Below are 57,671 nucleotides of genomic sequence, written 5' to 3' on the forward strand. Positions count from 1 at the left end.
TGGAAGTGATTTGTATTGATCAAGCACTTCTTCTGTAACGTGAATACCTGTTACAGCAACAGTAGCTTCTGTAGGACCGTACGTATTCATAATTGTTGCTTTCGGGAACCGCTCAATTAATTTTCTAGCTACTTCATTTGGTAACACTTCACCGCAGAATAAGAATGTTTTCATGTTTGGTAGCATACTTTCAGAGAAAGAGGCTTCCATTAAACACATTTCTGCGAAAGATGGTGTCGAAGTCCATACTTGTATATCCGATTGCTCTAAAGAAGCAAACAAGTCTTTTGGACGTGCAATCATGTCTTTATCGATTGCCCAAAGTGTACCACCTGTTACTAATGATGGGTAAATATCCATTACAGATAAATCGAATGAGAAAGGTGCTTGGTTTAAGAATACTTGCCCTGTTTGTAAGTTGAAATCTTCTACAGCCCATTTTGTAAAGCTAACAAGACAGTTATAAGTAATCTGAACCCCTTTCGGATTACCTGTACTTCCTGATGTGTAAATAATGTAGAAGTTCTCATCACCTTTTACCGCATGTTCAGGATTTGGAATGTTCCCTTTATGAGTAAAGAAAATATCTTTTAAGTTGTCTTCACTTACGATGCGAACTGGTAAATCAGTTACAGTTACTTCTGTTCCTGATAAAAGTAATTTCGCACCAGAATTTTCAGCGATACGTTGTACGCGATCAGCTGGGATAGATAAATCTACAGGAATGTAAGCATGTCCAGCTTTTACACAACCTAAAAAGTTAATAATCATTTCAGGTTGCATATGGCCATAAACCATAATTGGTGAACGATCATCTGGATACTCAGAAGAAATCCAATGTGCTAACGCATCAGAATCTTCCTTTAATTGTTTGTACGTAATTTTCGCATCTCGCCAAACAAAAGCGGTTTGATCAGGCGTTTCTACAGCCCACTTTTCAATTTGTTCTAATAACTTCATAACGTTCCCACCCTAGAATTCATTGTAAATAAATGTACTTGTGTTTGTATCATGGAATCCATACAACCAAAGTAATGCAAATAAAATTGCAAGGTAATAAACCGTCTTTGCAACCCATTGTGTGAGTGGTTGAGACCATATCTCTTTTAATCTTTCCATGTTTTTCCCTCGCTTAATGAAATAATAGCTCTTTGTAGGTATCATGTCCTACATTATTGTGAAAAAAACAAAATCCCACATTTTAGGTAAAAATAAGTCAAAAGGCTCTTTTCTGATATTAGCACTAAATACTAAAAAAGAAAATCCCTAACTTAGCAATTATATTACATTCAGCATGAATTTGTAATGGGTTTGACATGTAAATAGAAAGTGGATTGTGTGAATACATAAAAGTGGACTATAAGAATACGTGAAAATATAATATTTGTTTTTTATTAATCGGTAGAGACTGAGCAAACTTTAAATTACTAGATCTTTTTAAAAGGAGGAAATTATCATGAATAGAGTGTGGAAGAGTCTTGTTTCAGAAGAAAATATTATGGAATGGAGACGGCATTTCCATAAGTATCCGGAATTATCGTTTCATGAAAAAGAAACTTCGCAATTTATATATGATACATTATGCTCATTTTCTTCTTTTGAAGTAACGAGACCAACGAAGTACAGTGTACTAGCAATTAAAAGAGGAACGGAACAAGGGAAAGTAGTTGCGATTCGAGCGGATATAGATGCTTTACCAATTCAAGAGGAGACAAGGAAATCTTATGCGTCTGTGAATAAAGGGATGATGCATGCATGTGGGCATGATGCTCATGCAGCTATTTTGTTAAGTACAGCAGAAGCGCTATCAAATATAAAGGAAGATTTTGTAGGGGAGATTCGTCTATTCTTTCAACACGCAGAAGAGGTGTATCCCGGTGGCGGACAAGAAATGGTGGAGGCCGGTGTTATGGACGGTGTCGATTATGTAATAGGTTTGCATGTTATGTCTGGATTAGAAAGTGGGAAGGTAGGAATTGTATATGGCCCTATGATGGCAGCACCAGACGTATTTACAATTGAAATTTTAGGAAAGGGTGGTCACGCGGCACGACCAGAAGAAACGATAGATCCTATTGCTATCGGAGCACAAATTATTACAAATTTACAACATATCGTATCAAGAAATACAAGTGCTTTTATGCATAGAGTAGTGTCAGTTACACAATTTCATGGGGGGATGGCCGATAATATCATTCCAAACAAAGCATCTTTAATGGGAACTGTTCGATCTTTTAATCAAACATTAAGAGAGGAAGCAAAAGAAAAAATTGAGCAAATTGTGAAAGGAATTACAGAAGCGCATGGAGGGGATTATACATATACGTATCGTTACGGATATGATCCAGTTGTTAATAATGAGTACATTACGAAAATAGTAGAAAAAAGTGCGATAAAATTGTTCGGAAATCAGCGTATTGTGCATCTTGAACCTTCTATGGGAGGAGAAGATTTTTCAGCGTATTTAAGAAAAGCACCTGGTTGTTTCATTAAATTAGGAACAGGGAATAAAAATATTGATACTTGTTATCCACATCATCATCCGAAATTTGATGTAGATGAATCAGCTTTAATTTATGGAGTAGAATTATTTTTAGAAACAACGATAAGGTTACTAAAATCATAGAAAAGTATAAAAAAAGGCAACTGCGCTCTATCGCAGTTGCTTCTATTTCTTCCGTCAGAGAGGGCTGAGAAAGAACTATGCTCATTTATAGTATATGAATAGCTAACGGACAAGCTTGTACATTTTAACTATTTTTTTAAAAATAGTTATTGACTTTGATAATCAATTTCAATTAATCTAATGGTATAATTGAAATTGATAATTATTATCAATGGAGTAGATGAGGAACCTTAATGAGAAAAACATTTCACCTTTTACGAAGGGGATTAAAAAATAAAGATGTTGATAAGCATATTGAATGGCAACGAAATATAATTCGTTCTGAATATGTAGATGAGAAGAGTACACTTCCAACAGAAAAAGAGATACAAGGTAAAAGGAGAGGTTCAGTTGAGTAAGTTAGTAATGATTTTTGCAAGTATGAGTGGAAATACGGAGGAAATGGCTGATCATATTGCGGGTGCAATTCGTGAAACAGAAAATGAAATTGAAGTCATTGATATTATGGATTCACCAGAAGCTTCTATATTAGAGCAATATGACGGTATTATTTTAGGTGCTTATACTTGGGGAGATGGTGATCTTCCGGATGATTTTTTAGATTTTTATGACGCAATGGATTCTATTGATTTAACTGGGAAAAAAGCGGCAGTATTCGGGTCATGTGATTCAGGTTATCCAAAATACGGGGTAGCGGTTGATATTTTAATAGAAAAGCTGCAGGAGCGCGGGGCAGCAATTGTGTTAGAAGGATTGAAAGTAGAATTAACGCCAGAAGATGAAGATGTAGAAAAATGTTTACAGTTTGGAGCTGAATTCGTAAAACACCTTTCTTAATGGCAGAAGGGAGATGAAGAGCAATTGCATGAAAAAATCGCAATCAAAACGATGACAGATTACCATTTGTATGATTTTATGCGTTGTCCACACAAATTTTATTTCCGTCATATAAAAAGAAGAGAGCCTTCTTCATTTGAATGGCAACAAATAGCACAAATGATTGTGAATCAAATTATTAATGAATATTACACGGTACCTGCCGGGCAACAAACAAAAATTTTTCTTTTAATACTTTTAGAAAAGTATTGGAAAAAAGTAAGGGTTAATATGTTTGCTTCAAAGTCGGAGTATTATATTGTTTTAGCGAAGCTAACTGATCACTTATTACAGTTTGTTGAAAGGGATGATAGTCAGACGCCGCCGTTATTTTTATATGAGAAGTTTCAAACATATATGGAAGAGTTAGGTGTTCATATTTCAATGACATTTGAAGTTGGTGAGTGGAGTACAGAATCATTTACAATTAAAAAGTATGTTGTTGATGCAAATGAAGAAATGCTAGCTCTTTGTCAGAAGTTAATGACTGTGTTTAGTTATAAAGCTTTCGGTATTCTTCCAGGGAAAATTGAAGTTATTAATTTAATAGAAGGAACTAAGTATGAGTACATTCCGAAACAGGAAGATATTATAACTGGAATGGATGATTTATTTAGAATGAAAGAAATGTTACAGCAACCTGAGCACTACACAGAGCGTCATTTTCGTTCTGAGTGCATGAGTTGTGCTTTTCGTGGTGAGTGCCAAGTGGAAGAGGAAAAAGAGGAAACGTTGCAGAAGAAAAATATCGTACATTAAAGGATGCAATTTTGCATCCTTTTTATTATTGACATGAAAAGCTTTTCATCATTTACGGTATATGAGTAGCAGATTTTAATAAGGGGAGGAATAATCAATGAAAGATGAAACAAAAGTATTTCAATGGTTAAAAGAACAGAATGCTCCTTTTGGAATTCAACTGCAAATTTTACAGGCGTTTCAATTGTATAAAGTTATTGTTGAAATGGATAAAAAGTTAATGATGTATGAAGAGAGAGAGTATAGGGAGAGAATTTAATCTCGTCCCTGTAATATTGCCTTCAATTGTTCTTTACTCTTGTTTAATTCTATTTCGTTATTTGTTTCAATGTTATAAATGAGGTTATGTAGTAAAGGGCTGTATTGATAAAAGGTAGTGATGCGGTGAATGAGTAATGGATCGCGGTGAGAAACAAGTGCACTGTAGTGTTTATATACAGATGTAGTAAACTCATGACCGAAATCATAATATAGCCCAGCAAAATCAAAAGCGGGATCGCCAATTTGAGCATCTCCAAAATCGATAACACCTGAAATGGTTTTGTTCAGGTTGTTAAATAAAATGTGATGATGTGTAAAGTCAGCATGAATGATTGTATTTTGAAAGGTAGATTTAGCTATATAGGCAAAGAAATTTTCGAATAAACGATTTAAGGCTGACTTCTGTAATGAAGTAAGACTGTTAGTAAGATATTGATTTAATTTTGTGTGTAGTTCTTTCCAGTAGGTAAGTGTTTTTTCGATAGGGAATCCTAACGTTTCAGCATGCTTTAAAGGAATGCCATGTAAAGCCGCAAGGAAAGTGGCTAATTGTGTAATAATTACTTCAAGTTCTTTTTTCTCTAACTGGGCAACTATTTCAGTTTTTAACGGTTTACCATGAATGAGAGGATAATAGCTACAAAATGGAACATTATCACAATTATTCTTATACAATACGCGATACTTAGGGACTTCGATTCTTTGTAATGAATGAGAAAGAATGGTACACAGCTCCTTTTCTAACGGAATTCGCTTTGCATATTCAAGTTTTCTCGGAAAACGAAACAGTAGCTCGTCATTTATAATCACCGCTATATTATCCCAGCCCTCTTCATTTTGCGCATATGAATGTATAGAAAGACCGGGCAGAGCTTCTTTTATATATTGTTTGTAAGAGTCCATAATTGTTCCTCGTTTCTAAGTTAAAGGTAGGTTATTCTACTTCATGATATCAGAATTTTCTTTCTATATGTTAAAATATAACTATCATTATGGAGGAGGGCGGGGTGTATTACGAAGAAAAGAATATTAATCATTTCTCTATGTATCGTTTTTGGATTGTTTTGGTCATATAAAGAGGAGGTTTTTGCCACCTTTAAACCGATAGATCGCTACGAGTTAAATAAGGAATTAAAGAACAAAAGTATAGAAACTTTAACTCATAAAGAAAAGAAAAAGGTAGGAGAACACTTTGTGACAGCACAACTAGCAGTGTTTGAGTTTAATAATAAAGAAGATGTGAAACGAAAAGGTGAAGAAATATTTGTAAATAGAGGGTATGAACAGTTAATAGAAAATTATTACCCAAACCGTTTTCGGGATTTAGAGTATAAATTTACAAACGAGGAGATACGTGAAGAGACAGATGAAAGTTTTCGCTATCATGCTGTAGCGTACGTTGCTGGTACTGAAAATGGTAAGAGAAGTGAAATGAAATTAAATTATGACATGAAAATTGTAAAGGTTAATAATATATTTAGGGTGTTAGATCAAAAGCAGTACGTACAATGAAAAATCCCTCAAGGAGAAGAGGGATTTTAAAGATTTTCATTTTGTTGCCCAAGTTCTTTTTGAGCAATGTATAAATTTCCTTGCTCAACTTGTTTCAGTGTATGAACAGAATCTCCTGCATATCCTTTTTCTGTTTTAACAGTTCTTTTTGAACGAGTTGAATCTTGTTTCTTCATATAATAGACCACCTTTCCTTAAAAATAGACGAAAATGATGAGCACGAGTAATACAGCTGCGAAAATGGTAATGTCCATTAAAAAAGAAGTATTTTTATATTTAGGTGGCTTATGTACATCTTGCCGATATCCAGGTGAAATTTCAGGGGCGAATTCTTCATCGAATGATTGTTTCTTTTGTTTTTCGTCCATATGTATCCACCTTTCTTTTTCATTATGTTACACGTTACAAGAAAAAATATGCATGAAGAAAACAGCCGCTATATCATTAGCGGCTGCTTTGCGTTGTATATTTTCTTTGTACTTGGAAGAGACGGATAAGCAGGAAGATTGCTCCAAATGCTAGACCGATAATAAGACCGATCCAATACCCTTTTGCTGCCCAGTCAGTATAAGTTGCTAACATGTAGCCAAGAGGTAGACCTATTACCCAATAAGCTATTAATGTCATAATTAAGGCAACATTTACGTCTTTATAACCACGAAGTGCTCCTTGTACTGGAGTTGCAATCGCATCTGAAATTTGAAATAAAATCGCGAATATAAGAAATTCTTTAGCTAAATGATGGACATTTGCATTTGTCGTATAAATAGAAGCAATTTCATCATCAAAGAAATAAAGAAGGATTGAATATAAAAGAGCGAAAGCAAGGGCTAATCCAATTCCGATAAATCCATATTGTTTCGCATTATTGTATCGTTTTGCTCCAACTTCAAATCCAACTGCTATCGTCATTGCCATTGCTAAACTTAAAGGAGTCATATATAACAAGGAAGCAAAGTTCATAGCTGCTTGATGTGCTGCTATTGTTGTCGTACTAAAATTGCTCATCATAAGTGTTACCGCAGCGAAAATACTCGTCTCAAAAAAGATAGCAAATCCGATAGGGACACCAAGTTTCAGGAATTCCTTCCAGCTCGTAAAGGAAGGGCGGTATAACTGTTTAAAGATATTGAAAGAAGCGAAAGGCTCTTTCGTACGAATAATAATGACGGTAATAATTAAAATACACCAATATGTTGCTGCAGAAGCGATTGCCGCACCAACACCACCGAGTTTTGGAAAGCCAAAGTGACCAAAAATTAATAAGTAATTTAATACTACGTTAATTGGTAATGATAGTAATGTAATAATCATCGTTGTTCGAGTTTTTCCTAATGCATCAATAAATCCACGTAAGACGGTGTAAGTAAATAAAGGGATAATTCCAATCGCGATAATACTTAAAAATTGTGCTGCAATACGTTCCACAGGTTCTTCTAATTGCATGCCATTTAAAATAGGTGAAACAGCGAAGAATCCGATAAGGATAACAACGAAACTAGCACAAATTGCTAAATATACTGCTTGTATGACAATGTGGGGAACGTCCTCCTTTTTCTTTGATCCAACGAGCTGTGCAACAATAGGAGTAGTAGCCATTAAAATTCCTGTTAAGCCGGTACTAACGGGAAGCCATATACTTGTCCCGATAGCAACACCCGCTAAATCAATAGGACTTGCATGTCCTGACATTGTCGTATCAAAAAAGCTCATCGAAAATAATGACATTTGCGTTACAAAAATCGGGAAAAAGAGTAATAAAAATTGCTTTAACTTTTGTGAGAATGAAGTAGTTTCTTTCATAAAATCCCCTTTCAACGTAAAAAACAAACTCTTATTATCATACAATTTAATCAAAAAATAGAAAAGAAATAAGCGTATACAACAAATGAAATCAATAAAAAAAGGATGCACTTTGAAAAGGGATAAGGTATTATGATAAGGTGTGAAAAAATTACATATTCGTTATTAAGGAGGCACTACTTGTGGCTGATTGGTTAATTGGATTAATCATGGGTGCTGTTGAAGGTTTAACAGAGTTTCTACCAGTTTCATCAACAGGACATATGATTTTAACAGGTCATTTACTTGGATTCGACGATGAGAGAGCGAAAGTTTTCGAAGTTGTTATTCAGTTGGGATCGATTTTAGCAGTTGTTGTTATATTTTGGAAACGTTTATGGTCATTAGTTGGAATAGGGAAAGTAACTGATGGACCATCTTTAAATTTATTACATATTATTATCGGGATGATTCCTGCCGGCATACTCGGCGTATTATTCCATAGTGCAATTAAAGAAGTTTTATTCGGTCCAGGACCGGTTGTTATTAGCTTAGTAGCTGGTGGTATTTTAATGATTGTTGCTGAGAAGTTTTCAAAACCAAGTACAGCAAGAACGTTAGATGAAATCACATATAAGCAAGCATTTACAATCGGAATGTTCCAATGTTTAGCACTTTGGCCAGGATTTTCTCGTTCTGGTTCTACAATAAGTGGTGGTTTATTAGCACGTGTTTCGCATACAGCGGCAGCGGAATATACATTTATTTTAGCGGTGCCAATGATGGTAGCTGCAAGTGCCTTAGATTTAATTAAAAGCTGGGATATATTAAGCGCAGCTGATATACCATTATTTGCAACTGGATTTATTACAGCATTCGTTGTTGCGATGCTTGCAATTGTTTCATTCTTAAAATTATTAGGTCGTGTAAAACTAACACCGTTCGCTTATTACCGTTTCATTTTAGCTGCGGTATTCTATTTCTTCATTATGTAATAAAAAAACCTGCCGAAATCGGCAGGTTTTTTATTTTACTACTTTCTCAATCATGCTTTCCATTACATGTTCCCAAAGAGAAGTATCATCAGCTAATGTAGCACGGAAATTAGCGTACATTTCTTTTTGTTTTTCCTCGAATGTTGGATCTTCTTTTTCAGGCAATGTAGCACGCATGGAAGTTACTAATTCTTGTACTTTTGGAGCGCGTGGTCCCCAAAAGGCTTGTTCATTTCCATCTTTATCAATGAAAATAAAGATTGGAATCGCACGTGCAGTTCCGTTTGTTAAGTATTGATCCATTAATTCTAAGTTTTCATCACGAATTAATAATCGCATATCGATATTTGCAACTTCAGAAATTCGTTTCATAACAGGTACGCATAAAAGAGCGTCACCACACCAATCAGCTGTTAATACGATAACGCGCCAGCCATCATTTTGGCGTTCTTCTAATACAGGAAGTAATTCATTTGGAATTAAAAAGTTATTGTAAATGTGTAGTAGCTCGTATTGGTTTACTTTCATTTCATTCACATATGTATCAAAGGATATACCTTTATCAGCCCATTGTTGTAAGTTCATAAGTAACACCTCTTTAGTATGATTTGTTTTTATTGTACCAATTTTTATATAGAAAAGCTTGTATTCTTACTCTTTCTTATCACTTAATAATTTATTTAGTGTGAAAAGGAATAGTGCGACATATAATTCAGCTGTATTTGACATTTGTACGCTCTCTATCCAGTCGTCAGCGGTATGAATGACGAACCAATCTAACGTAATTTCAATAATGGAGAGAAGAGCAATCGAGAGCCAATTAGGCATACTTGTCATCATTGGATGTAGGAGTACTTTAAAGAAAATGAATATAAAATATGTAATACCATCTAAGAAAAGGATAAGTAAAAAAAGAGTAGTAGAGCTGTTCGTGATGAATATTCTATACCTGTGATTTGAAAGATTCCTACATATACAAAGAATATAAATGCAAAGAATATAATAAGAATAACAAAACCAATAATAATAGTCTTATCTTTTAGACTGAGATTAGAAAACTTGTCTTCTTCACTCACTATTCCAACTCCTTTTTCTGGAAATCAACTTCATTGTAACATGAAATATATATTAAAAAAGTACGAATTATGGGAAAATAAGGTGACAAAAAGTAAGATTTCATGTAAAATTATTAATAAGGTTTTTATTTAACTAAATGAAATAAAAGGGGCTGTCAAAGTTGTCTCAAAATAGAGAGCAATTAATGGAAGAACTATCGACAAATGTTTTTTCTATGTTTCGCACGTTGCGTAATGATATTGGAAAAATATTTGGTGGTTACATACCGTGGAATGAGTTCATTGTCCTTAGAATATTGAACCGCACGAATAAAGAAATGGTATCACGTGTAGCTAATGAGTTAAATGTGTCGAATAGTCATATTACAGCCGTTACAGAAAAATTAATTAATAAAGGCTTTGTAACTCGTTCACGTTCTACATCAGATCGCCGAGTTGTATATTTAGAGATTACAGAACAAGGGAAAGAGTTAGTTGCGAAAATGGAAGGTGAGAAAAAGAAATATTTACAAGAAAGATTCTCCTCACTTTCAGAAGAAGAAATGAATGTAATGATATCTATTTCTAAAAAACTTATTTAAGTAGTTATAAACAAGAAAACGCTTACTTAACACAGAAGAAGACCTTCCTCATATATGGAAGGTCTTCTTCTGTGTGTAATAGATGATAAAAAATAAAATGTGTATGAAAAAAGATAGAGCGCCATACTACTAATAAAGGAAGGAGGGGGAAATATGACGAATCGTAATGGTAGTCAAGGAAGTGGAAATCAAGGTTCACCAAAATCAGGGCAATTCCAGCAGGAGTTTAGTGCTGATTTTGAAACAGGTAATGATAACAAAGGAAAAGAATATCGTTCGAAAAAAGGAAGCAAGTCAAAAAAGGAGTGAATCATTTCACTCCTTTTTGATTTAAGATGCTGCAGATTGATCCGTATTATATTTTTCTTCTGATTTTGAAACAATCATTGCACAAATTGCATCGCCAGAAATATTGACCGCATTCTAGACATGTCTAGAATGCGGTCAATACCGATAATTAAAGCAATACCCTCTACTGGTAGATTTACTTGATTTAAAACCATCGTAAGCATTACTAGTCCAACACCTGGTACACCTGCAGTACCGATACTAGCTAGTACAGCAGTTAATGCAACCATAGCTAATTGCTGAAATAAGCGAAGAGAGTTAAATTATGTATTTGGAAAATAAAATAGACCATCACATGATGGTCTATAGGGAAGGGGACAATTTATGTCAATTTAATTAGGGATGGAAAGCTGTTCAAGACACTGGGGAATGTCTTATAAATTAGGGAGGAACAGCTCCGATACATATACTATAAAAGATAGATGTGACCTAGATGTGAACATAGAGTGAAAGAGAGAGGGAGTTTTAAGTAAGAAGAAAGAGAGAATAAAAAAATAAGACCATCACATATAGGATGGTCAAGGGAAGGGGACAATTTATGTCAATTTAATTAGGGATGGAAAGCTGTTCAAGACACTGGGGAATGTCTTATAAATTAGGGAGGAACAGCTCCGATACATATACTATAAAAGATAGATGTGACCTAGATGTGAACATAGAGTGAAAGAGAGAGGGAGTTTTAAGTAAGAAGAAAGAGAGAATAAAAAAATAAGACCATCACATATAGGATGGTCAAGGAAGGGGACAATTTATGTCAATTTAATTAGGGATGGAAGCTATTCAAAGACACTGGGGAATGTCTTATAAATTAGGGAGGAATAGCTCCGATACGTATACTATAAAAGGTGGATGTGACCTGGATGTGAACATGGAGTGAAAGAGAGAGGGAGTTTCAAATAAAAGATAGAAAGAACAAAAAAATAAGACCATCACATATAGGATGGTCAAGGAAGGGGACAATTTATGTCAATTTAATTAGGGATGGAAGCTATTCAAAGACACTGGGGAATGTCTTATAAATTAGGGAGGAACAGCTCCGATACGTATACTATAAAAGGTAGATGTGACCCTCGTGTGAATTTGGAGTGAAAGATATGGGGATTTGAAAAGGGATAAAATAGTTGTTGTTGTTGTAAGAGTTATAGTATAAGTGGGGATATAATAGAAAATATTCTTTTGTAAAACGATAGGAGTCTGAATATAAATAAAAGTTGAAATCTATGAAAAAAAGGATTATGCTCAACTATATTATAAGAATATAAGGTTTATTCCGCTACTTGTAGGCTCTTAAAGAGTCTTTATTTATGAGGGGATAAAAGCTTCACTTGATAAAGGGAGTTAGTGATATGGAAGTAGCAAAAAAACAAGGGTTGTATAATCGCTTTATACGATTAAATCCACCACAAATTTTAGCATTAGGATTTTTTTGTTTAATTGTGGTCGGAGGATTGTTATTAAAGTTACCGTTTGCAACGAAAGTACATATTAGTTGGGTAGATGCTTTCTTTACAGCTACGTCGGCAGCGACTGTAACCGGTTTAGGTGTTGTAGATACTGCAAGTACGTTTACGATGTTTGGTGAAATTGTTATTATGTTTTTAATTCAAACGGGTGGTCTTGGTCTTATGACGATTGCCATTTTAATAGTTTGGGTATTAGGTAAAAAAATCGGTTTACGCCACCGGTTATTAATTGGAGAAGCATTTAATCAAACAAATATTGGTGGTCTTGTGAAATTAGTGAAACGTGTCTTTATTTTTTCTATTTGTATTGAGCTAATTGGAGTTATCTTTTTATCGATTCGCTTTATTCCAGAGTTTGGTTTTGGAAAAGGTTTATACTATAGTATTTTTCACGTTATTGCGTCATATAATAATGCTGGCTTTGCGCTTTGGCCAGATAATTTAACAAGATATGTAGGAGATCCTATTATTAATATTGGGATTTGTTCTTTAATTGTAATAGGAGGATTAGGGTTTACGGTATTAATTGATATATGGTATAGCCGTAGTTTCCGAAAATTATCACTGCACTCTAAAATCATGATTGTTGGAACGATAGCACTTAATGTTATTGCGATGATTGTGATTTTTGTATTGGAATATAATAATGTGAAGACTTTGGGACACTTATCTTTAAATGAAAAGTTATGGGCTTCGTTCTTCCAAGGAATTACACCTCGTACAGCCGGTTTTAACACGGTAGATTATGGGGGGATGGAAGAGTCATCGATACTATTTACGATGGTATTAATGTTTATTGGTGCGGGAAGTGTATCGACAGGCGGTGGGATTAAGTTAACGACATTTGTTATTTTAATTACATCAGTTCTTTCTTTCTTTAGAAAGAAAGAGGATTTTGTTTTATTTCAGCGTACTATTAAAATGTCGACAGTAACGAGAGCATTAGCAATTGTCGTTGCTAGTCAAATACTTATTTTTACAGCGGTATTTGTATTAATGCTTACAGAAGATTTCAGTTTTATTCAGTTATTATTTGAGACAATTTCAGCGTTTGGCACAGTAGGGTTAACGATGGGGATTACTGCGAAGCTATCGGCGTTTGGAAAATGTATTATTATGTTTGTTATGTTTTGTGGATTAATCGGACCGTTAACACTTGTGTTCTCTTTGGCTCGACCAGCGAAACAAAAAATTAAATATCCATCAGAAGATGTATTTACAGGATAAGGTATCCCGCATAAAGCGAGATACCTTTTTCTTTTTAAAAAAGAGAGAACAATAAACCAATAAGCGCCACTCGGAATAAAATCGCAATGAGTGCAGCGATACCGCCAATAATCGCTGCGGTGCCACCAGTTACAGTAGCCCCGCGATTATAAGCGTAAATACCGAGTAAAACAGACACAAGACCAAATAGTGTTGGGAATGTGAATAGTGATAATATTGCTAAAGCAAGAGCGATAAAACCAGCAGTCGATCCAGCTGCAGATGATCTTACATCATCGTTATCTTTATCATCATAATCAATATGCTGTGGTGCAACTTCAGCTGCGTATTCTTCTTTATAGTCACTATAATCACTATCTATTCGATCTCTTTTTTTATATTCATCAAATTTCTCAGTCAAAGTAAGGACTCCTTTCATAACAAGGTTCAATAGTAGTATGTTTCTCTTTACTGTTTTTATCCCGCTATTTGCGGGCAGTAAGACTCCCACCTCAAAATTCGGCTGGAGCGAAGAAGTTAGGTGGGAGTCGGGCTGCCCGTAAACGCCCGATTGGTGAGGGCTAATAATCAGTGGGGGATGAACAAAACCTCCACTGATTAAAGTTTCACTTTATCCGAACCTGTACAGGGAGTAATATCCAATTGGAAAGTGAAAAATGTTTTTTCAAAATAGGAAAACTTAGTATGACTTCCTCTATTTTGGAAAGTATAAAAAAGAATAATGAGGAAAGGGTGTAGTACATAATGGAACATCCAATTGAAAATTTAATGAAAACAGCAATGACAAATTTAAAAGAGATGGTAGATGTAAATACGATTGTTGGAAGTCCGGTTTCAACAGCTGACGGAAATGTAGTATTAACAGTATCTCAAGTGGCTTTTGGTTTTGGAGCTGGTGGAAGTGACTTTAAAGGGGATTTTATTTCTGAAAAACATAATGGCGGACAAGGGCAGCATAAAGAGAACAAGCAAGGGCATCCATTTGGAGGCGGAAGTGGAGCTGGGGTTTCCATTAGCCCAGTGGCTTTTTTAGTAGTTGGTTCTAACGGTGTACAGGTATTGCATCTTAATAGTAGTACACATTTAATTGAAAAAGCGTTAAATACTGTAACAAGCACTGTGGATAAATTTGTGAATAGTCGTCAAAGGTGAACTTGCATTTTTTAGGAATTATGATATATTAGAAAAAGTGCGCTTTAGGACGATCGGAATAATTGAAATGTAAATATATATGATGTGTGAAATAAGGGAGAGGAATTTATGATTAATATCAAAAACTTGGTAGTTGGCTTATGTATGTTAGTAAGCGGTTTTGTTGTATATGTAATAAAAGAAAAAGCTCCATTCTAAAACAGACAAACCGTTAATGTCTGTTTTTAATTTGTAAAAAAAGTTGACAGGTTAGTGTATTGGTGTTAGAATTTTAATTCGTGTCTCGGTTACAGCTAGTGTAAAGTGAATATCTCTTATGAATATAATATGAAAAGTTTGCGAAAGATCGGGTAATTTTATCAACAACTTTTGTGAACAAACCCTATAAATTGTATTTGTAAGCTTTATATGTATACTAGTGAATCAAGGAGCGGTCAGTGGAACCGTAATGATGAGAGAGAGGTAGGGCTTTCATCCAGTATATGTTACTTTCCCGTTAGGTGAATATAAAAAAGAGGGCTCCTTTTGAAAAGGAGCCCTCTTTCTATAGATAAATTGAAACTATAATCAGTGGGACCATTCCCTTTACATATTAGCTCGCAAATAACGTGATAAAAATGATTAAGTGCGGTTTTCAACTTGTTGACAAATTTCATCTGTTGTTAGACCGTGTGCTTTAATTACAGATCCTTTTATCGATGCATCTGCAATGCCCATCATATTAGAATCTTGCCCGGTTACAACGCAACAATCGCACCCATGTGCATCATTTTCAGAGTTAAGTGAAACGACTTCATACCCTTGTTGCTGAAGAGCTTGTTGAACATCAGTTAAAGAGTTCTCAACACCAATTCTAGCCATAATTTTCACCTCCTACCATCTAGTTGCTAGTATGCTCAAGTCCATAGCATATATTTATGAAAAGATGGTAGGAAGAGAATATTTGTTTAGTCGTTATATACACCAGTAAGCATTTGACTAACGAATTGATCATTTAATGTATCTTGTGCTGAACTGTTATTAGATTGAATATCGATTGAAGCCGTATAGTTGTTATGTTTCCTGCTATTTGGTTCTACTTCAACGTAATTATCGAATTTACAAAAACCTTTCGTATTCATTAGATCAAATAGTTGTAGCATTTCTACTACCTCTTGTCTCGTTCCTTTAATTTGTACACACGCCATTTTTATTTCCTCCTTCAATTTGACAAATTGTTTTTTAAAAATAGGATTATGATTACTAAATGAAAAATATGAATGTTATTTTTAGACAGCGTTATTTTTGTTATTTTCCCCCTTTTTCACCAAAAGTCGTTGTATATTCCCGAATTTATAAAATCGGACGTCCGTTTATTGAATACAATAGATTCGTATCAGTTGGCGAAAACCCTTCTTTTAAACAAATATTTTTTTAGTAGAATTTGGCGAAAAAAATTTTTTGACTTTTTGTAAACGTTAACAATGTTGTTAAATCAATATAATCAAAGATGTACGTACGATTAAAAATTAAAAATTTTCTAAAAATTCACTTGATTTATTTGAAAAGGAGAGTAAACTAGGAAACAATAAAAAACTCATAGAACATAGGGGGCGCTTTCAAGTGAACGAGCAGTGGATTTTCTTAAATGGAGAATTTGTTCCAAAAGACGAAGCAAAGGTTTCAGTATATGATCATGGCTATTTATATGGCGATGGAGTGTTCGAAGGAATTAGGGTATATAGCGGTAATGTTTTCCGTTTGAGAGAGCATCTTGTCCGGTTATATGAATCAGCGAAATCCATCATGTTAGAAATTCCATATACGTTAGAAGAAGCAACGAAAATCGTTGTTGAAACGATTCGACAAAACAAACTATCTAATGGATATATCCGCCTCGTTGTATCAAGAGGACCTGGGAATTTGGGATTAGATCCCGATTCTTGTACGAAACCAAATGTAGTAGTAATTGCAGAGCAATTATCTTTATTTCCACAAGAATATTATGAAAAAGGGATTCCGATTATAACAGTTGCAACGCGTCGTAATCGCCCGGATGTTTTATCGCCTCAAGTAAAATCTTTAAATTACTTAAATAATATTTTAGTTCGCATTGAGGCGAAACTAGCTGGAGTACAAGAAGCACTTATGTTAAATGACCAAGGATATGTAGCTGAAGGCTCTGGAGATAACGTATTTATTGTGAAGGGAAATAAATTAATTACACCACCAAGTTCTGCTGGAGCGTTAGAAGGTATTACACGAAACGCGATTTTAGAAATCGGCGAAAAACTTGGATATGACGTAAGAGAAGAATTATTTACAAGGCACGATGTATATGTAGCTGATGAAGTGTTTTTAACAGGAACAGCTGCTGAAGTAATTGCTGTTACGACAGTAGATGGAAGAACGATTGGTTTAGGGAGAACAGGGCCACATACGAATCGTTTATTAGAAGAATTCCGTAAATTAGTTGTAGAAGATGGAGAGAAAATTTACGAAGAAAATAAAGTTGGATAATAGCTCTTTATGACATGATAAAGCGTTGATAGGGAGGAGTAGTTGACTGTGAAGCCTCACAGAGAGTCGGTGGTTGCTGGAAACCGATGGTTCACGTCGACGAACATCACCCTTGAGTGCTAAGCTGAAGTATTTGTTTAGGCTTAGACGGTAGCTCCGTTATTAGCTAGACTCATATCCCGAGTCACTGAGGCAAGAGTAATCTTGCAAAGAAGGGTGGTACCGCGAAATCTTTCGTCCCTTCAGCACATAGCTGGAGTGTGGACGTAGGATTTTTTTATTTTATAAATGGTTTAAAAAAGGGGGCTTATAAGAAAAATGTCTTCAAAAACGGAAGAGAAACTGGCAACTGGTGCACAGCTATTGTTAGAAGCGCTAGAAAAGGAAGAAGTAGAAGTGATTTTCGGGTATCCAGGTGGTGCGGTTTTACCTCTATATGATGCGCTTTATGATTGTGAAATTCCGCATATTTTAACGAGGCATGAGCAAGGTGCAATTCATGCTGCTGAAGGATATGCAAGAATTACAGGGAATCCAGGAGTGGTAATTGCAACAAGTGGACCGGGTGCTACAAATGTTATTACTGGTTTAGCTGACGCGATGATTGATTCATTACCGCTTGTTGTATTTACAGGGCAAGTAGCAACAACGTTAATCGGAAGTGATGCTTTCCAAGAAGCAGATATCATGGGGCTTACGATGCCGGTGACAAAACATAATTATCAAGTGCGAAAAGCATCGGATTTACCCCGAATTATTAAAGAAGCATTTCATATCGCTAGAACAGGAAGACCGGGCCCAGTCGTAATTGACCTTCCGAAAGATATGGTAGTAGAGCAAGGCGAGAGATGTAGCGACGTACAAATGGATTTACCAGGATACCAGCCTAATTATGAACCGAATCTACTACAAATAAACAAATTATTACAAGCGATTGAGGTCTCAAAAAAGCCATTAATTTTAGCTGGAGCAGGTGTATTGCATGCGAAAGCATCGAAAGAATTAACAAGCTTTGCTCGCAAATATCATATTCCAGTTGTTCATACATTACTTGGTCTTGGCGGGTTTCCGCCAGATGATGAACTATTTCTAGGGATGGGAGGAATGCACGGTTCATACACCGCAAATATGGCGTTATATGAATGTGACTTACTTATTAATATAGGTGCAAGATTTGATGATCGTCTTACTGGGAATTTAGCTTATTTTGCTAAAGAAGCGATTGTCGCACATATAGATATTGATCCAGCGGAAATTGGGAAAAATGTGCCGACTGAAATCCCTATTGTTGCGAGTGCGAAGCAAGCATTAGAAGCTATACTCACTTTTAAAGAAGGGGAAGTAGATTACAATGATTGGCTTTCGTTATTGAATAGTAGAAAAGAAAAATATCCTCTTTCTTACAAAGAACATGCAGAACGTATTAAACCTCAATATGCAATTGATATGCTATACGAAATTACGAAAGGAGAAGCGATTGTAACAACAGATGTTGGGCAACATCAAATGTGGGCAGCTCAATATTATCCATTGAAAAACCCAGATAGATGGGTAACTTCTGGGGGATTGGGAACAATGGGCTTCGGGTTTCCAGCAGCAATAGGTGCACAAATCGCAAAGCCTGAAGAACTAGTTATTGCAATTGTCGGTGATGCTGGATTTCAAATGACCTTGCAAGAACTTAGTGTGTTGAAAGAGCATTCTTTACCGGTTAAAGTTTTTATTTTAAATAATGAAGCTTTAGGGATGGTAAGACAATGGCAAGAGGAATTTTATAATAGGCGATATTCGCACTCCTTACTTTCATGCCAACCAGATTTTGTCGCACTTGCCAATGCATATGGCATAAAAGGTGTTCGTATTGAAGACCCACTTCTTGCAAAGCAACAATTACAGTATGCAATTGAATTAAGAGAGCCAGTCGTAATTGATTGCCGCGTACTTCAATCTGAAAAGGTTATGCCGATGGTTGCACCAGGGAAAGGGGTTCACCAAATGGAGGGGGTGGAGAAAAGGTGAAGAGAATTGTAACAGCGACAGTTCGAAATCAAAGCGGTGTGTTAAATCGAATTACAGGTGTTATGACACGTAGACATTTTAATATTGAAAGTATTTCAGTAGGTCATACGGAATCATCGGATATTTCGAGAATGACGATTGTTGTACACGTTGAAAATGAACAGCAAGTTGAGCAGTTAATTAAACAACTTCATAAGCAAATCGACGTACTGAAAGTATCAGATATTACAGAAGAAGCGATGATCGCTAGAGAACTTGCACTTATTAAAGTAGCAACGTCTGTAGCAAGAGCAGAATTATATAGTTTAATTGAACCATTTCGAGCCACTGTAATAGATGTTGGGAAGGATTCCATAGTGGTGCAAGTAACAGGTACTCAGGAGAAAGTAGAAGCGTTAATTGAATTACTTCGTCCATACGGTTTGAAAGAAATTGCTAGAACAGGTGTAACAGCATTTACACGTAGTATGAAAAAACAAGATAAACAAGTTATGTTAATTCAATAATTATTTAAAAAATAGGGGGAAATGAAAATGGCGAAAGTTTATTATGAAAAAGACGTAACGGTAAATGTATTAAAGGAAAAGAAAGTAGCAATCATCGGATATGGATCGCAAGGCCATGCGCATGCACAAAACTTACGTGATAACGGATTTGATGTAGTAGTTGGACTGAGGAAAGGGAAGTCATGGGATAAGGCGAAAGAAGACGGATTTTCTGTATATACAGTAGCGGAAGCAGCAGAAAAAGCGGATGTAGTAATGATTCTACTACCTGATGAATTACAGCCAGAAGTATATGAAGCTGAAATTGCACCAAACTTACAGGCAGGTAATTCTCTTGTGTTCGCACATGGCTTTAATGTTCACTTTGATCAAGTAAAACCGCCAGCTAATGTAGACGTATTTCTAGTAGCACCGAAAGGTCCAGGACATCTAGTACGTCGTACGTTTGCAGAAGGGGGAGCTGTTCCTGCATTATTTGCAGTATATCAAGATGCAACAGGAGTTGCGACTGAAAAGGCACTTTCATATGCAGATGGAATTGGGGCGACGAGAGCAGGTGTATTAGAAACAACGTTTAAAGAAGAAACAGAAACAGATTTATTCGGAGAGCAAGCTGTACTTTGCGGCGGAGTGACTGCACTTGTAAAAGCGGGATTTGAAACGCTAGTTGATGCTGGCTATCAACCTGAACTTGCATATTTTGAATGTTTACATGAACTGAAATTAATTGTTGACCTTATGTATGAAGGCGGACTTGAAAATATGAGATACTCAGTTTCAGATACAGCGCAGTGGGGTGACTTCGTATCAGGGCCACGTGTTGTTACTGAAGATACGAAGAAAGCGATGGGGGAAGTATTGGCAGAAATTCAAGATGGTACATTTGCAAGAGGCTGGATTGCAGAGCATAAAGCAGGAAGACCAAATTTCCAGGCGACAAATGAGAAAGAAAATGAACATGAAATCGAAGTAGTTGGACGTAAATTACGTGAAATGATGCCTTTTGTACAGCCGCGAGTAAAGGTAGGGATTAAATAATATGAAGCAGATTTTGTTCATGGATACGACGCTTCGTGATGGCGAACAATCACCAGGAGTTAATTTAAATGAACAAGAGAAATTACAAATTGCGAGGCAACTAGAGAGACTTGGTATTAATGTAATGGAAGCTGGATTCGCAGCGGCTTCTGAAGGTGATTTTCAATCGGTAAAACGTATCGCAAATACCATTCAAAATGCTACTGTTATGAGTTTAGCTAGAGCAAAGGAAAGCGATATTCGAAGAGCATATGACGCAGTGAAAGGTGCTGTTTCTCCTCGATTACACGTATTTTTAGCTACGAGTGATATTCATATGAAATACAAGCTGTGTATGTCGAAAGAAGATGTATTAGATAGTATTCATCGCTCGGTTACACTTGGAAAATCATTATTTCCAACAGTGCAATTTTCAGCAGAAGATGCGACAAGAACATCGAGAGCATTTTTAGCTGAAGTAGTAGAAGTAGCGATTCGTGCAGGAGCGAATGTAATCAATATTCCTGATACAGTTGGATATACGAATCCAGAAGAATATTATTCTCTTTTTAAATACTTAAAAGAATCCGTTCCTTCGTATGAAAAAGCAATTTTCTCTTGTCATTGTCACGATGATCTTGGGATGGCAGTAGCGAACTCGTTAGCTGCAGTTGAAGGCGGAGCGTTACAAGTAGAAGGAACGATTAATGGAATTGGAGAAAGAGCAGGAAATGCAGCCTTAGAAGAGGTCGCAGTTGCTCTCCATATTAGAAAAGATTTCTATGAAGCAGAGTCCTCTATGACGTTAAAAGAAATTAAAGCGACAAGTACATTAGTAAGTCGTTTAACAGGTATGGTTGTACCGAAAAATAAAGCGATTGTTGGAGCAAATGCGTTCGCTCATGAATCAGGTATTCATCAAGATGGTGTTTTAAAAGAAGTGACGACATATGAAATTATTGAACCGGCGCTTATAGGTGAATCTCAAAATCTATTTGTACTTGGAAAACATTCTGGACGTCACGCATTTACGGAAAAAATGAAAGAATTAGGCTACGAATTTACAAACGAAGAACGAGATGCGGTGTTTGCAGCATTTAAAAAATTAGCTGATCGAAAAAAGGAAATTACAGAAGAAGATTTACGTGCGCTTATGCTTGGTGAAGCAGCATTTTCGGCACAACAATATAGCATTACGCAATTGCAAGTACACTTCGTATCAAATAGTACACAGTGTGCAACGGTTGTACTAAAAGATGAGGAAGGGAATATGTACGAAGATGCAGCAACTGGTTCTGGAAGTATTGAAGCAATCTATAATGCAATTCAAAGAATTTTAGGATTAGAATGTGACTTAGCGGATTATCGCATACAATCTATAACGCAAGGTCAAGATGCACTTGCACATGTTCATGTTGAATTAAAAGAAGGAACTCATCAAGTATCAGGTTTTGGTGTTGCGCAAGACGTATTAGAAGCATCGGCGAGAGCGTACGTTCATGCGGCGGGAAAATTAAAATCTTTTATTACTCTTGTGAAGTAACTGTTTGATAAGTGAGGGACTCGTCCCTTACTTATCAAAATATATTTCTGAAAATTCAGATAAAAAAGGAGTGTTTTAATTGGAAAAACGTATCGTTTGTTTAGCGGGTGATGGTGTTGGTCCGGAAGTTATGGAAAGCGCGAAGGAAGTATTGCATATGGTAGAGAGGTTATATGGACATCATTTTCATTTACAAGATGAGTACTTTGGCGGAGCTGCTATCGATTTAACTGGGCAACCATTACCACAGCGAACACTTGCCGCTTGTTTAGCGAGTGATGCGGTTTTACTTGGAGCGGTTGGTGGACCTCGGTGGGATGATGCGAAAGAAAGGCCAGAGAAAGGATTATTAGCTTTAAGAAAAGGACTTGGTGTATTTGCAAATGTTCGCCCTGTAACAGTAGAAAGCGCAACTGCACATTTATCGCCATTAAAAAACGCAGATGAAATTGACTTCGTTGTCGTTCGTGAACTAACAGGTGGTATTTATTTCTCTTATCCAAAAGAAAGAACGGAAGAATCGGCAACTGATACACTTACGTACCATCGTCATGAAATTGAACGTATCGTGTCGTATGCTTTTCAATTAGCGAGTAAGAGAGAGAAAAAAGTAACGTCTATTGATAAAGCGAATGTTTTAGAATCTAGTAAACTGTGGAGAGCTGTTACGGAAGAAGTAGCTCTTCGTTATCCTGATGTTGAATTAGAGCACATTTTAGTAGATGCAGCTGCTATGGAGTTAATTCGGAATCCAGGACGTTTTGATGTAATTGTAACCGAAAATTTATTTGGTGACATTTTAAGTGACGAGGCCTCTGTATTGGCAGGTTCATTAGGAATGCTTCCATCAGCGAGTCATGCGGAAAATGGGCCGTCTTTATATGAACCTATTCACGGATCAGCACCAGATATTGCAGGGAAAAATAAAGCGAATCCAATTGCGATGATGCGTTCAGTTGCGATGATGCTCGGACAATCATTTGGATTAACGAGAGAAGGGTATGCAATTGAATCCGCGATATCTGCAGTTCTTAAATCTGGAAAATGTACAGCTGATATTGGGGGAGATGAGACGACAACTTCATTTACGAAGGCGGTTATTCAAGAAATGGAAGAGCAAGCGCTAGTAGGGAGAGGACGATAATGGGCAAAAGATTACTAGATAAGCTTTGGGAGAGACATGTAGTTGCAACGAATGAAAATGGATTGGATTTATTATATATCGATCTTCATCTCGTTCATGAAGTAACGTCACCGCAAGCCTTTGAAGGCTTGCGGCTGGCAAATCGAACTGTCCGCAGACCGGAATTAACGTTTGCAACGATGGATCATAATATTCCGACGATAGATGTTTGGAATATTACCGATCGTATTGCGAAGCAGCAATTGGATACACTTCGTGAGAACTGTAAACAATTTCAGGTGTCATTAGCTGATATTGGTGATGAAGAGCAAGGAATCGTTCACGTTATAGGACCAGAACTTGGGCTCACGCAGCCAGGGAAAACGATTGTTTGTGGTGATAGTCATACAGCCACCCACGGTGCTTTCGGAGCGTTAGCATTTGGTATTGGTACGAGTGAAGTAGAACATGTATTAGCAACGCAAACGTTGTGGCAACGAAAGCCGAAAGCGATGGGAATTGAATTAAAAGGAAAGTTACCAAAAGGCGTTTATGCAAAGGATATTATTTTGCATCTCCTTTCAAAGTACGGTGTAGCAGTTGGAACTGGATATGTAATGGAATTTTACGGTGAGACGATTCATGCTATGGAAATGGAAGAGAGGATGACACTTTGCAATATGGCAATTGAAGGGGGAGCGAAAGCTGGCATCATTGCACCAGATGAGAAAACATTTTCTTATGTAAAAGGGCGTGAATATGCACCGAAAGACTATGAAATGTTTACGGGAAAATGGTCGCAGCTTTATACAGATTCAGATGCAATTTATGATTTGCATATTTCGGTAAATGTTACGGATTTAGCACCGTATGTCACTTGGGGAACAAATCCTAGTATGGGTGTTCGAATTGATGAAAAATTACCAGAAAAACATGATGAAAATGATGAAAGAGCATATTCGTATATGGGATTGAGTCCTGGACAAAGTACTTTTGAAATTCCAGTTCAGCATGTCTTCATTGGGTCTTGTACAAATTCTCGATTATCTGATTTGGAAATTGCAGCATCTGTTGTAAAAGGGAAAAAAGTGAAAGACGGTGTGCGAGCCCTCGTTGTGCCTGGTTCTAAAAGGATAAGAGAAGCAGCGATGCAAAAAGGATTACATCACATATTTGAAGAAGCGGGATTTGAATGGAGAGAGCCTGGATGTTCAATGTGTCTTGGAATGAATCCGGATCAAGTGCCTGAAGGGGAGCATTGTGCATCTACTTCAAATCGTAATTTTGAAGGAAGGCAAGGGAAAGGAGCACGAACACATTTAGTAAGCCCAGCTATGGCAGCAGCAGCTGCGTTATATGGTCATTTTGTTGATATTAGAAAGGAGAATTATGATGGAGCCATTTCGTATTCATAAAGGTACTGCCGCAGTACTTATGAATGATAACATTGATACAGATCAAATTATTCCGAAGCAATATTTAAAGAGAATTGAAAGGACGGGATTTGGAAAATATTTATTTGATGAGTGGCGTTACGATAATGAGCGCCATGAAAATCCTAATTTCCCTCTTAATGCGCAAGAACGAAAAGGAGCAAGTATATTAATTACGGGTGATAATTTTGGATGCGGTTCATCAAGAGAACATGCTCCGTGGGCGCTTGCTGATTATGGTTTCCGCGTTATTATCGCCGGGGGATTTGCAGATATTTTTTATATGAATTGTATGAAAAATGGTATGTTACCGATTGTAATGGATAAAGAAATGCGTGAACAACTTGCTAAAACGGATGCGAGAGAACAAATAGAAGTATATTTAGAGAATGAGGTAATTACAACGAATACGCATAGGTTTCATTTTACAATCGAAAAAATGTGGAAAGAGAAATTATTAAATGGTCTAGATGAAATTAGCATTACGATGCAATACGAACGAGAAATTGGAGAGTATGAAAGAGAGATAGCCTTATATTAATAAATAACGGAATATTAAAAAATCTATTTACATTCAGAATTAACTGTTATATACTATGTGAAAATCAGAGGAGAAAGGGAGTAAGTATTATGAATATCGTGCAATCTATTAAAATGCTTACACAACTACATCATCATACATGAAACCCTTGAACCTAACGTGAAAACGTGTAGGCACAAGGGTTATTCCCGTTGTACCTACACTCTACTAAAGAGCCTTGTAGGTATTTTTTCTACAAGGCTCTTTTTATTTTCGGTTTAGGTGAATGGAATGAGCATACATTAGAGAGGGAAAGGTGTGTGAAATGAGATGGCAAAGTGGAAGCGTGCAAATCCGAATGGAACGAGGGATTACTTATGCGAAGAATGTACGTTAATTGAAGAAGTGGAACAAAAATTAAGACGGACCTTTTTAGGCAGAGGTTATGAAGAAATAAGGACACCTACAATTGAATTTTACGATGTTTTTGCATTTCAAAATAGGCCAATAGATGAAGAAAAGATGTATAAATTTTTTGATGAAAAAGGGCGGATTATCGTTTTACGCCCAGATATGACAATTCCTTTAGCAAGAGTAATAGGAACGCAGAGATGGGACACTCCTCTTAAAGTGACATATAGTGGAAATGTATTTCGGGCAAATGAGTCGCTTTCTGGAAAATATAATGAAATGGTACAAAGTGGTATTGAAATTATCGGGATTGATAATGTAAGAGCGGAAATTGAGTGTGTCATAAGCGTAATTCAAGCACTTCAAAAATTGAAGGTACAATCTTTTACAATTGAGATTGGGCAAGTGCAGTTATATAAATGTATTGTAAAAAAACTCTCCATTCATGATGAAGAAGAGAAGTTACTTAGAACATATATTGAGAGTAAAAATTATGCCGGTCTCTCAAATTTTATCGAAGAAAAAAAATTAGATCGGTGTGATGAAACAGTAAGATTACTGGAGAAACTACCAAGGTTATTCGGGAGTTTAGATGTTATTGAGGAAGCAGAAAAACTCGCCTCAAGTAATGAAATGAAAATGGCCATTGCAAGAGTGAAAGAAATATATGAAACAATTGAACAGTTAGGATATGGCCCTTACATATCAATTGATTTAGGTATGGTTCAACATTTGGATTATTATACGGGTGTTATTTTCAAAGGGTATATATATGAAATTGGAGAAGAGATTGTTAGTGGCGGAAGGTATGATGAATTAATTGGAAATTTTGGAGAGATGATGCCAGCGGTTGGGCTCGCGGTGCAAGTAAATCAAATAGTTAAGGCACTTCAAGAGCAGCAAGAACCATATAAACGAAAGAGAATAGATATTATGATTCATTATGAGTTAAATAGATTAGCAGAAGCGGAAAGGTTACGAAATTTACTTCAAAAGGACGGGAAGAATGCCCAGTTATCTTTATTCTCTAATTTAAACGATACTTTTCAATTTGCAAACAAGAATAAAATAATGACAGTCGTTGAGGCGAAGAGTGAATCACTAGTGGAATATGTATGGAGAGAGAAATGGATCATCCAGAAAGAAGGAGAGGCTTCATGCGTAACATTCAAATTGCGTTAACGAAAGGAAGATTAGAAAAGCATGTTATTCCACTGTTTGAGAAAATTGGAATTGATTGTTCGGAGCTCAAAGATAAAGGAAGAAAACTTGTGTTTAAAAGTAAAAACACAAACATTTCATTTATTTTAGTGAAAGCGGTAGATGTTGCTACTTATGTAGAACATGGCGTAGCTGATATTGGAGTCGTTGGAAAAGATATATTAATGGAATTTGAGAAAGATATATATGAGATGGTGGATTTAGGAGTAGGCGTGTGTAAATTTTGTGTCGCTTCTATTCCTACGTATAATCCGAAGAGTTATCGGAAAAAACGAATTGCTACGAAATATCCGCACATTACTTCTACATATTTTCATGATAAAGGGGAGGATGTAGAAATTATTAAAATAGAAGGATCTGTAGAGATTGCTCCACTTCTAGGTTTGGCAGATGCAATTGTTGATATTGTTGAAACAGGAAAAACATTACAAGAAAACGGGTTAATTGTATTTGAGGAAATGTGCTCTATATCAGCTCGAATGATTGTGAATAAGGCTGCATTGAAAACTAAAAAAGACGAAATATTCGGTATTATAAATATGATGGAACAAGAAATTTTGTCAGGGAAATAGGGGGACTTTCAATGGAGATAGTTTGTGAAGATTTCCAAGAGGCTTTATCGAAAATAAAATTGCTACGAGAAAGCGCTAATTTTATAGAAGAAACTGTTCAAAGAAGTGTAAGCGAAATTGTTCAAAACGTAAGGGAGAGTAAAGATAAAGCTGTATCGTTCTATACAAAAAAGTTTGATGGTGTAGAGATAAAAGATTTTCGTGTAAGTGCAGAAGAAATAAAACAAGCAAGTAAGTTTGTAGAACAAGCTTTTTTAGAAGCGTTAGAAGAGGCAAAGAAAAACATTGTCTCGTATCACGAAAAGCAAACAAGACAATCTATGTTCGATTGCGTGAGTGAAGGGGTAATTAGAGGACAGCTCATTCGGCCGTTAGAAAATGTAGGTGTATATGTGCCGGGCGGGACAGCTTCGTATCCTTCATCAGTATTAATGAATGTATTGCCAGCAAAACTCGCAGGAGTGAAAAAAATTGTAATGGTAACACCGCCGAGGCAAGGAGGAATTGATCCGCATATTTTAGCTGCTGCAAGTCTTGCAGGTGTAGATGAAATTTATATGGCCGGTGGTGCTCAAGCAATTGCTGCTCTAGCATATGGAACGGAATCGATTCCTAAAGTAGATAAAATAGTTGGACCTGGAAATTTATATGTTGCTCTAGCGAAGCGAGAAGTATATGGGATAGTCAATATCGATATGATTGCTGGACCATCAGAAATTGTAGTTATCGCAGATGAAACAGGAAATGCCGAATATATTGCTGCTGATTTATTATCACAAGCAGAGCATGATGAAAGAGCGACTGCTATTTGTATTACAACGAATGTACAGCTTGCTAAAGAAGTAGAAAGAGAAATAGAAAGACAGCTAGAGACGTTACCAAGAAGTGAAATAGCTCGTGAGTCAATAAAAAGAAATGGATCAATTTTTATTGTCCCTTCTTTAGAAGATGCGTTTCATTTATCAAATGAAATCGCTCCAGAACATTTAGAGTTACACATAAAAGAGCCAATGAATGCTCTAGCTTATGTAAAGCATGCTGGATCAATTTTTCTTGGTCCATATGCACCTGAACCGCTTGGAGATTATTTGGCGGGGCCGAATCACGTATTACCGACAAGTGGAACGGCAAGGTTTTTCTCTCCGTTATCCGTCGATGATTTTGTGAAAAAATCAAGCTTCGTTTCTTATACGGAAGAAGCGTTAAGAAGTGTACAGCATCATATTGTAGAACTTGCAAATAAAGAAGGCTTACATGCACACGCAAGAGCAATCCAAATTAGGTTTAAGGAGGAAGAATAATGCGCCAATCTAGTCAAGCACGTGAGACGACTGAAACAAAGATTAAATTAAGTTTGCAGCTCGATGAAAGTACGAATGTTTCTGTGCAAACGGGAGTTGGTTTTTTTGATCATATGCTAACTTTATTTGCTAGGCATGGAAGATTCGGTTTGCAAGTTGAAGCTGAAGGTGATGTATTCGTCGATGCGCATCATACGGTTGAAGATGTTGGCATTGTACTTGGAACTTGCTTGCAAGAAGCATTGCAAAATAAAGAAGGGATTAATCGTTACGGCTCAGCGTATGTACCGATGGATGAATCTTTAGGATTTGTCGCGATTGATATAAGCGGGCGCTCATATATTGTATTTCAAGGTGAATTAACAAATCCGAAGCTAGGAGATTTTGACACAGAATTAACGGAAGAATTTTTTAGAGCAGTTGCCCATGCTGCAAATATTACGTTACATGCTCGCATTTTATACGGAAGCAATACACATCACAAAATTGAAGCTCTATTTAAAGCATTTGGTCGAGCGCTTAGAGAGGCAGTCGATAAAAATGCCAACATTACTGGTGTAAATTCAACGAAAGGGATGTTGTAATTGATTACTATTATAGATTATGGAATGGGGAATATTCGCAGTGTGGAACAAGCATTAAAATATATTAGAGCAGAGTACATCGTAACGGATGACAAAGAAGAAATATTGAGAAGTGATGGCGTTATTTTACCGGGAGTAGGTGCATTTCCGAAGGCGATGGACATTTTAGAAGAAAAAGATTTAGTATGTGTGCTAAAAGAAGTTGGAAGTTCAGGAAAACCACTTCTAGGTATTTGCTTAGGAATGCAGCTTTTATTTGAAAAAAGTGAGGAACTACAAGACTGTAACGGATTAAATTTATTGCCAGGTGTCATTAGAAAGTTAAAAGTTCCTTATAAAATTCCACATATTGGGTGGAATGAGTTGAAGAAAGATGGAGAAATACCGCTTTGGAATGGAGTAGAGGACGGTTCTTTCGTATATTATGTCCACTCTTATTATGCAGATTGTCCAAATGAAATTGTGTATGGGGCAAGTGAGTATGGAGTGCAAGTACCTGGTTTTGTAGCAAAAGGAAATATATTTGGCACACAGTTTCATCCTGAAAAAAGTGGTGAAATTGGAATGCAAATGTTAAAAAATTTCAAAGGAGTGGTAGAAGCATGGAAATCTTCCCAGCTATCGATGTAAAAGAAGGACGATGCGTAAGGCTGTATCAAGGAGAGTTTAGTAAAGAAACGGTGATGAATGAAGACCCAGTCGCACAAGCAACAGTATTTGAAAAAATTGGAGCGAAAATACTACATGTTGTTGATTTAGATGGAGCAATTGCTGGGGAGTCAGTAAATTTACCTGTCATTGAAAAAATATGCAAGGCGGTACGTATTCCGGTGCAAGTTGGAGGAGGAGTTCGGTCACTCGCGGCAGTGGAGAAGTTGTTGTCAGTAGGTGTAGAAAAAGTGATATTAGGAACGGCTGCCCTTTACGATAAATCATTTTTAGAAGAAGCGGTTCGTCTATATAAGGAGAAAATCATAGTTGGAATTGATGCGAAAAATGGTTTCGTAGCAACAAGGGGCTGGTTAGATGTGTCTGAAATTTCGTACATCGATTTAGCGAAGCAAATGGAAAGTTTAGGTGTTCAAACGATTGTGTTTACGGACATTTCAAAAGATGGGACACTTGCAGGACCAAGTTTTGAGCAATTGGAGTTACTGCAAAAAAGCGTGGGTATTCGTGTGATTGCATCTGGAGGTGTCGCATCTATTCAAGAAGTGAAAAGATTAAATGATATGAATATATATGGCGTCATAATTGGAAAGGCACTTTACGAGAAAACGATTGATTTAGAAGAAGTGTTAGAGGTAACAAAACTATGTTAGCGAAACGAATTATTCCATGTCTAGATGTGAAAGATGGGCGGGTCGTAAAGGGTGTAAATTTTATAGGGTTACAAGACGTCGGTGATCCTGTTGAAATAGCCGCATTATATAATGATGCGGGAGCAGATGAAATCGTATTTTTAGATATTACTGCGACGCATGAAGGGCGAAAAACGATTATAGATGTTGTAGAAAAAACTGCTTCAAAAGTATTCATTCCTCTCACAGTTGGCGGGGGGATTTCAAATGTGAGAGGAATGTACAATTTACTAAGAGCTGGAGCGGATAAAGTCTCAATAAACTCAGCAGCAGTGAGAAATCCGAAGTTAATCCAGGAAGGTGCAGAACATTTTGGCTCACAATGTATTGTCGTAGCAATTGATGCTAGAAAAGTAGCAGAAGATAAATGGAATGTATACGTAAATGGCGGAAGACTTAATACAGGGATGGATGCAATCGAATGGGCGAAGCGCGTTGTTGAGCTCGGAGCAGGAGAAATTTTGTTGACGAGTATGGATGCAGATGGAACGAAAAACGGATATGATCTTCGTTTAACAGAAGCAATTTCAAACAGCGTCTCTGTCCCAGTAATCGCATCAGGTGGATGTGGTCATGTGGATCACATTATAGAAGTATTTCAAAAGACAACAGTTGATGCAGCATTAGCAGCATCAATCTTTCATTATGGTGAAGCGACTGTACAGGATGTAAAGCGAAAATTAAGAGAAGCAAACGTTGAGGTGCGGTTATGAAACCTAACTTTGCAAAAGGGTTGATACCAGCTGTTGTTATCGAGGAAGATACGAAAGAAGTTTTAATGTTAGCTTATATGAATGAAGAAGCGTATGACAAGACGCTGGAAACGAAAAGAACATGGTTTTATTCCCGTTCGAGACAATCGTTATGGAATAAAGGAGGTACATCGGGAAATATCCAATATGTGCAATCACTTTATTTAGACTGTGATCAAGATTCAATCGTTGTTGTCGTAAAGCAAGTAGGGCCTGCTTGCCATACGGGAGAAAAAACGTGTTTTCACTATAAAATTATATAGGGGGATACATATGGAAGATATTCTTAAGTTATTATTTGAAACAATTGAAGAACGAAAGAAAAATCCACTTTCTGAATCATATACGAATTATTTATTTTCAAAAGGTGAAGATAAAATTTTAAAGAAAATTGGTGAGGAGTGCACAGAAGTAATTATCGCGTCTAAAAATAATGATAAAGAAGAACTAGTGAAAGAAATGGTTGATGTATTTTATCACTGTTTTGTTTTATTAGCCGAAAAAAATATATCATTAGAAGATGTTATGAAGGAAGTGAAAGAACGAAACGGAAAGCTTTCGAGAGTAGGGGACAGAAGAGAAATAGATACATTATAGGGGGGATATGTATGAAAGTGGACTATCATATTCATTTAGAAGAAGGACCGTATTCAATAGGTTGGCTTGCTAAAATAAATGAAGCACTACAATATTATGAACCGCTTAAAGAAGAAAAACATTCTATGGAGTGGCTTATAAAAACGCAAGAACGTTTGCAAAAACGTGTGAAGGAAGGGCCGTTTACAGCAAAATGGATTGATTTATATTTAGAAGAAGCTTTACGAAAAGGTATAAAAGAAGTTGGTATTGTTGATCATTTATATCGTTTTCGTGAGGCGCAAGGATATTATGAGAAATATGTAGATATTAGTCATTCAAAGCTTGGTCGTTTACAGAAGGAATGGTTAGATCAAGTAAGAGTAACGTCTATTTCTGAATTTACAAAGGCGATTGAAGATGCAAAAGAGCGATGGAGTAAACGGGGGATAACGCTTAAGCTTGGAATTGAAGCAGATTATTTTATCGGCGGGGAACAAGAGTTAAAAGGTTTGCTAGCACTAGGAGACTTTGATTATGTAATCGGTTCGGTCCATTTTATAGATGGATGGGGATTTGATAATCCAGATACGAAAGAGTATTTTGATACGCATGAGTTACATACTTTATATCATACGTTTTTCGCTACAGTTGAAAGTGCTGTTCGTTCTGAGCTCTTTGATATAATAGCTCATCTTGATAACATAAAAGTATTTAATTACCGATTAGATGAGAATGAACAGCTTTCTTATTATAAGGAAATTGCGCGTGCGTTAGTGGAAACAAATACCGCAACAGAAATAAATGCGGGATTGTACTATCGCTATCCTGTGCGCGAAATGTGTCCAAGTCCGCTTTATTTGCAAGTATTAGCTAAGTATGGAGTTCCGATTACTCTATCCTCAGATGCTCATTATCCGAATGATTTAGGAAAGTATGTGGAAGAGAATATAAAGACATTACGCAATCATGATATTTCTCACATAGCTACATTTACGAAACGAGTAAGAACGATGAGATTGCTTGAAGAAGAAGTAACAATTTCAAAATAAAACACGATTTTTTGATGAAAACGACCCTTTTTGTTCAAAATAAGAAAGAATGAAAAGGAGGGTGGAAAATGGCGAAACAACAAAATAAACAAAACGTACAAGCGGCAGATCAAGCTTATACTTCTGAAACGAATAATACAGCTAACTCAGTTATCCAGGAACAAATTAGTGATACAGTTGCAGAAGGAACAATAGATGCAAAGCTTGGGCAAGAATCGCAAGAGAAAGCGTAAGAAGAGGGGAGAGATGAATCTCCTCTTTTCTTATGGGTAAAAAAGTGTCGATTTTCAAAACTATAATCAAATTCCTTGGTTTTTACATGTGGATTTCTTACAATGAAATATAAGAGATATCTTATTTTGTATAGAAGAGGTGTTAGTAGTGGCGAAAATATTAGTTGCAGGGAAAATTCCAGAAATCGGATTAGAACTATTAAAAGATCATGATGTAGAAATGTACGATAAAGAGGAGTTAATTTCTTTAGATGAATTAACAGAGCGTGTAAAAGATAAAGATGCATTGTTAAGTTTACTTTCTACAAAGGTGCCGAAAGAAGTTATTGATGCAGCACCTCATTTAAAGATTGTTGCAAACTACGGTGCTGGTTACGACAATATTGATTTTACGTATGCAGGAGAAAAAGGAATTGCAGTATCGAATACACCGAAAGTATCAACTGAAGCGACAGCAGAATTAACATTTGCACTTCTTTTAGCAGCGGCACGTAGAATTCCTGAAGGGGATACGTTATGTCGTACAACTGGATTTAACGGCTGGGCACCATTATTTTTCTTGGGCCGCGAAGTGCACGGTAAGACAATTGGAATTATTGGCCTTGGAGAAATAGGGAAGGCAGTTGCAAAGCGTGCGAAAGCATTTGGAATGGATATTTTATATACAGGGCCAAATCGTAAGCCTGAAGCTGAAAGTGAACTGGGAGCAACATATGTAACATTGGAAGAATTATTACAAACAGCGGACTTTATTACAATTAACTGTGCTTATAATCCGAAATTACATCATATGATTGATGAAGAACAGTTTAAAATGATGAAGAAAACAGCATATATTATAAATGCTTCACGTGGACCAATTATGCATGAATTTGCACTTGCTCATGCACTAAAAACGAATGAAATTGAAGGTGCAGCTCTTGATGTATTTGAATTTGAACCGAAAATTACAGAAGAGCTAAAAGGATTAAAGAATGTGGTACTTGCGCCTCACGTAGGGAATGCAACGTTTGAAACGCGTGATGCGATGGCTGAAATGGCAGTAAGAAATATTTTAGCTGTATTAAACGGTGAAGAACCTGTAACACCTGTAAATCAAAAAGTATTGGTTACAAAATAAAAAGAAACCTTCCAATTTGAACTGTACCCTATAAAATGGACAGTTTAATAAAAAAGCCCTGAAAAATCAAGCACTTAAAAGGTGATTCCGATATTCGATCGGAGCCATCTTTTTTAATGTCCACTGATAACGATTATAATTATACTCCTCCATATAATCCTTTATGTTGAGCTCAAGGGATTCAAAGGTTTGACAATCTTTATAATCTAATTCATCTTTCATATGACCAAAAAAGGATTCCATTGGTGCATTGTCTAAACAATTGCCCCTACGGGACATAGATTGTCTGATCCCCATTTCTCTTACACGTTTCTGAAATTCAGGGTGTGTATAATGAATACCTTGGTCTGAATGTAGAAGCGCTTCAGGATGAATGACTTCTCCTAATCTCTCTTTCAAGTTATCTAATGTTTGATAGACGATATCCATTCGTAAAGAGGAAGAGACATGATAGGCTAAAATCTCTCGTGTTGCGCTGTCTTTTACACATGATAAATAAGCCTTCTTTCCTTTTCCATAAAATAAATAGGTAATATCCGTTAACATACTTTTTTCAGGCTCTTCTTGATTGAATTGGCGTTTTAAAAGGTTCGGACATGTTTTATGTTCTTGTGTCGCTTTTGCGATGTGTTTATAAGGATTCGCTCGGCGAATCTTTGTCACAAGGTTATATTTACGCATAATACGGTAAATACGCTTGAGATTCATACAAATTCCTTTTGTCTTTTCCAACACCATTTTGATAGAACGACCACCACATGTTTTCCCTTTTCGATTAAAAATTTCTTGGATCCATTCATAATCTGTTTCATCATTGCGTTCTTTTTCCAGCTGTTTATCTGTCTGATGAAGCCACGCATAGTATCCACTCCGACTTACCCCAGTCAGTGTGCAAAGGTAACGCACCATACGTGGGAATTGGAATCGACGTATGGTTTGTTCAATCAGTGTGTATGTTTCTCGTGGTGTTAACGCTTCTTCTGTAACGCCTGCCTTTCGAGTTCGTCTAACTTTTTTAGGAATGTCAATTCCGCTTCTAAAAACGCAATACGTGCTTCCGCTTTCTTTAATTTTTCATCAGAAGAGAGGGGTTTTTCCGAAGGGCGTCCCGTGCTTCCTTTCCCACGGCGTTCTGTATAAAAGCCTTCCTCACCAAATTGTTCAAAGGTTCTTCGCCAACGTTTCAAGCATTGTTTTGGTTTCTTCTCACCGATCACAGCTAAGTCAAACCCATTCTCTAAAAAGATTTGGCTAGGACCTTTTCCTTGTTGATTTTCTTTTACCGCTCTTACTTTGAAATCTGAACAATAGCTAATCGAACGGTCCGACGCTTTTAATACATTTTTATTTTTTTCTAGCTGTTTCATTTGAATTTCGTTAAAAATAATTTTACTCATTCTCCGTACCTCATTTCTATCGTTGGTTCCATTATAACGAGGTTTTTTGATAAAAATACACAAAAACCCCGAATCATGGGGCTTTTTTTAAGTGTCCATGATTCGGGGTACAGTTCACTTTCGGAAGGTTTCTTTTATTTTTCTTTATTTGCTTTTTTAGAAGGTCTTTGTCTAAGGAATTGAGATAGCATATACAAAATATATAGTGGAATGGCAATGAATAAGAAAACCGAAAAATTACCAAAACCTGTTTGGTACATTGTGATAATACTTCCAACTAAAAATAGTGTAATAATTATGCTATATCGTGGAATTGGTACATCTTTTAAACTTGGGATGCGAATTCGGCTCACCATTAAAAATGCGAACGTTACAAATACTGTAATAAGAACGATTTTTGGAATGGTATTTGAAAATAATGTTAGGAAAGCGACAAGCCCTCCTGCTGCAGTAATCGGAACTCCAGTGAAATATTTCATAGAAGTAGAAGATGGTGTTACATTAAATCGTGCTAAGCGATATGCTCCGAACAGTGGGAATAATCCCGCTATGTATAGTCCAATGATTCCGTAGTTGGAAAAAGATGTGTAATACATTAAAACAGCAGGTGCTGCACCAAATGTTACAACATCTGCGAGTGAATCAAGCTCTTTTCCCATTTGTGAATCAACGCGTAATAAACGAGCAACACGACCATCAAGACTATCTAACATCATCCCGATAAGTACTAAAATAGCAGCTGATTTATAATATCCTAAAGATGCATAGCCGATTGACAAGAATCCGCTATATAAATTTCCGAGCGTAAATAAGTTTGGAATAGCTGCTCTATACAAAATCTGATCCCTTGCTTTCTGTTATAAATTCTTAATTAGTGTACGAAAGTTTACTTATTTTATCATACCATAAATTTCTTTCTCATACGAAAGAAATTCCCAATTTGTGAAAGATTTGAAGTGTAAGTAAAAAAGAAGCAACTTTTCACAAAGTTGCTTCCTGCATTATTCAAATTTCGTTGTCATCGTTCCAGTTTTAAATCGATTGTTAGGATCGAATCGTAATAAATCTCCATAAATCAGTTTGTCAGAGAGTTTTAAATCTGTTTTTGCTTTTTCAATATACGGCTGACACAGTGCTACATCTGCCTCTTCACCTGAGCTTCTTTTGTAGCACATATTTTTTGTATACACATAATCCTCTGTTACAAAACTACCATCTCGCATTACCATAAGTGGATCTTTTTCTTTTATAAATAAGTCAGTTCCAAATTCAACTGATTGATTCGTTTTAATACCAAGTAAATGAAGCAGCGTTGGTTTAATATCAATTTGTCCTGATACTTTAGAGATAACTTTTCCTTCTTGACCCGGTACATGAATAATGAGGGGGACGCGCTGTAATTGCATAGAATCAAATGGTGTAATAGCGTCTTTCCCAAGGAACTGAGCCATAGCTGCATTATGGTTTTCGGAAATGCCGTAGTGATCCCCATAAATGACAATAACGGAATTGTCGTATAGTCCTTCTTCTTTTAATTGGTTAATGAATAATTTGAGAGCTTCATCCGTGTAGCGAACCGTTGGGAAATAGCGGTTTAGAACACCGCTTTCCGAATTAAACTCATCAACATATTGATCTTCTGGATTTAGAAGAAACGGAAAATGATTTGTTAAAGTAATAAATTTCGTATAGAACGGTTGCGGTAAAGATTTTAACTTTGGAATAGATTGTTCAAAGAACTCTTTATCTTTTAATCCCCAACCGACAGACATTTGTTCAGTGCCTACGTAATCATTTAAATTAAAATAACGATCATATCCAAGTGCAGGATACATTACATCACGATTCCAAAATGTTTTATCGTTTGAATGGAAGACAGCGGAAGAATATCCGTATTTCTTTAACTGTTCGGGTGTGGCAGTATATTCATTTGTTGCATGAGTAAAGAATACAGAACCACGGTCTAACGGATAAAGTGAGTTTTCAACGATAAATTCAGCATCGGAAGTTTTACCTTGTCCTGTTTGATGATAGAAGTTATCGAAGTAAAAACTATCTTTTATAAACTGATTTAAAAATGGAGTAATCTCTTTTCCATTTATTTTTTTATTAATAACAAAACTTTGTGTAGACTCCATTGAAATTAAAATTACATTTTTACCTTTTGCAGCTCCAAATAAGTTTTTATCGACTTGCTTATCTTTTGCGTCAGTATAATTTTTAATTTCGGAGAATCCGTCGCCACTTGCAAATACACGTTCAGCCGAAGATTTAGATTGAAGTGTAATATCGAATAGATGATATGTGTATAAACCTAAGTTTTTCACGACAGTTTGACGATCAAATGAGCGTGAGAACATTTGTGGTTTATAAATAACTGAAACAGTAATTTGCAGTGCCAATAGCGCTGTTACACCACTAAAGAAAGTCCGTTTCTCAGAACGAGAAAGTGGCGTCCTGTCACAAAATGATGGGAATTTACGTGAAATAAACATTAAAATAATTGCATCTGCAAATAAAAGTAATGTCTTGTACGTAAAGAGCTCTTTAATGCTCGTTCCTAAGTCAGCCATATTATTTGTTTGGAATAAAACAGGAAAAGTAACAAAATCGTTATAGAACCCGTAAAACATTGCATTTCCAAATAAAATAAATGACAGTATAAAACTAATTCCAATAATAATTCGGTTTCGGTACTTAGATGCAAGTAAAGCTAAACCGAAAAATAAAAGTAATGAAGCTAGTGGATTAATAAAAAGCATAAATTCTTCAAAGAAATTATCAATTTTAATATCAAATGCTAGCTTGTACACAATATATGTTTTAATCCATAATAAAACGACTGCAACGAGTGCAAATCGTAATTTTGGAAACAGATGTTGTAGCATAATATACTCCTCTCTTAAAAGCATGACAGTTCCTGTGAGTTTGTTTGAAAATCGTCTCACTATATATATACGAACAGTCCTTTATTATTATGATTATTATACTATGAGTATCATTATACGAAAATAAAGGAGAGTTGTGGGCTTTTTTTGCAACAATTGAGTAGAAAAAGCGAAGTGGGAGACAATAAAATGGAATTTCTATGTATGATTATTATCATTCGTTAAACATGGAAAGTATCGCATAATGATACGGAGGTTATGATGCGGAAATTATTATATTTTATAGTATGCATTAGTTTTATGCTTTTTGTTTCACCGAGTGTATCAGTAGCACAATATGATGCACCGCTCATGGAAGATGCTCTTTATTCTGTGTTATTTCCAAAAATGAATGAAGCGATTGAGAAACAATATGGAAAATTAAAACCGTTTGATTGTCCCAAAATTATTAGTCTAAAAAAACTTTATAGCGGTACATATTTATTTCAAGCAGTAATTGAAATAACGAAATATGAATCAGGAATAGGTGGAAAAGTACTTCCGCCGTTTGAGAAGATAAGTATGACGTTTAACAATGAAGAAGGAGAATGGACTGTTACAAAAATTTCTATAAAGCGCTTACCAAATGATACGAAATTAAACTGTAAAAAAACAATATAAAAAATTGTTTGACAAATAAAATGGTCCTTTGGTATTGTTAATAGCAACAATTAGATGTTTGAAAATTAAATAGACTTACCTCATCTACTCTCAAAGGTAGAGGCCGCGATAGGAAAGAGTAAGCTATGGGAGATTTAGTGGAATCTGTGATCATAGGTTGAAAGGGACTATTGCCGAAATATAAGAATGACCACGTTATTCATATATTGGGACTGCATTGAATAAATGTAGTACTGTCATAATATTTATTTTATGGAGAGCTATTTGGAGATGTTGATGCGGTTTCTTATTTTGAGAAGATAACAACTTGTTTATTTTTTCAATATATATTTTTCCTAATAAGAAACGCGTGTGAACATTGTTCCGCGCGTTTTTTGTCTATCTAAAAACGTGCTGCAATGAATAGAAGATTGGGGTTATGAGTTTTAGAGGAAATAAGGGAGGAATTCAAATGTATTTACACGGCACAAGCCGAATCAATGGGCAAGGACACTTAGAAATTGGAGGGTGCGATACGACGCAACTAGCAAAACAATACGGAACACCACTTTATGTATACGATGAAGAGTCTATTCGAGGAAAATGTCGTGCGTTTCATCGTGCTTTTAAAGAAAGTGGTTTCTCTTATCAAGTAGCATATGCTAGCAAGGCGTTCTTGTGCATGGAGATGTGCCGAGTAGCTCGTGAAGAAAATATGTCTTTAGACGTTGTCTCTGGAGGAGAATTATATACTGCACTCCAAGCAGGATTTCCGGCTTCGCGCATTCATTTTCACGGAAATAATAAAACAGAAGAAGAAATGATTATGGCTCTTCAGGCAAATATTGGTTGTTTTGTGGTAGATAATTTCTTAGAATTAGAAATTTTACATGATTTAGCAGTGCAACATGGGAAATTTGTGAACATATTAATCCGTGTAACGCCTGGAGTAGAGGCACATACACACGAATATATAACAACAGGTCAAGAGGATTCGAAGTTTGGATTTGGTGTTTCAAATGGTCAAGCGATGCAAGCAATTGAGCTAGCTTTGCAAAAATCAAATTATAATGTGCTAGGAATTCACTCGCACATCGGATCACAAATATTCGAAACGGCTGGTTTTGTTCGAGCAATTGAAGTACTACGTCAATTTTTAGAAGAAGTGAGAGAGCGAACAAACTATGTGGTGAAAGTATTAAATGTCGGCGGAGGTTTCGGTATACGTTATACGGAGTCTGATACACCGTTAACACTTGAAACGTATGTGCACGCTGTAACAAGTACGGTGAGAGAGCAGTTTACAGTATGTGAATACCCGCTTCCAGAAATATGGATTGAACCAGGTCGTAGTATTGTAGGTGATGCGGGAACAACAATTTATACAGTCGGCGCGGTGAAAGAGATTCCAGGCGTAAGAAAATATGTTTCAGTCGATGGTGGGATGACAGATAATTTAAGGCCGGCTCTATATGGAGCACGTTATGAGGCGATGTTGGCGAATCGAGGGAATGATGAAAATGAGGAACTTGTTTCGATTGCTGGGAAATGTTGTGAAAGTGGAGATATGCTGATTTGGGATATTAATCTTCCTAAAGTTGCTTCTTCTGATTTACTAGCGATTTCTTGTACAGGGGCATATGGGTACTCGATGGCTAATAATTATAATCGTATTCGTAGACCGGCTGTAGTCTTTGCAAAAGGCGGAACATCACAAATTGTTGTAGAACGTGAAACATATGAAAATATTATTGGGAACGATCGCATACGTATTAAAGAACTTGTTTAAATATGAAAAAAGGAGTTGTTCAGATGGGCAATTCCTTTTTATAAAATAAAATAATTAAAATATATCGGAAAACTAGGATTGAAAAAAATCAGAATTATGATAAAATACAAATACAAAGCTTATCAAGAGAAGCTGAGGGAACTGGCCCTACGAAGCTCGGCAACCTGCTTATAGAAAGCAAGGTGCTAAATCCAGCAAAATGGAATCCATTTTGAAAGATAAGGTAAAATATATTACCGAACAGTCTTTTCGAAATGGGAAAGATTTTTTTTATGAATAAAAAGGGGGGCTGTTTGCGTGAGCGTACGGGAACATTTTGATGAAGTGTCCGAAAAAATTCAAACGATGCTTGCTGATATGAAATATGGTTCAATTACAATTGTGGTGCAAGATGGAAAAGTGATTCAATTAGAGAAAAGTGAAAAGGTCCGTTTAAAGTAAAAAGCGCTGACTAGAAAAACTAGAGGCGGTTTTAATCTATTTTATAGATTAAAACCGTCTTTTTGCTTTTACAGGGGGAGAAAACATGTTGACGTATGAAACGTGGGAAGAAAATGGTGTTTCATTTTCAGAAGAAGATGAAACGAAAGGCGCGCTATCAGTATTAAGTTGGGCTTATAAAGAATATAAAGGTGAAATTGTATATGCATGTAGCTTTGGAGTGGAAGGGATGGTTTTATTGCATCTTATAAACCAAGTAAATCCATCTGCTAAAGTTGTATTTTTAGATACAAATGTTCACTTTCAAGAAACGTACGAATTAATTAAAAAGGTACGAGAGAGATTTCCTTCATTAAATATTATAGAAAAACAGCCAGCACTTACACTTGAAGAACAGGCAAAGCTTCATGGAGAAAAATTATGGGAAAGTAATCCGAATCTCTGTTGTAAGATCAGAAAAATTTTGCCGCTAGAAAAATCATTAGCAGCCGAAAAAGCGTGGATATCAGGCCTTAGAAGGGAACAATCAGAAACGCGTAAGCATACAAAATTTGTGAATCAAGATCATCGTTTTCGGTCTATTAAAATTTGTCCGCTCATTCATTGGACTTGGAAAGAAGTTTGGCGATATGTATACAAACATAGTTTGCCGTATAATCCGCTACATGATGTTGGCTATCCAAGTATTGGGTGTGAAAAATGTACATTGCCTGTAGGAGATGGTTGCGACTCAAGAGATGGAAGATGGGCTGGGAAAATGAAGACAGAATGCGGACTTCATTTTCAATAAGATAAATCTTGAAATAAAGCTAAGAGGGGATATAAAAAGATGAGTACAACAAATAAATTAGTAAACCGTATTGATGAAACATATGACATATCGAATATTGTAAAAGAAATTGAGCTAGACAAAATTGCGCTTAGTGATTTAGAACTTCTGGCGATAGGGGGATATAGTCCACTTACAGGATTTTTAGGGAAGAGAGATTATGACTCAGTTGTAGAAACACTGCGCTTAGTAAACGGTAGTGTTTGGAGTATACCGATTGCATTACCAGTAACAGAAGAAGAAGCGGATAGATTGAAAATTGGAGAAGAAGTAAAACTGGTTAAAGATGGAACTGTATATGGTGTTATTCAAATAGAAGATATTTTTGTACCGGATAAAGAAAAAGAAGCGTTACTCGTGTATAAAACGACGGATGAGGCTCATCCAGGGGTGAAAAAATTGTACGATCGACCGAACGTTTACGTTGGAGGAGCTATTATTCTAATACAACGCTCTGAAAATAATCAGTTTGCTTCTTATTATTTAGATCCAATCGAAACAAGAGAAGAATTTAAAAAACGGGGATGGAAAACAGTAGTTGGTTTCCAAACACGCAATCCTGTACATCGTGCACATGAATATATTCAAAAATCTGCACTTGAAATTGTAGATGGTCTCTTTTTAAACCCGCTCGTTGGTGAAACGAAATCAGATGATATTCCAGCTGATGTAAGGATGGAAAGTTATGAAGTATTACTGCAAAATTATTATCCAAAAGATCGCGTTTTTTTAGGGGTATTTCCCGCAGCGATGCGTTATGCAGGACCACGTGAAGCGATATTTCATGCGCTTGTAAGAAAAAATTTCGGCTGTACACATTTTATTGTAGGGCGGGATCACGCTGGAGTGGGAAATTATTACGGAACATATGAAGCGCAGGAAATCTTTACTGACTTTACGGTGGAAGAGTTAGGAATTACGCCGCTATTTTTTGAACATAGTTTTTATTGCGTTAAATGTGAGGCGATGGCTTCGACAAAAACGTGCCCACACGAGAAAGCGGACCATGTTATTTTGTCAGGTACGAAAGTAAGAGAAATGTTACGAAATGGAGAGATTCCACCAAGTGCATTTAGCCGTAAAGAAGTAGTGGAAGTGTTAATTAAAGGTTTGAAGAAAGAAGCAGTAACAGAATAGGGAGAGAACGAGATGGATACAAATATTACTTGGCATGCAGCGTCTGTTTCAAAGGAAGAGAGAAGAGTGAAGAATGGTCATCATAGTTTTGTAATTTGGTTTACAGGCTTATCAGCTTCGGGTAAATCAACAGTAGCAAATGCGGTGGCTCGGAAACTATTTGAAAACAATATCGGAAACTATGTATTAGATGGGGATAACATTCGTCACGGTTTAAATAAGGATTTAGGTTTTTCTGAAAGTGAACGTATGGAAAATATAAGGCGCATTGGTGAAGTGGCGAAGTTGTTTGTAGATGAAGGAACAGTTGTCCTTACAGCGTTTATTTCACCATATCGAGTAGATCGTAAACAAGTTAGAGACCTTTTGGCAGCAAATGAATTTATTGAAGTCTTTGTGAAGTGTCCGATTGAAGAATGTGAGAAACGTGATCCGAAAGGACTTTATAAAAAAGCGAGACAAGGTGATATTAAGCAGTTTACGGGCATTGATTCACCGTATGAGGAACCAGAACGAGAAGAATTAATTGTAGAAACGCACAAGTATTCTATTGAAGAATGTGCAGAACAAATTGTGAAGTACTTACAAGAGCGTAGTTTCATATAGGGGGATAAAAGATGAGTTATGAAAAAGTGTGGGCTAATACTGAAAAATTAAATCAAACAGAGAAAAAGAAATTAGAGAAAGACGGATTAGAAATCTTTAATGATATTCCTTACTATGCGGAGAATGGATTTGAATCTATTCCGAAAGAAGAGTGGGACGCCTTTAAATGGGCGGGATTGTATTTGCAACGACCGAAAGAAGCGGGCTATTTTATGATGCGTGTCAATATTCCTTCTGGGATTATTACAAATGCGCAGGCAGAGGTGCTAGCTTCCATCGCTGAAGATTATGGGCGTGATGTGTTAGATATTACGACAAGACAGGCGATTCAGTTTCATTGGTTAGAAATTGGGCAAATTCCGGATATTTTTAAAAGGTTAGCGAGAGTTGGTTTATCTTCAGCGGGGGCATGCGGTGATATTACGCGTAATATTACAGGTAATCCACTTGCTGGAATTGATGCGAATGAACTATTTGATACAACATCGATTGTTAAAGAAATATACGATTACTTCCAACATAATGAAGAGTTTTCTAATCTACCACGTAAATTTAAAATGTCTATTAGTTCTAACATTTATAATTCAGCAAATGCAGAGATTAACTGTGTGGCATTTACACCTGCTACGAAAGAAATAGATGGTGAGAAAAAAGTTGGTTTTCACATAAAAGTAGGTGGAGGCTTATCAGCTCGTCCGTACTTAGCGGAAGAATTAGATGTATTCGTTTTACCAGAAGAAGTGAAGGCAGTATCGATTGCAATTGCTACTATATTCCGTGATTTTGGATATCGTGAAAAACGCCACTTAGCACGCTTGAAATTTCTTGTCGCTGACTGGGGCGCTGAGAAATTTAAAGAGAAACTAGTAGCATACACAGGCCTATTGCAAAGTAAAGGGGAAAGTGCTCTCAAAGGCTGGAATGCAGGATACTTTTATGGTGTTCAAGATCAAAAACAAGAAGGATTAAAGTATGTCGGCTTTAATGTACCAGTAGGACGTTTACATGCAAAGGAAATGTTTGAGATTGCTAGAATTGCAAAGCAATATGGAAACGGGCAAATTCGTACTTGTAACTCACAAAACTTCATTATTCCGAATGTTCCGCCAGAAAATGTTGCAGGATTATTAAGTGAACCTTTGTTTGAAGCAATTTCTGCAAATCCGAAATCATTTATTGGTCATGCGGTTTCATGTACTGGTATTGAGTATTGCAATCTTGCGTTAGTAGAAACGAAAGAAAGATTACGCAAAATCGCAGAGTACTTAGATACACAAATTGCACTCGATGTTCCAGTTCGAATTCATATGGTAGGATGCCCGAACTCCTGTGGTCAACGTCAAATTGCTGATATTGGTTTGCAAGGGATAAAACTGAAAACGAAGGAAAAGGGAATCGTTGAGGCGTTTGAAATATATGTGGGCGGAACGCTATTAGACGGAGGAGCATATAACGAAAAATTAAAAGGGAAAATAGATGGAGAAGATTTGCCGGATGTTCTCGTGTCCTTTTTAAGGTATTTCCAAAAGAATAAATTACTAGCCGAAACGTTTTATGATTTCGTAGGGCGTGTTGGAGTGGAAGAATTACAAATTGTACTAAATCGTGTATTAGAAGAAGTAATAGCGTCTTAGGAGGGACAATATGGATTTATATCGATTTGAAGCTGTAATAGCGAATAGTGTTGTTCCAATAGTCGTTGTTGCTCAAAGTGAAGAACAAGCATTTAAGCTTGCCGAGATAGAACTTGAAAAATACTTTTTACCGCTACCAGAAGTGAAGGAGATTTCTTTGTTTGAAAAAAAGAAGATTCGAAAAGGGGCAGCATTTGTTATTCATGAGTAAGGAGAAGTGTAATACGAAATAATAGTAACTTCCATTCGTGATGAAGAGTGGAAGTTTCATTTTATAGTAGAAATGAGGAGAGATGATGGGGAAGGTTTATATCGTTGGGGCGGGTCCTGGTGATCCGGATTTAATTACTGTTAAAGGGTTGAGATGCATCGAGAAGGCTGATGTTATTTTGTACGATCGTCTCGTAAATAAAGAGTTGCTTTCATACGCAAAGCCTGAAGCGGATTTAATTTATTGCGGGAAACTCCCGAATTATCACACGATGAAGCAAGAGACAATTAACACATTTCTTATTAAATATGCGAAGAAAGGAAAAGTTGTAACGAGACTAAAGGGCGGGGATCCATTTGTATTTGGAAGAGGTGGAGAAGAAGCCGAAGCGTTAGCCAAACAAGGTATCCCATTTGAAATTATTCCTGGTATTTCAGCTGGTATAGCCGCTCCTGCTTACGCTGGTATTCCAGTAACGCACCGCGATGCAAGTGCAAGTTTTGCTGTTGTGACAGGGCACCGGAAAGAAGGGGCTGAAGAGGAAGTGAAGTGGGAAAGTTTAGCGAAAGGTGTAGATACATTAGCGGTCTATATGGGGGTTAGTAATTTACCTTACATATGTGAACAACTAATAAAACATGGAAAAGATCAAAGCACACCTGCCGCTATTATTGAGTGGGGAACGACATCTATGCAGCGTACTGTTACAGCGACGTTAGGAACAATTGTAGATGTTGCTAAAAAAGAACAAATTCAAAATCCGAGTATGATTGTTATTGGAGAAGTTGTCCGTTTTAGAGAAAAGATACATTGGTTTGAGAAACAAGCGGAAAATGCATATCCAGTAAGCGGAGTATTGTAAAATGAAGGCTGTATTATATATATGTCATGGAAGCCGTTTGAAAGCAGCAAAAGAAGAAGCCGTTGCATTTATTACGTCATGTATGAACCGTGTAGAGGCAAATATTCAAGAAATTTGTTTTTTAGAGCTAGCGAGTCCTTCTATTGAAGAAGGATTTCGTACATGTGTGAAGCGTGGTGCTACAGAGATTGTCGCTATTCCTGTTTTTTTATTAGCGGCAGGACATGTAAAGAAAGATATTCCGCTTGAATTACGAAAGTTAAACGAGGAATATCCGGATATCAAAATAGTGTATGGTAATCCATTTGGTGTATCAGAAGTGCTTGTAAAAGCGGTATATAACGGAAGTGGCATTCAAGACTATGAAGAAGAAGTAACACTTTTGCTTGTTGCAAGAGGGAGTAGTGATCCGGAAACTTTACAAGACATAAATTGGATTTCTTCTTTATTTCAAAAAGAAGAGAACATTATAAAGGTGGAAGTTTGTTATTTAGCAGCTGCAGAGCCGAAGTTTGATGAGAAGTTGAAAGAAATTGTAGAACAAAAAGAACGAAACATTGTTGTGTTACCTTACTTATTATTTACAGGATTGCTCATGAAACATGTTGAGAAAGAAGTGAGTCAATATGAGTCGGAGGAGATAAGAACAAGTCCATATTTAGGAAAGAATGTCGCATTTCGAGATATGTTAATTCAAAAAACAGAGGAAATATTGAAGGGAGATCAATATGTATCCACTTACAGTGCGAGTTGATAAGAAACGTGTTGTTGTCATTGGTGGGGAGAAAGTAGCTGGATTTAAAATTATTCCTTTACTAAAACAAGGTGCGGATATCGTTGTGGTAAGTACAGAATTAGATACGAATTTAGTAAAACTTGTAGAGGAAAAGCAAATTCGTTGGTATCAAAGAGAGTATGAGAAAAGTGATATTAAAGATGCTTTTTTAGTAGTTGCAGCGACTAGCAATTCGGTACTAAATGAACAAATTGCAGAAGATGCTGCAGCGAATCAATTAGTAAATGTTATTACGAATCCGGAAAGTGGAAATGTTCATTTTCCAGCAGCGTTTCATCGTGGTTTGCTTAATGTAGCTGTTTCTACAGGAGGAGCAAGCCCGAAATTGGCGAAAAAAATTCGTGACGATATCGCAAATAAATATGATGAGACATATGAAACGTATCTTGATTTTTTATATGAAGTAAGAATAAAAGTGAAAGAATTACAAGTAGATAAGCGGCAGAGAAATATATTATTACAAGAAGTATTAAAGTCAGTATATGTTCTAAATGGAGAAAAAAGAGAATTGTTTTTACAAGAATTAGAGAGAAAGGTTCATATAGGATAATGAATAAATTGTGCTTTACAACTATAAGAATATAATTTATAATCACAAGTAACTTCAATAGATGAAATCGATGAGCAAGAAGAGTACGTATATTTGAGGCGTTCAGAGAGCTGGGGTAAGGTGTGAGCCCGGTACGATAAAATATACAGAATGGGCTTGCGAGAGGTATGCTGAACATTGCAGTAGGCAACCCGGGTTCCGCCGTTAAAAGGATAGAGTATCGGATTTTTCCTGTACTTGAACAAGTGGGATTTATTGATCCAATTGAGGTGGTACCACGGTATTTATATTACATATATCGTCCTCTACATGCATATTTGCGTGTAGGGGACTTTTTTGTTTTTTAAAGGAGGTGTGCGAGTATGAAATGAAAGTGTATAATTAGCGAAAGTTTAAATATTCAGAAAAGGAGAAATTATAATGAAAGAAACACAGCAATGGACGTCGAAAATAGGCTTTGTACTCGCAGCAGCGGGAGCCGCAGTAGGTCTTGGGGCAATATGGAAGTTTCCATATGTTGCAGGTAATGGCGGGGGAGGCGCATTCTTCCTTGTATTCTTACTATTAACTATATTTATTGGTATGCCTCTTCTTGTAGCTGAATTTGTTATTGGCCGTAGTACTCAAAAAGAGGCAGTTACAGCTTATAAAGTATTAGTACCAAATAGCAAGTTATACCCTTGGATTGGTCGTATGGGGGTTGTTACTTGTTTTAGCGTACTATCTTTTTATAGTGTTGTAGGTGGATGGATTTTACTTTATTTATACTATAGTGTCACAGGTAGTTTCTGGAACGGAGTAGTCGATTATGGGCAATTGTTTGCTGAAACAATTGCAAATCCAGTAAGTGCGATTGGGGCGCAATTCATCTTTATGCTTTGTACCATTTTTGTTGTTAGTAAAGGTGTGGAAAAAGGCATAGAAAAGGCAAGTAAGTACATGATGCCGCTATTATTCATTTTATTTATTGCTATCATTATTCGTGCGTTAACACTTGATGGTGCTATGGCTGGGGTAGAGTTCTTCTTAAAACCAGATTTTTCAAAGCTTACAGCAGATACGATTTTATATGCGATGGGACAATCTTTCTTCTCACTAACGGTAGGTGCCTCGGTAATGGTAACGTATAGTTCGTATTTAAAGAAAGAAGAGCATTTAGCTAAATCAGCAACATCTATTGTAAGTTTAACTGTATTTGTTACAGTACTTGCAGGATTAGCGATTTTTCCGGCGATTTTCGCATTAGGAGTTAAACCGACAGAAGGACCAGGGCTACTGTTTATCGTTCTTCCTGCTGTCTTTGCGAAAATTCCATTTGGACAATTTTTCTTCATTATGTTTTTAGTTTTATTCTTCTTTGCGACTTTAACATCTGCGATTTCAATGCTTGAAATTGTAGTAGCATCTGTTGCGAAAGATAATGAGAAGAAGCGTCCGTCAGCTTCGTTATTAATTGGTATTCTTATTTTTGCAGTTGGAATTCCATCAGCGTTATCGTTTGGAATTATGAGTGATGTGAAAATATTTGGGAAGACATTCTTTGATTTCGTCGATTTTTCGGTAAGTAATGTGTTACTGCCACTCGGAGTACTAGCCATTTCGCTATTCGTACCAAATAAAATGAGTAAAGAGTTATTAATGAAAGAATTAGAAGTTACGGAAACGAAAGGGAAAACATTATTTAACATTTGGTTCTTCTTACTTCGTTATGTTATTCCGGTAACTGTAATTATCGTATTTTTAAATGCGATAGGCGTGTTTAAAATGTTTGCATAATAAAAAGACGGAGATTTCTCCGTCTTTTTATTATGTTGTAGAAGTATTTAATAAGCGATTATATGCTTTATAAGCTGTGACAACTGCGATAAATGATCCAATTAAAAATAACGCTGAGCCGCCGAATGTAAATAACCGACCGATGTATGTTTCTCTAGCTTCTTCTATTTCTTCTTGTAATTGTGTATTCATATTAATCACCCCGCAAAATATAGGCATTTAGTTGTAGTTTATGTAAAATGCCTACAAAGTGTGAAATGGTAGTAAAAAAACTCGGTATGCACCGAGTTTTTTATAATCCAATATAAGGAGATGGATCGACAGCGTTTGTCTTACCAACATTCCATTCTCCAATATGAAGTTCGAAGTGTAGATGTTGTCCGTAAGATTGACCGGTATTTCCCATAAAGCCAAGTTGGTCGCCTTGTTTTACAGTTTGTCCATTGGATACAGAGCGGCTACTCATATGTGCATACACTGTCGTATATGTTTTTCCGTTAACACGGTGAGATAAGTAAACAACGTTTCCGTAACTAGAGGATAATTCTGAACGGATAACAACGCCATCTGCAGCGGCAATAATTGGAACTGTTCCCGGAGCTGCGATATCGATTCCTTTATGGTTATCTAAAGAACGTGTGCCGAATCCAGAAGTTTTTGATCCAGCCGCTGGTTTAATAAATCCACCTTTGTTCGTATCTTGCGGTGTTGGTGCGGATTGTGTGCTTTCTTTAGCAGAAGCGGCGGCTTGTTTTTTTGCTTCCTCAGCCTTGCGTGCCTCTTCAACTTTACGCGCTTCTTCTGCACGTTTTTCTTCTTCAATTGCTTTTTGAACAGCTTGACGCTGGTTTTCTAAAATGCCTTTTGACTCTTCTAATCCTTCAATCTCGGAATCTACTTTTGATACTTTCGTATGTAGATCTTTAATAAGAGTTTGTTGCTGTTGTTGATTACTTTGTAACTCTTGTTGTTTTTGTTCTAATTTTTGTTCAGATTCTTTCAGTTGTTGCTCTTTTTTCTCAACAGCCTCTTTTTCTGTCGTTACAGCATGTTGATCATCTGTTTGCTTTTTCACAATATCGGTATCGTTATTTAAAATTAAACTTACAGAATACATATTATCAACAAGATCGGCAATATTTGCAGAACTTGTTATTACTTCTGTAATGATACTCGTACGAGGCTTTTCTTGCATAGATTGTAGTCGTTGTTTAATAACTTCCTGCCGTGTATCTATGTTCGTTTGTAATTGCTCTATATGTTTCTTTTTTTCAGTAATAACTTGTTGTGTGTTGCTAATTTCTTTTTTTGTATCGTTTAATTCAGCTTCGTTTTTATTAATAGAAGTAGTTAATTCGTCGATTTTCTTTTGTAATTCCTGGATTTCTTTTTCTATTTGTTCTTTCTCAGCTGATTTATTTTGTAAGTCATTTTGTTTGCCTTCTAATTCGGATTGAATATTAGATAATTTATTTTCATTCGTTTCAGCGTATACGGGTGAAAGTAACGGGGAAACGAAAATCGTTCCAGCTGCTAAAACACTAAATGCTGCAAATTTCTTTTTCATTGTTGTCTTGCTCCTTTCCCTATGAATGTATATATCATAAGAAGAAGAAGGGTGTCTATCGTTGTAATCATAATGTAAAGAAAACTTTATAAATTTGCTAAGTTTTGTCGGAATTTAGTATCTTTTCGTAGTGTTTGTCATAAAGTGAAATTTTTGCATGCATACAAAAATGCACCATTTTCTATTTTGTTCTAAAAAAAACATGGAAAATGATGGAGTTTTCGATGGTGAAACATTACTTTAAAAACCTATAAATCACTAGTGAGGAATCGTTCTCATGTTAGGTTTTCTGACATGGGTTTTATTTTTGTCAAGAAAATTATTTGCATTCGGGCAAACTTATTTTGTTGTCAGATTTTAAGTTTTGATTTATGATTTTTAACAGGGACAAAATGTAGTGAATTGTCGAATAATATGTAATACTCTTAATTTCATGTTTTATAGAAATAGAATGAGAGATAGAGTGACACATCGAAGAGGGGGTTACAACAAATATGAAAAGAATAGGACTTGCATGGCAAATTTTAATAGGACTTGCGCTTGGTATTGCAGTTGGGGCGATTTTCTTTGGCAATCCGGCAGTGGTTGATTATTTAAAACCAATTGGTGATATTTTCATTCGATTAATTAAGATGATCGTTGTACCAATTGTTGTAGCAAGTATCGTTGTTGGTGTTGCTGGTGTTGGCGATGTTAAGAAGTTAGGCCGACTAGGCGGAAAAACAATTCTTTACTTTGAAATTATTACAACACTTGCAATTGTTGTTGGTCTATTAATAGCGAACATTTTCCAACCTGGAAAAGGCGTTGATATGGATAAATTAACAAAGACTGATATTTCTAAATATGCAGAAACAACAGCTCAAGTACAAAGTCATTCGTTTGCGGATACGTTTGTAAATATTGTTCCGACGAACATTATGAAATCATTAGCTGAAGGTGATATGCTTGCTATTATCTTCTTCTCAGTATTATTTGGTTTAGGTGTAGCAGCAATTGGTGAGCGTGGTAAACCAGTGCTACAATTTTTCCAAGGTGTAGCAGATGCAATGTTTTATGTAACGAACCAAGTTATGAAGTTTGCACCATTTGGTGTATTCGCATTAATTGGTGTTACAGTTTCTACATTCGGATTAGCTTCATTAATTCCATTAGGGAAATTACTCATTGTAGTATACGGAGCAATGATCTTCTTCGTTGTGGTCGTATTAGGGCTTACAGCGAAAATATTCGGTATTAACATTTTCCAATTCTTTAAAATTTTAAAAGACGAGCTGATCTTAGCGTATTCTACAGCAAGTTCAGAAACGGTTTTACCGAAAATTATGGAGAAAATGGAGAAATTCGGTTGTCCGAAAGCAATTACATCTTTCGTTATTCCAACAGGTTATTCATTTAACTTAGATGGATCAACGTTATATCAAGCAATTGCGGCAATTTTCTTAGCGCAAATGTACGGTATTGAATTATCCATTACACAACAAATTACATTATTACTTGTATTAATGGTTACATCAAAAGGTATCGCGGGTGTACCGGGCGTATCATTCGTTGTATTATTAGCAACACTTGGTACAGTAGGTATTCCAGCTGAAGGTTTAGCATTTATTGCAGGTATTGACCGTATTCTAGATATGGCTCGTACGGCAGTTAACGTTGTAGGTAACTCTTTAGCGGCTGTAGTTATGTCTAAGTGGGAAGGTCAATATGACGCTGAAAAAGGACAAGCCTATTTAAAAGAGATATCTGAAAAGGGTCAAGCGGCTTAATTATGATTTGAAAAGCTCTCACATATTATGTGAGAGCTTTTCTGTATGTAGAAGAGGAGAGAAAGTTATGAAACGTAAGTACGGTGATGGTTCTACGTGGAAGCGATTAATAGAGAAGACATACACAGTAAAACAAGTTGAAGCAGGTATGTTAGGAATATTGGATATAAAAAAGGTGAGAGAGCCTAGTTATAAAGAATACAATAGTAAAGAGCTTTGCATTGCAGGTGATGGGTATACATGGATGCAATATTTTATAAACGGCAAAAACTTTGCAATTACAGCTATGTTAGACAATCAAAAACAATTAGTGCAATATTATATCGATGTGACGAAAGAATTTAAAATAGACGATCGTGGTTTACCTTATTTTGATGATTTATATTTAGATGTAGTATTGTTACCGAACGGTGAGGTCTATGTACTGGATGAAGACGAGTTAGAGGATGCTTACAAAATTGGTGAAGTTACAAAGGAAGAATATGAGTTAGCATGGAATACAACAAAATGGATTATCGCGACGATAAAAAATAGAAAATTTTATTGGATCTCAATATTGGATAAAGAAATCGAAAAGTTAAAGTGATTGGTTTATTCACCTTTTTGTATAATTACCAAAAAAATCTATACAAAAAATAATTGACTTTTGTTTTGTAAGCGAGTAAAGTTAGGAAAGAAATTATTATTAAAAAATAAATATGAAACCTTCTTATAAAGAGAGGCGGAGGGACTGGCCCTACGATGCCTCGGCAGCGGACTCGATTTTAGAGTGCTGTGCCAAATCCAGCAAGCATGTGCTTGAAAGATGAGAAGAGTGTTTCTTATAGATGTATAAGACCTCTTCTCGTTGGAAGAGGTCTTTTGTTGTTCATTAGAAAAGGTTGAAAACTAGGGAGAGATGATACTTTGAAAGAAACGAGAGGAAATGGTTTAGCGTTATTACCACTTGGAATATTTTTGGCGCTATTTATTGGTTCTGGAATTATTACAGGTGATTTCTATAAATTACCGATACTTATAGCGATTTCAATTGCAGTAGGAATCGCATTAGCGATGAATCGTAAAGAAAGTTTTAATGTGAAAGTGGAACGATTTGCAAAAGGTGCAGGAAATCCAGATATTATGATTATGGTATTAATCTTTGTACTTGCAGGGGCGTTTTCTGAAACAGCAAAAGGAATGGGCGGAGTGGATTCAACTGTTAATTTAGCGTTATCTATTTTACCACAAGGATTTATCGTTGCTGGAATTTTTGTTATAGGGGCATTTATTTCATTAGCGATGGGAACCTCAATGGGAACTATTGCTGCATTAGCGCCAATTGCTGTAGGTATTAGTGGACAAACTGATATTTCAATTGCACTAACGATGGCTACTGTTGTGGGCGGAGCGATGTTTGGTGATAATTTATCATTTATTTCTGATACAACAATTGCAGCTGTAAGGTCGCAAGGAACAGAAATGAAAGATAAGTTTAAAACGAACTTTTTAATTGTATTGCCAGCTGCAATCATTACAATTGTACTATTAGTAATGGTTACTTTAGGAAGTGATACAGAAATTAAAGCTCAAACATTTGATTGGGTGAAGATATTACCATATGCAGGTGTACTTGTTACAGCATTACTTGGTTGGAATGTACTTATCGTATTGACAGGTGGAACTGTACTATCTGGTGTTATCGGTCTTATAGATGGAAGTTATACGTTAGAGAGTTTCTTTAAAAGTGTAACGACTGGAATGGGCAGTATGATGGAATTAGTATTACTTGCCATTTTAATCGGTGGTATGGTTGAGCTTATTCAGTATAATGGTGGTATTCAATATTTAATGAATCTTTTAACACGTAATATTCGTTCGAAAAAAGGAGCAGAGTTCGGCATTGCTGGTTTAGTGAGTATGACGAATATCTGTACAGCAAATAATACAATCTCTATCATTTTTACAGGTTCGCTTGCGAAGAACATTGCGGATCAATATGAAATTGATCCACGTAAATCAGCTAGTGTACTAGATCTTTTCTCTTGCTGTATACAAGGATTAATCCCATATGGTGCTCAAATGCTAACAGCAGCAGGATTTGCAGCGTTATCTCCAATTGAATTGTTACCGTATGCATTCTATCCAATTTTAGTTGGGGTATGTGGTATTATTTCGATTCTGATTGGATTCCCAAGATTTTCAAAGGTAGCGAAGAAAAAAGAGTATCATAAAACAGCGTAATCGAATATGAATTTTATTATTAGCAACTGAAGCCGTTCAGAGAATATTCTCTGAACGGCTTTTTATTTTGTGAAAATATGTGTTTATCATTTTGTTGAGGTGGTTATATGTATGTTTGTTTGCAAAAAGGCTGAATGGAACTCAGTCTTAAGTCTGAGTTAAAAACGGTTCTTAAGCTCGTTATGAAAAAATGAAAAAATAGTTAAGATAAGAGTATCAAATCGAAGGGAGGCAAGCACAAGATGAAACAATTTCTAGCGTTTATCGCGGCCGGTATTTTGGCTTTAATTGCTCTTGGTAGTCTTGCTGGTATTGTAGGATTCGCAATCGGAGCAGGAGTTGTGTACTGGAGCTATAAATCATTTGTGCGAGCTAAATCATTTTTTGGAAAGTTAGCTTGGGGTATTGTTGGTTTGATCGGCTTGTCCATTGCACTTTCTCATTCTCCAGCATTAATCGGTATCGCGGCATTAGTAGTTTTATACTACGGATACCGTGAGTGGAAAAAAGGAAAAAATGTAGTTGTTGATTCTGCTCCAGAAAGTTCTAAACCATATAGCAACTTTGAAGATGAGTGGAACAAGTTAATGAAAAACTAATATAAAATAAATCAAATTATAAAGTAGAAGAGAGGAAGATTATAATGAAACAATCTTTATTTGGACGTGTACGCGATGCAATTTTAGCTGATTTTCATAATGTGTTAGATGAGAAAGAAAGAAAAAATCCAATTGCTATGTTAAACCAATATTTACGCGATAGTGAGCGTGAAATAACAAAAATTGAGAAGTTAATTCAGCGTCATAAAACATTAAAATCTAACTTCGCTCGTGAGCTTGAGCAAGCACGTTATTTCGTTAATAAAAGATCAAAGCAAGCTATCATCGCACAAGAAGCAGGTGAATTGCAATTGCATGAACGTGCATTAGAAGAAGTGGCGTATTATGAAGGGCAAGTAACTCGCTTAGAAGAAATGTATGCTGGTGTTGTAGAGCAAATTGATGAGTTAGAGCGTCGTCTTTCAGAAATGAAAAATAAATTAAAAGAAATGAACGCAAAGCGTATGGAATTAATGGCACGTGAAAATATGGCGCATGCAAACCGTCGTATGAATACTGCTATGCATAAAATGGATGAAAATAATCCGTTCTTACGATTCGAAGAAATTGAAGATCACATTCGTGACATAGAGCTTCGTATAAATGAAGAGCATGAGCGTGATACATTTGATATGAAAATTGCAAAACTAGAGCGTGAAATGAAAGAGAAAAATGAAGTATCGTTAACGAAAGAAGTAACAAAATAATTGTAGTATATAATAAAACAGGCTTATGATATAGTGATAGGAGAAAAGGTGTTGGAAAGCAATGCCTTTTCTTCTATGTATATGTGACAAAGAGGGGGGGGAGCTGAAATGAAGAAGCACTTTTCAAAAACACAATTTATGGGGATGCTCCTCATCATATTTGGATTCGGTCTTTTTCTTGATATGATACTTGGACATTTTGAACCAGGTGGTCTAATATTTGCATTTATTATGATTATGTTTGGAAGACATTATCGAAAGAAGAATCGTTATGTAAGAGGGAATGTATTTTTATTTGTCGGTGGTATTGTATTCTTATTCTTCTTATTTTCATCAGCAGCATTCGTACTTGTTGTGTTTGCTTGTTTAGCTTTAATTGGTTATCAACTTATTCAACAAGGACATCAGCAAAAAGCAATGAAAGTTGAAATTAAAGAAAAGGGATATATAGATGAAGAAAAACAAATATATCGTACAGAACCGTATATAAAAAATATGTTTGTAGGTAATGTACGAATGATGGATCATATTTATGAAATAGAGGATATTAACGTCCAATATGGTGCTTGTGACGTCGAGATTGATTTAACAACTGCTATGATTCCAGAGGGGGAAACGGTTATTGTTATTCGGGGCGTCATTGGTAATATTCGTTTATATGTACCATATGATATTGAATTGTCTTTAAATCATTCTGTTATTGTTGGGCGAGTGCTCCTGCCAGGACATGAAGAAACTGGATTTAACCGT

The 57,671-nt window shown here is 36.1% G+C and carries 65 protein-coding genes, 2 pseudogenes, 3 riboswitches and 2 other annotated features (2 of these 72 only partly in view); of the genes and pseudogenes, 50 read left to right on the top strand and 17 right to left on the bottom strand.

Features of this window, described 5'->3' with window-relative positions; translation table 11 throughout:
* Both dltA and MHI07_RS06750 read right to left on the bottom strand, forming a co-directional pair.
* Positions 1-960 carry the 5' portion of a D-alanine--poly(phosphoribitol) ligase subunit DltA gene (gene dltA / locus MHI07_RS06745; RefSeq protein ID WP_002158701.1) on the bottom strand. Its footprint begins 555 nt before the window's first position, so 960 of the gene's 1,515 nt are visible here — the first part of the coding sequence; the start codon lies at positions 958-960; its stop codon lies beyond the left edge, outside the window.
* 12 nt (positions 961-972) lie between these two features.
* The gene (locus tag MHI07_RS06750; protein ID WP_002011626.1) at positions 973-1,119 is read right to left on the bottom strand and encodes a teichoic acid D-Ala incorporation-associated protein DltX; all 147 of its coding nucleotides are present in this window, start codon (positions 1,117-1,119) and stop codon (positions 973-975) included.
* A gap of 337 nt (positions 1,120-1,456) precedes the next feature.
* On the opposite strand from MHI07_RS06750, the gene MHI07_RS06755 reads away from it, so the two are divergent.
* From MHI07_RS06755 to MHI07_RS06775, 5 genes are all read left to right on the top strand, one after another.
* Positions 1,457-2,626 carry an amidohydrolase gene (locus MHI07_RS06755; protein WP_340822702.1) on the top strand — a complete coding sequence of 390 codons (1,170 nt, stop codon included), beginning with the start codon at positions 1,457-1,459 and terminating at the stop codon, positions 2,624-2,626.
* A gap of 233 nt (positions 2,627-2,859) precedes the next feature.
* Positions 2,860-3,024, top strand: a complete 165-nt coding sequence (locus MHI07_RS06760; protein WP_002158699.1) for a hypothetical protein — start codon at positions 2,860-2,862, stop codon at positions 3,022-3,024.
* Entirely contained in the window at positions 3,017-3,463 is a 447-nt protein-coding gene (locus MHI07_RS06765) for a flavodoxin (protein ID WP_215581067.1), read from the top strand. The genes MHI07_RS06760 and MHI07_RS06765 overlap by 8 nt, the downstream gene beginning before the upstream one ends.
* A gap of 24 nt (positions 3,464-3,487) precedes the next feature.
* The gene (locus MHI07_RS06770; RefSeq protein ID WP_340822704.1) at positions 3,488-4,261 is read left to right on the top strand and encodes a hypothetical protein; all 774 of its coding nucleotides are present in this window, start codon (positions 3,488-3,490) and stop codon (positions 4,259-4,261) included.
* 97 nt (positions 4,262-4,358) lie between these two features.
* Positions 4,359-4,520: a hypothetical protein gene (locus MHI07_RS06775; RefSeq protein WP_002149564.1), complete on the top strand. Its 162-nt coding sequence runs from the start codon at positions 4,359-4,361 to the stop codon at positions 4,518-4,520.
* On the opposite strand, the gene MHI07_RS06780 is transcribed toward MHI07_RS06775, so the two are convergent.
* Entirely contained in the window at positions 4,517-5,425 is a 909-nt protein-coding gene (locus MHI07_RS06780) for an aminoglycoside phosphotransferase family protein (protein ID WP_215581068.1), read from the bottom strand. The two genes, MHI07_RS06775 and MHI07_RS06780, sit on opposite strands and share 4 nt — an antisense overlap.
* 108 nt (positions 5,426-5,533) lie before the next feature.
* Here MHI07_RS06780 and MHI07_RS06785 point away from each other — a divergent pair, with 108 nt between their 5' ends.
* Positions 5,534-6,034, top strand: a complete 501-nt coding sequence (locus MHI07_RS06785; RefSeq protein ID WP_340826878.1) for a biotin transporter BioY — start codon at positions 5,534-5,536, stop codon at positions 6,032-6,034.
* 26 nt (positions 6,035-6,060) lie between these two features.
* On the opposite strand, the gene MHI07_RS06790 is transcribed toward MHI07_RS06785, so the two are convergent.
* From MHI07_RS06790 to MHI07_RS06800, 3 genes are all read right to left on the bottom strand, one after another.
* Positions 6,061-6,210, bottom strand: coding sequence for a hypothetical protein (locus MHI07_RS06790; RefSeq protein WP_340822707.1), 150 nt, complete (start codon positions 6,208-6,210; stop codon positions 6,061-6,063).
* Between the two features lie 18 nt (positions 6,211-6,228).
* Positions 6,229-6,402 carry a 2-isopropylmalate synthase gene (locus tag MHI07_RS06795; protein ID WP_340822708.1) on the bottom strand — a complete coding sequence of 58 codons (174 nt, stop codon included), beginning with the start codon at positions 6,400-6,402 and terminating at the stop codon, positions 6,229-6,231.
* Between the two features lie 76 nt (positions 6,403-6,478).
* On the bottom strand, positions 6,479-7,837 hold the full coding sequence (locus MHI07_RS06800; RefSeq protein ID WP_002158693.1) for an MATE family efflux transporter: 1,359 nt from the start codon (positions 7,835-7,837) through the stop codon (positions 6,479-6,481).
* A gap of 182 nt (positions 7,838-8,019) precedes the next feature.
* On the opposite strand from MHI07_RS06800, the gene uppP reads away from it, so the two are divergent.
* Positions 8,020-8,811, top strand: a complete 792-nt coding sequence (uppP, locus tag MHI07_RS06805; RefSeq protein ID WP_215581072.1) for an undecaprenyl-diphosphate phosphatase — start codon at positions 8,020-8,022, stop codon at positions 8,809-8,811.
* 30 nt (positions 8,812-8,841) lie between these two features.
* On the opposite strand, the gene MHI07_RS06810 is transcribed toward uppP, so the two are convergent.
* Together MHI07_RS06810 and MHI07_RS06815 are read right to left on the bottom strand one after the other, a co-directional pair.
* On the bottom strand, positions 8,842-9,429 hold the full coding sequence (locus MHI07_RS06810) for a thioredoxin family protein (protein WP_340826880.1): 588 nt from the start codon (positions 9,427-9,429) through the stop codon (positions 8,842-8,844).
* A 33-nt stretch (positions 9,430-9,462) separates the two neighbouring features.
* Positions 9,463-9,887, bottom strand: a pseudogene (locus tag MHI07_RS06815) (regulatory YrvL family protein).
* Between the two features lie 161 nt (positions 9,888-10,048).
* On the opposite strand from MHI07_RS06815, the gene MHI07_RS06820 reads away from it, so the two are divergent.
* Together MHI07_RS06820 and MHI07_RS06825 are read left to right on the top strand one after the other, a co-directional pair.
* Positions 10,049-10,468 (top strand): MarR family winged helix-turn-helix transcriptional regulator, encoded by a 420-nt coding sequence (locus tag MHI07_RS06820; RefSeq protein WP_002158687.1) that lies wholly within the window; start codon positions 10,049-10,051, stop codon positions 10,466-10,468.
* 153 nt (positions 10,469-10,621) lie between these two features.
* Positions 10,622-10,777, top strand: coding sequence for a hypothetical protein (locus MHI07_RS06825; RefSeq protein WP_002158686.1), 156 nt, complete (start codon positions 10,622-10,624; stop codon positions 10,775-10,777).
* A 21-nt stretch (positions 10,778-10,798) separates the two neighbouring features.
* Here MHI07_RS06825 and MHI07_RS06830 read toward each other — a convergent pair.
* Positions 10,799-11,055, bottom strand: a pseudogene (locus tag MHI07_RS06830) (dicarboxylate/amino acid:cation symporter); the annotation flags it as partial.
* Positions 11,056-12,162: 1,107 nt separating this feature from the next.
* On the opposite strand from MHI07_RS06830, the gene MHI07_RS06835 reads away from it, so the two are divergent.
* A complete protein-coding gene (locus MHI07_RS06835) occupies positions 12,163-13,506 on the top strand; it encodes a TrkH family potassium uptake protein (RefSeq protein WP_002140965.1) in 1,344 nt (447 codons plus the stop codon).
* Positions 13,507-13,540: 34 nt separating this feature from the next.
* Here the strand turns inward: MHI07_RS06835 and MHI07_RS06840 are convergent, their stop codons facing one another.
* A complete protein-coding gene (locus MHI07_RS06840) occupies positions 13,541-13,906 on the bottom strand; it encodes an imidazole glycerol phosphate synthase (RefSeq protein WP_340822714.1) in 366 nt (121 codons plus the stop codon).
* Positions 13,907-14,250: 344 nt separating this feature from the next.
* Here MHI07_RS06840 and ytfJ point away from each other — a divergent pair, with 344 nt between their 5' ends.
* Together ytfJ and MHI07_RS06850 are read left to right on the top strand one after the other, a co-directional pair.
* Complete coding sequence (gene ytfJ / locus MHI07_RS06845) at positions 14,251-14,658, top strand: GerW family sporulation protein (protein WP_215581076.1); 408 nt, start codon at positions 14,251-14,253, stop codon at positions 14,656-14,658.
* A 108-nt stretch (positions 14,659-14,766) separates the two neighbouring features.
* Positions 14,767-14,856, top strand: a complete 90-nt coding sequence (locus MHI07_RS06850; RefSeq protein ID WP_000608225.1) for a hypothetical protein — start codon at positions 14,767-14,769, stop codon at positions 14,854-14,856.
* A 423-nt stretch (positions 14,857-15,279) separates the two neighbouring features.
* Here MHI07_RS06850 and MHI07_RS06855 read toward each other — a convergent pair whose 3' ends face one another.
* Both MHI07_RS06855 and MHI07_RS06860 read right to left on the bottom strand, forming a co-directional pair.
* Entirely contained in the window at positions 15,280-15,519 is a 240-nt protein-coding gene (locus tag MHI07_RS06855; protein ID WP_078179574.1) for a YkuS family protein, read from the bottom strand.
* An 86-nt stretch (positions 15,520-15,605) separates the two neighbouring features.
* Complete coding sequence (locus MHI07_RS06860) at positions 15,606-15,845, bottom strand: DUF3911 family protein (protein ID WP_340822717.1); 240 nt, start codon at positions 15,843-15,845, stop codon at positions 15,606-15,608.
* A gap of 415 nt (positions 15,846-16,260) precedes the next feature.
* Here MHI07_RS06860 and ilvE point away from each other — a divergent pair, with 415 nt between their 5' ends.
* From ilvE to MHI07_RS06960, 20 genes are all read left to right on the top strand, one after another.
* The gene (gene ilvE, locus MHI07_RS06865) at positions 16,261-17,157 is read left to right on the top strand and encodes a branched-chain-amino-acid transaminase (protein WP_002011723.1); all 897 of its coding nucleotides are present in this window, start codon (positions 16,261-16,263) and stop codon (positions 17,155-17,157) included.
* A 16-nt stretch (positions 17,158-17,173) separates the two neighbouring features.
* Positions 17,174-17,402 (top strand) — a binding site (T-box leader).
* 73 nt (positions 17,403-17,475) lie between these two features.
* Entirely contained in the window at positions 17,476-19,176 is a 1,701-nt protein-coding gene (gene ilvB / locus MHI07_RS06870) for an acetolactate synthase large subunit (RefSeq protein WP_002158679.1), read from the top strand.
* Positions 19,173-19,682 carry an acetolactate synthase small subunit gene (gene ilvN, locus MHI07_RS06875; RefSeq protein ID WP_000822949.1) on the top strand — a complete coding sequence of 170 codons (510 nt, stop codon included), beginning with the start codon at positions 19,173-19,175 and terminating at the stop codon, positions 19,680-19,682. Before ilvB ends, ilvN begins: the two co-directional genes overlap by 4 nt.
* Before the next feature lie 27 nt (positions 19,683-19,709).
* Complete coding sequence (gene ilvC / locus MHI07_RS06880; RefSeq protein ID WP_002158678.1) at positions 19,710-20,720, top strand: ketol-acid reductoisomerase; 1,011 nt, start codon at positions 19,710-19,712, stop codon at positions 20,718-20,720.
* Between the two features lies 1 nt (position 20,721).
* A complete protein-coding gene (gene leuA, locus MHI07_RS06885) occupies positions 20,722-22,242 on the top strand; it encodes a 2-isopropylmalate synthase (protein ID WP_340822721.1) in 1,521 nt (506 codons plus the stop codon).
* Between the two features lie 79 nt (positions 22,243-22,321).
* Positions 22,322-23,386, top strand: a complete 1,065-nt coding sequence (gene leuB, locus MHI07_RS06890; protein ID WP_002158676.1) for a 3-isopropylmalate dehydrogenase — start codon at positions 22,322-22,324, stop codon at positions 23,384-23,386.
* Positions 23,386-24,780 carry a 3-isopropylmalate dehydratase large subunit gene (leuC, locus tag MHI07_RS06895; protein ID WP_340822724.1) on the top strand — a complete coding sequence of 465 codons (1,395 nt, stop codon included), beginning with the start codon at positions 23,386-23,388 and terminating at the stop codon, positions 24,778-24,780. The genes leuB and leuC overlap by 1 nt, the downstream gene beginning before the upstream one ends.
* Positions 24,758-25,339, top strand: a complete 582-nt coding sequence (gene leuD, locus MHI07_RS06900) for a 3-isopropylmalate dehydratase small subunit (protein WP_340822725.1) — start codon at positions 24,758-24,760, stop codon at positions 25,337-25,339. Before leuC ends, leuD begins: the two co-directional genes overlap by 23 nt.
* A gap of 309 nt (positions 25,340-25,648) precedes the next feature.
* Positions 25,649-26,911 (top strand): ATP phosphoribosyltransferase regulatory subunit, encoded by a 1,263-nt coding sequence (locus MHI07_RS06905; protein WP_340822727.1) that lies wholly within the window; start codon positions 25,649-25,651, stop codon positions 26,909-26,911.
* Positions 26,887-27,522, top strand: a complete 636-nt coding sequence (hisG, locus tag MHI07_RS06910) for an ATP phosphoribosyltransferase (RefSeq protein WP_002158672.1) — start codon at positions 26,887-26,889, stop codon at positions 27,520-27,522. The genes MHI07_RS06905 and hisG overlap by 25 nt, the downstream gene beginning before the upstream one ends.
* Before the next feature lie 11 nt (positions 27,523-27,533).
* Positions 27,534-28,823 carry a histidinol dehydrogenase gene (hisD, locus tag MHI07_RS06915; protein ID WP_340822730.1) on the top strand — a complete coding sequence of 430 codons (1,290 nt, stop codon included), beginning with the start codon at positions 27,534-27,536 and terminating at the stop codon, positions 28,821-28,823.
* Positions 28,823-29,407: an imidazoleglycerol-phosphate dehydratase HisB gene (hisB, locus tag MHI07_RS06920; protein WP_340822732.1), complete on the top strand. Its 585-nt coding sequence runs from the start codon at positions 28,823-28,825 to the stop codon at positions 29,405-29,407. Before hisD ends, hisB begins: the two co-directional genes overlap by 1 nt.
* A complete protein-coding gene (gene hisH, locus MHI07_RS06925; RefSeq protein ID WP_078179578.1) occupies positions 29,408-30,037 on the top strand; it encodes an imidazole glycerol phosphate synthase subunit HisH in 630 nt (209 codons plus the stop codon). It abuts the gene before it with no gap.
* Positions 30,010-30,729 carry a 1-(5-phosphoribosyl)-5-[(5-phosphoribosylamino)methylideneamino]imidazole-4-carboxamide isomerase gene (gene hisA / locus MHI07_RS06930; protein ID WP_340822736.1) on the top strand — a complete coding sequence of 240 codons (720 nt, stop codon included), beginning with the start codon at positions 30,010-30,012 and terminating at the stop codon, positions 30,727-30,729. Before hisH ends, hisA begins: the two co-directional genes overlap by 28 nt.
* Entirely contained in the window at positions 30,723-31,481 is a 759-nt protein-coding gene (gene hisF / locus MHI07_RS06935) for an imidazole glycerol phosphate synthase subunit HisF (RefSeq protein WP_078174445.1), read from the top strand. Before hisA ends, hisF begins: the two co-directional genes overlap by 7 nt.
* A complete protein-coding gene (gene hisI, locus MHI07_RS06940; protein ID WP_002158666.1) occupies positions 31,478-31,783 on the top strand; it encodes a phosphoribosyl-AMP cyclohydrolase in 306 nt (101 codons plus the stop codon). The genes hisF and hisI overlap by 4 nt, the downstream gene beginning before the upstream one ends.
* A gap of 10 nt (positions 31,784-31,793) precedes the next feature.
* Positions 31,794-32,117 (top strand): phosphoribosyl-ATP diphosphatase, encoded by a 324-nt coding sequence (gene hisE / locus MHI07_RS06945; protein ID WP_002158665.1) that lies wholly within the window; start codon positions 31,794-31,796, stop codon positions 32,115-32,117.
* Between the two features lie 11 nt (positions 32,118-32,128).
* A complete protein-coding gene (locus MHI07_RS06950) occupies positions 32,129-33,148 on the top strand; it encodes a histidinol phosphate phosphatase domain-containing protein (RefSeq protein ID WP_078174444.1) in 1,020 nt (339 codons plus the stop codon).
* Positions 33,149-33,216: 68 nt separating this feature from the next.
* The gene (locus MHI07_RS06955) at positions 33,217-33,381 is read left to right on the top strand and encodes a YozQ family protein (protein ID WP_340822741.1); all 165 of its coding nucleotides are present in this window, start codon (positions 33,217-33,219) and stop codon (positions 33,379-33,381) included.
* A 148-nt stretch (positions 33,382-33,529) separates the two neighbouring features.
* A complete protein-coding gene (locus MHI07_RS06960) occupies positions 33,530-34,501 on the top strand; it encodes an NAD(P)-dependent oxidoreductase (protein WP_340822742.1) in 972 nt (323 codons plus the stop codon).
* Between the two features lie 66 nt (positions 34,502-34,567).
* On the opposite strand, the gene MHI07_RS06965 is transcribed toward MHI07_RS06960, so the two are convergent.
* The 3 genes from MHI07_RS06965 to MHI07_RS06975 all read right to left on the bottom strand — a co-directional run bounded on the left by MHI07_RS06965 (position 34,568) and on the right by MHI07_RS06975 (position 38,786).
* Positions 34,568-35,898, bottom strand: a protein-coding gene (locus tag MHI07_RS06965; protein WP_340822743.1) for an IS3 family transposase whose coding sequence is annotated in 2 segments (ribosomal slippage) — positions 34,568-35,511 and positions 35,511-35,898 — 1,332 coding nt in all. Because the reading frame shifts where the segments join, the coding sequence is not laid out codon by codon here.
* 134 nt (positions 35,899-36,032) lie between these two features.
* Complete coding sequence (gene pssA / locus MHI07_RS06970; protein ID WP_002158661.1) at positions 36,033-36,734, bottom strand: CDP-diacylglycerol--serine O-phosphatidyltransferase; 702 nt, start codon at positions 36,732-36,734, stop codon at positions 36,033-36,035.
* Between the two features lie 165 nt (positions 36,735-36,899).
* A complete protein-coding gene (locus tag MHI07_RS06975) occupies positions 36,900-38,786 on the bottom strand; it encodes an LTA synthase family protein (protein ID WP_078179583.1) in 1,887 nt (628 codons plus the stop codon).
* 261 nt (positions 38,787-39,047) lie between these two features.
* Here MHI07_RS06975 and MHI07_RS06980 point away from each other — a divergent pair, with 261 nt between their 5' ends.
* From MHI07_RS06980 to MHI07_RS07035, 12 genes are all read left to right on the top strand, one after another.
* Positions 39,048-39,446 carry a DUF3888 domain-containing protein gene (locus tag MHI07_RS06980; protein ID WP_002158658.1) on the top strand — a complete coding sequence of 133 codons (399 nt, stop codon included), beginning with the start codon at positions 39,048-39,050 and terminating at the stop codon, positions 39,444-39,446.
* A gap of 89 nt (positions 39,447-39,535) precedes the next feature.
* A riboswitch (Lysine riboswitch) is annotated at positions 39,536-39,717 on the top strand.
* A 180-nt stretch (positions 39,718-39,897) separates the two neighbouring features.
* The gene (gene lysA / locus MHI07_RS06985; protein WP_340822748.1) at positions 39,898-41,214 is read left to right on the top strand and encodes a diaminopimelate decarboxylase; all 1,317 of its coding nucleotides are present in this window, start codon (positions 39,898-39,900) and stop codon (positions 41,212-41,214) included.
* A gap of 116 nt (positions 41,215-41,330) precedes the next feature.
* A riboswitch (SAM riboswitch) is annotated at positions 41,331-41,439 on the top strand.
* 72 nt (positions 41,440-41,511) lie between these two features.
* Entirely contained in the window at positions 41,512-41,655 is a 144-nt protein-coding gene (locus MHI07_RS06990) for a YezD family protein (protein WP_002149491.1), read from the top strand.
* Between the two features lie 85 nt (positions 41,656-41,740).
* On the top strand, positions 41,741-42,445 hold the full coding sequence (locus MHI07_RS06995; RefSeq protein ID WP_340822750.1) for a phosphoadenylyl-sulfate reductase: 705 nt from the start codon (positions 41,741-41,743) through the stop codon (positions 42,443-42,445).
* 39 nt (positions 42,446-42,484) lie between these two features.
* Complete coding sequence (gene sat, locus MHI07_RS07000) at positions 42,485-43,621, top strand: sulfate adenylyltransferase (RefSeq protein WP_002158655.1); 1,137 nt, start codon at positions 42,485-42,487, stop codon at positions 43,619-43,621.
* A 12-nt stretch (positions 43,622-43,633) separates the two neighbouring features.
* Complete coding sequence (gene cysC / locus MHI07_RS07005; RefSeq protein WP_002158654.1) at positions 43,634-44,227, top strand: adenylyl-sulfate kinase; 594 nt, start codon at positions 43,634-43,636, stop codon at positions 44,225-44,227.
* A gap of 11 nt (positions 44,228-44,238) precedes the next feature.
* Positions 44,239-45,861, top strand: coding sequence for a nitrite/sulfite reductase (locus MHI07_RS07010; RefSeq protein ID WP_340822754.1), 1,623 nt, complete (start codon positions 44,239-44,241; stop codon positions 45,859-45,861).
* 10 nt (positions 45,862-45,871) lie between these two features.
* On the top strand, positions 45,872-46,072 hold the full coding sequence (locus tag MHI07_RS07015) for a DUF3906 family protein (protein ID WP_002201189.1): 201 nt from the start codon (positions 45,872-45,874) through the stop codon (positions 46,070-46,072).
* 85 nt (positions 46,073-46,157) lie between these two features.
* Complete coding sequence (gene cobA, locus MHI07_RS07020) at positions 46,158-46,934, top strand: uroporphyrinogen-III C-methyltransferase (protein ID WP_340822756.1); 777 nt, start codon at positions 46,158-46,160, stop codon at positions 46,932-46,934.
* 1 nt (position 46,935) lies between these two features.
* On the top strand, positions 46,936-47,688 hold the full coding sequence (locus MHI07_RS07025) for a sirohydrochlorin chelatase (RefSeq protein ID WP_340822758.1): 753 nt from the start codon (positions 46,936-46,938) through the stop codon (positions 47,686-47,688).
* Positions 47,663-48,280 (top strand): NAD(P)-binding protein, encoded by a 618-nt coding sequence (locus MHI07_RS07030; protein WP_340822760.1) that lies wholly within the window; start codon positions 47,663-47,665, stop codon positions 48,278-48,280. Before MHI07_RS07025 ends, MHI07_RS07030 begins: the two co-directional genes overlap by 26 nt.
* 61 nt (positions 48,281-48,341) lie before the next feature.
* Positions 48,342-48,589, top strand: a binding site (T-box leader).
* Between the two features lie 111 nt (positions 48,590-48,700).
* Positions 48,701-50,056, top strand: a complete 1,356-nt coding sequence (locus tag MHI07_RS07035; RefSeq protein ID WP_215581105.1) for a sodium-dependent transporter — start codon at positions 48,701-48,703, stop codon at positions 50,054-50,056.
* 30 nt (positions 50,057-50,086) lie between these two features.
* Here the strand turns inward: MHI07_RS07035 and MHI07_RS07040 are convergent, their stop codons facing one another.
* Positions 50,087-50,248, bottom strand: a complete 162-nt coding sequence (locus tag MHI07_RS07040) for a hypothetical protein (protein WP_002158647.1) — start codon at positions 50,246-50,248, stop codon at positions 50,087-50,089.
* Positions 50,249-50,348: 100 nt separating this feature from the next.
* Positions 50,349-51,623, bottom strand: a complete 1,275-nt coding sequence (locus MHI07_RS07045; RefSeq protein ID WP_215581107.1) for a murein hydrolase activator EnvC family protein — start codon at positions 51,621-51,623, stop codon at positions 50,349-50,351.
* A 494-nt stretch (positions 51,624-52,117) separates the two neighbouring features.
* Between MHI07_RS07045 and gltP the strand changes: the two genes are divergently transcribed.
* The 6 genes from gltP to liaF form a co-directional block, all read left to right on the top strand.
* Positions 52,118-53,392 (top strand): glutamate/aspartate:proton symporter GltP, encoded by a 1,275-nt coding sequence (gene gltP / locus MHI07_RS07050; protein WP_002186318.1) that lies wholly within the window; start codon positions 52,118-52,120, stop codon positions 53,390-53,392.
* Positions 53,393-53,459: 67 nt separating this feature from the next.
* Entirely contained in the window at positions 53,460-53,978 is a 519-nt protein-coding gene (locus MHI07_RS07055; protein WP_078179586.1) for a DUF402 domain-containing protein, read from the top strand.
* Between the two features lie 120 nt (positions 53,979-54,098).
* Positions 54,099-54,204, top strand: a riboswitch (SAM riboswitch).
* A gap of 94 nt (positions 54,205-54,298) precedes the next feature.
* Entirely contained in the window at positions 54,299-55,615 is a 1,317-nt protein-coding gene (locus tag MHI07_RS07060; RefSeq protein ID WP_340822769.1) for a Na+/H+ antiporter NhaC family protein, read from the top strand.
* A gap of 242 nt (positions 55,616-55,857) precedes the next feature.
* Entirely contained in the window at positions 55,858-56,214 is a 357-nt protein-coding gene (locus MHI07_RS07065) for a lmo0954 family membrane protein (RefSeq protein WP_002149463.1), read from the top strand.
* A gap of 44 nt (positions 56,215-56,258) precedes the next feature.
* Complete coding sequence (locus tag MHI07_RS07070; protein WP_002158642.1) at positions 56,259-56,921, top strand: PspA/IM30 family protein; 663 nt, start codon at positions 56,259-56,261, stop codon at positions 56,919-56,921.
* Positions 56,922-57,029: 108 nt separating this feature from the next.
* Positions 57,030-57,671: the 5' portion of a cell wall-active antibiotics response protein LiaF gene (gene liaF, locus MHI07_RS07075; protein ID WP_002158641.1), read on the top strand. Its footprint extends 99 nt past the window's final position; only the first 642 of its 741 coding nucleotides appear in the window; the start codon lies at positions 57,030-57,032; its stop codon lies beyond the right edge, outside the window.

This window comes from Bacillus sp. FSL H8-0545, assembly GCF_038006105.1.
GTDB lineage: Bacteria > Bacillota > Bacilli > Bacillales > Bacillaceae_G > Bacillus_A > Bacillus_A cereus_U.

Coding starts and splice junctions, on each gene's coding strand:
- leuD (WP_340822725.1), top strand. CDS start 24,758: ATGGAGCCATTTCGTATTCATAAAGGTACTGCCGCAGTACTTATGAAT.
- hisE (WP_002158665.1), top strand. CDS start 31,794: ATGGAAGATATTCTTAAGTTATTATTTGAAACAATTGAAGAACGAAAG.
- MHI07_RS06750 (WP_002011626.1), bottom strand. CDS start 1,119: ATGGAAAGATTAAAAGAGATATGGTCTCAACCACTCACACAATGGGTT.
- MHI07_RS06995 (WP_340822750.1), top strand. CDS start 41,741: ATGTTGACGTATGAAACGTGGGAAGAAAATGGTGTTTCATTTTCAGAA.
- leuC (WP_340822724.1), top strand. CDS start 23,386: ATGGGCAAAAGATTACTAGATAAGCTTTGGGAGAGACATGTAGTTGCA.
- hisD (WP_340822730.1), top strand. CDS start 27,534: ATGGAGATAGTTTGTGAAGATTTCCAAGAGGCTTTATCGAAAATAAAA.
- MHI07_RS07015 (WP_002201189.1), top strand. CDS start 45,872: ATGGATTTATATCGATTTGAAGCTGTAATAGCGAATAGTGTTGTTCCA.
- ytfJ (WP_215581076.1), top strand. CDS start 14,251: ATGGAACATCCAATTGAAAATTTAATGAAAACAGCAATGACAAATTTA.
- ilvC (WP_002158678.1), top strand. CDS start 19,710: ATGGCGAAAGTTTATTATGAAAAAGACGTAACGGTAAATGTATTAAAG.
- MHI07_RS07045 (WP_215581107.1), bottom strand. CDS start 51,623: ATGAAAAAGAAATTTGCAGCATTTAGTGTTTTAGCAGCTGGAACGATT.
- MHI07_RS06760 (WP_002158699.1), top strand. CDS start 2,860: ATGAGAAAAACATTTCACCTTTTACGAAGGGGATTAAAAAATAAAGAT.
- MHI07_RS06975 (WP_078179583.1), bottom strand. CDS start 38,786: ATGCTACAACATCTGTTTCCAAAATTACGATTTGCACTCGTTGCAGTC.
- MHI07_RS06800 (WP_002158693.1), bottom strand. CDS start 7,837: ATGAAAGAAACTACTTCATTCTCACAAAAGTTAAAGCAATTTTTATTA.
- MHI07_RS07030 (WP_340822760.1), top strand. CDS start 47,663: ATGTATCCACTTACAGTGCGAGTTGATAAGAAACGTGTTGTTGTCATT.
- hisI (WP_002158666.1), top strand. CDS start 31,478: ATGAAACCTAACTTTGCAAAAGGGTTGATACCAGCTGTTGTTATCGAG.
- MHI07_RS06860 (WP_340822717.1), bottom strand. CDS start 15,845: ATGGCGTGTGTACAAATTAAAGGAACGAGACAAGAGGTAGTAGAAATG.
- leuA (WP_340822721.1), top strand. CDS start 20,722: ATGAAGCAGATTTTGTTCATGGATACGACGCTTCGTGATGGCGAACAA.
- hisF (WP_078174445.1), top strand. CDS start 30,723: ATGTTAGCGAAACGAATTATTCCATGTCTAGATGTGAAAGATGGGCGG.
- lysA (WP_340822748.1), top strand. CDS start 39,898: ATGTATTTACACGGCACAAGCCGAATCAATGGGCAAGGACACTTAGAA.
- MHI07_RS06825 (WP_002158686.1), top strand. CDS start 10,622: ATGACGAATCGTAATGGTAGTCAAGGAAGTGGAAATCAAGGTTCACCA.
- hisB (WP_340822732.1), top strand. CDS start 28,823: ATGCGCCAATCTAGTCAAGCACGTGAGACGACTGAAACAAAGATTAAA.
- MHI07_RS07070 (WP_002158642.1), top strand. CDS start 56,259: ATGAAACAATCTTTATTTGGACGTGTACGCGATGCAATTTTAGCTGAT.
- MHI07_RS06950 (WP_078174444.1), top strand. CDS start 32,129: ATGAAAGTGGACTATCATATTCATTTAGAAGAAGGACCGTATTCAATA.
- cobA (WP_340822756.1), top strand. CDS start 46,158: ATGGGGAAGGTTTATATCGTTGGGGCGGGTCCTGGTGATCCGGATTTA.
- gltP (WP_002186318.1), top strand. CDS start 52,118: ATGAAAAGAATAGGACTTGCATGGCAAATTTTAATAGGACTTGCGCTT.
- MHI07_RS06795 (WP_340822708.1), bottom strand. CDS start 6,402: ATGGACGAAAAACAAAAGAAACAATCATTCGATGAAGAATTCGCCCCT.
- MHI07_RS06850 (WP_000608225.1), top strand. CDS start 14,767: ATGATTAATATCAAAAACTTGGTAGTTGGCTTATGTATGTTAGTAAGC.
- MHI07_RS07055 (WP_078179586.1), top strand. CDS start 53,460: ATGAAACGTAAGTACGGTGATGGTTCTACGTGGAAGCGATTAATAGAG.
- cysC (WP_002158654.1), top strand. CDS start 43,634: ATGGATACAAATATTACTTGGCATGCAGCGTCTGTTTCAAAGGAAGAG.
- MHI07_RS06905 (WP_340822727.1), top strand. CDS start 25,649: ATGGCAAAGTGGAAGCGTGCAAATCCGAATGGAACGAGGGATTACTTA.
- hisA (WP_340822736.1), top strand. CDS start 30,010: ATGGAAATCTTCCCAGCTATCGATGTAAAAGAAGGACGATGCGTAAGG.
- MHI07_RS06980 (WP_002158658.1), top strand. CDS start 39,048: ATGCGGAAATTATTATATTTTATAGTATGCATTAGTTTTATGCTTTTT.
- MHI07_RS07065 (WP_002149463.1), top strand. CDS start 55,858: ATGAAACAATTTCTAGCGTTTATCGCGGCCGGTATTTTGGCTTTAATT.
- MHI07_RS06790 (WP_340822707.1), bottom strand. CDS start 6,210: ATGAAGAAACAAGATTCAACTCGTTCAAAAAGAACTGTTAAAACAGAA.
- MHI07_RS07035 (WP_215581105.1), top strand. CDS start 48,701: ATGAAAGAAACACAGCAATGGACGTCGAAAATAGGCTTTGTACTCGCA.
- sat (WP_002158655.1), top strand. CDS start 42,485: ATGAGTACAACAAATAAATTAGTAAACCGTATTGATGAAACATATGAC.
- MHI07_RS06855 (WP_078179574.1), bottom strand. CDS start 15,519: ATGGCTAGAATTGGTGTTGAGAACTCTTTAACTGATGTTCAACAAGCT.
- MHI07_RS06955 (WP_340822741.1), top strand. CDS start 33,217: ATGGCGAAACAACAAAATAAACAAAACGTACAAGCGGCAGATCAAGCT.
- MHI07_RS06775 (WP_002149564.1), top strand. CDS start 4,359: ATGAAAGATGAAACAAAAGTATTTCAATGGTTAAAAGAACAGAATGCT.
- MHI07_RS06755 (WP_340822702.1), top strand. CDS start 1,457: ATGAATAGAGTGTGGAAGAGTCTTGTTTCAGAAGAAAATATTATGGAA.
- hisG (WP_002158672.1), top strand. CDS start 26,887: ATGCGTAACATTCAAATTGCGTTAACGAAAGGAAGATTAGAAAAGCAT.
- MHI07_RS07040 (WP_002158647.1), bottom strand. CDS start 50,248: ATGAATACACAATTACAAGAAGAAATAGAAGAAGCTAGAGAAACATAC.
- MHI07_RS07025 (WP_340822758.1), top strand. CDS start 46,936: ATGAAGGCTGTATTATATATATGTCATGGAAGCCGTTTGAAAGCAGCA.
- MHI07_RS06835 (WP_002140965.1), top strand. CDS start 12,163: ATGGAAGTAGCAAAAAAACAAGGGTTGTATAATCGCTTTATACGATTA.
- ilvB (WP_002158679.1), top strand. CDS start 17,476: ATGTCTTCAAAAACGGAAGAGAAACTGGCAACTGGTGCACAGCTATTG.
- MHI07_RS06780 (WP_215581068.1), bottom strand. CDS start 5,425: ATGGACTCTTACAAACAATATATAAAAGAAGCTCTGCCCGGTCTTTCT.
- MHI07_RS07010 (WP_340822754.1), top strand. CDS start 44,239: ATGAGTTATGAAAAAGTGTGGGCTAATACTGAAAAATTAAATCAAACA.